At 63.0% G+C, this 56,180-nt stretch carries 53 protein-coding genes, 1 pseudogene and 1 riboswitch (1 of these 55 cut by a window edge); of the genes and pseudogenes, 21 read left to right on the forward strand and 33 right to left on the reverse strand.

Annotated features, from left to right (window positions below):
- Positions 1–77: the final stretch of a DUF1254 domain-containing protein gene (locus tag AC3WWH_RS27140; RefSeq protein WP_244495713.1), read on the forward strand. It extends 1,291 nt beyond the left edge of the window; only the last 77 of its 1,368 coding nucleotides appear in the window; the start codon falls outside the window, past its left edge; the stop codon is at positions 75–77.
- A gap of 95 nt (positions 78–172) precedes the next feature.
- Here AC3WWH_RS27140 and AC3WWH_RS27145 read toward each other — a convergent pair whose 3' ends face one another.
- The 8 genes from AC3WWH_RS27145 to hemN all read right to left on the reverse strand — a co-directional run bounded on the left by AC3WWH_RS27145 (position 173) and on the right by hemN (position 8,227).
- On the reverse strand, positions 173–883 hold the full coding sequence (locus tag AC3WWH_RS27145) for a PAS domain-containing protein (protein ID WP_057254468.1): 711 nt from the start codon (positions 881–883) through the stop codon (positions 173–175).
- A gap of 363 nt (positions 884–1,246) precedes the next feature.
- Positions 1,247–2,176 (reverse strand): lipid A biosynthesis lauroyl acyltransferase, encoded by a 930-nt coding sequence (locus AC3WWH_RS27150; RefSeq protein WP_058323212.1) that lies wholly within the window; start codon positions 2,174–2,176, stop codon positions 1,247–1,249.
- 11 nt (positions 2,177–2,187) lie between these two features.
- Entirely contained in the window at positions 2,188–3,216 is a 1,029-nt protein-coding gene (locus AC3WWH_RS27155) for a zinc-binding dehydrogenase (protein WP_057254218.1), read from the reverse strand.
- A 101-nt stretch (positions 3,217–3,317) separates the two neighbouring features.
- Positions 3,318–4,601: a beta-ketoacyl-ACP synthase gene (locus AC3WWH_RS27160; protein WP_057254216.1), complete on the reverse strand. Its 1,284-nt coding sequence runs from the start codon at positions 4,599–4,601 to the stop codon at positions 3,318–3,320.
- Positions 4,602–4,613: 12 nt separating this feature from the next.
- Complete coding sequence (locus AC3WWH_RS27165; protein ID WP_057254214.1) at positions 4,614–5,816, reverse strand: beta-ketoacyl-ACP synthase; 1,203 nt, start codon at positions 5,814–5,816, stop codon at positions 4,614–4,616.
- Between the two features lies 1 nt (position 5,817).
- Positions 5,818–6,303 (reverse strand): 3-hydroxyacyl-ACP dehydratase FabZ family protein, encoded by a 486-nt coding sequence (locus AC3WWH_RS27170; protein WP_058323183.1) that lies wholly within the window; start codon positions 6,301–6,303, stop codon positions 5,818–5,820.
- Positions 6,304–6,433: 130 nt separating this feature from the next.
- Positions 6,434–6,718 (reverse strand): acyl carrier protein, encoded by a 285-nt coding sequence (locus AC3WWH_RS27175; protein ID WP_089044188.1) that lies wholly within the window; start codon positions 6,716–6,718, stop codon positions 6,434–6,436.
- A gap of 159 nt (positions 6,719–6,877) precedes the next feature.
- On the reverse strand, positions 6,878–8,227 hold the full coding sequence (gene hemN / locus AC3WWH_RS27180; protein ID WP_058323184.1) for an oxygen-independent coproporphyrinogen III oxidase: 1,350 nt from the start codon (positions 8,225–8,227) through the stop codon (positions 6,878–6,880).
- A 303-nt stretch (positions 8,228–8,530) separates the two neighbouring features.
- On the opposite strand from hemN, the gene AC3WWH_RS27185 reads away from it, so the two are divergent.
- Positions 8,531–9,268 (forward strand): Crp/Fnr family transcriptional regulator, encoded by a 738-nt coding sequence (locus AC3WWH_RS27185; RefSeq protein WP_058323185.1) that lies wholly within the window; start codon positions 8,531–8,533, stop codon positions 9,266–9,268.
- A 236-nt stretch (positions 9,269–9,504) separates the two neighbouring features.
- Here the strand turns inward: AC3WWH_RS27185 and AC3WWH_RS27190 are convergent, their stop codons facing one another.
- The 6 genes from AC3WWH_RS27190 to AC3WWH_RS27215 all read right to left on the reverse strand — a co-directional run bounded on the left by AC3WWH_RS27190 (position 9,505) and on the right by AC3WWH_RS27215 (position 14,772).
- The gene (locus tag AC3WWH_RS27190) at positions 9,505–9,933 is read right to left on the reverse strand and encodes a L,D-transpeptidase (RefSeq protein ID WP_058323186.1); all 429 of its coding nucleotides are present in this window, start codon (positions 9,931–9,933) and stop codon (positions 9,505–9,507) included.
- 148 nt (positions 9,934–10,081) lie between these two features.
- Positions 10,082–11,053, reverse strand: a complete 972-nt coding sequence (cbiB, locus tag AC3WWH_RS27195) for an adenosylcobinamide-phosphate synthase CbiB (RefSeq protein ID WP_058323187.1) — start codon at positions 11,051–11,053, stop codon at positions 10,082–10,084.
- On the reverse strand, positions 11,054–12,073 hold the full coding sequence (gene cobD, locus AC3WWH_RS27200) for a threonine-phosphate decarboxylase CobD (RefSeq protein ID WP_058323188.1): 1,020 nt from the start codon (positions 12,071–12,073) through the stop codon (positions 11,054–11,056).
- Positions 12,070–13,371, reverse strand: coding sequence for a cobyrinic acid a,c-diamide synthase CobB (locus AC3WWH_RS27205; protein WP_058323189.1), 1,302 nt, complete (start codon positions 13,369–13,371; stop codon positions 12,070–12,072). The genes cobD and AC3WWH_RS27205 overlap by 4 nt, the downstream gene beginning before the upstream one ends.
- Positions 13,368–14,207, reverse strand: a complete 840-nt coding sequence (gene cobA / locus AC3WWH_RS27210; protein WP_373419902.1) for a uroporphyrinogen-III C-methyltransferase — start codon at positions 14,205–14,207, stop codon at positions 13,368–13,370. The genes AC3WWH_RS27205 and cobA overlap by 4 nt, the downstream gene beginning before the upstream one ends.
- Before the next feature lie 130 nt (positions 14,208–14,337).
- Positions 14,338–14,772: a cobalamin biosynthesis protein gene (locus AC3WWH_RS27215; protein WP_058323190.1), complete on the reverse strand. Its 435-nt coding sequence runs from the start codon at positions 14,770–14,772 to the stop codon at positions 14,338–14,340.
- A gap of 549 nt (positions 14,773–15,321) precedes the next feature.
- On the opposite strand from AC3WWH_RS27215, the gene AC3WWH_RS27220 reads away from it, so the two are divergent.
- The 3 genes from AC3WWH_RS27220 to AC3WWH_RS27230 all read left to right on the forward strand — a co-directional run bounded on the left by AC3WWH_RS27220 (position 15,322) and on the right by AC3WWH_RS27230 (position 17,899).
- Entirely contained in the window at positions 15,322–16,107 is a 786-nt protein-coding gene (locus tag AC3WWH_RS27220; RefSeq protein ID WP_058323191.1) for a TSUP family transporter, read from the forward strand.
- Between the two features lie 730 nt (positions 16,108–16,837).
- Positions 16,838–16,960, forward strand: a complete 123-nt coding sequence (locus AC3WWH_RS27225) for a hypothetical protein (protein ID WP_280137728.1) — start codon at positions 16,838–16,840, stop codon at positions 16,958–16,960.
- A gap of 345 nt (positions 16,961–17,305) precedes the next feature.
- Complete coding sequence (locus tag AC3WWH_RS27230) at positions 17,306–17,899, forward strand: methyltransferase family protein (RefSeq protein WP_058323192.1); 594 nt, start codon at positions 17,306–17,308, stop codon at positions 17,897–17,899.
- A gap of 45 nt (positions 17,900–17,944) precedes the next feature.
- Here the strand turns inward: AC3WWH_RS27230 and AC3WWH_RS27235 are convergent, their stop codons facing one another.
- From AC3WWH_RS27235 to cobU, 5 genes are all read right to left on the reverse strand, one after another.
- A complete protein-coding gene (locus tag AC3WWH_RS27235; protein ID WP_057254189.1) occupies positions 17,945–18,370 on the reverse strand; it encodes an EamA family transporter in 426 nt (141 codons plus the stop codon).
- Entirely contained in the window at positions 18,370–19,014 is a 645-nt protein-coding gene (gene cobO, locus AC3WWH_RS27240; RefSeq protein ID WP_093234602.1) for a cob(I)yrinic acid a,c-diamide adenosyltransferase, read from the reverse strand. The genes AC3WWH_RS27235 and cobO overlap by 1 nt, the downstream gene beginning before the upstream one ends.
- A gap of 152 nt (positions 19,015–19,166) precedes the next feature.
- The gene (gene cobN / locus AC3WWH_RS27245) at positions 19,167–22,934 is read right to left on the reverse strand and encodes a cobaltochelatase subunit CobN (RefSeq protein ID WP_058323193.1); all 3,768 of its coding nucleotides are present in this window, start codon (positions 22,932–22,934) and stop codon (positions 19,167–19,169) included.
- A 101-nt stretch (positions 22,935–23,035) separates the two neighbouring features.
- Complete coding sequence (cobW, locus tag AC3WWH_RS27250; protein ID WP_057254185.1) at positions 23,036–24,100, reverse strand: cobalamin biosynthesis protein CobW; 1,065 nt, start codon at positions 24,098–24,100, stop codon at positions 23,036–23,038.
- A complete protein-coding gene (cobU, locus tag AC3WWH_RS27255; RefSeq protein ID WP_058323194.1) occupies positions 24,100–24,627 on the reverse strand; it encodes a bifunctional adenosylcobinamide kinase/adenosylcobinamide-phosphate guanylyltransferase in 528 nt (175 codons plus the stop codon). The genes cobW and cobU overlap by 1 nt, the downstream gene beginning before the upstream one ends.
- A 436-nt stretch (positions 24,628–25,063) precedes the next feature.
- Positions 25,064–25,212, reverse strand: a riboswitch (cobalamin riboswitch).
- A 243-nt stretch (positions 25,213–25,455) separates the two neighbouring features.
- Between cobU and AC3WWH_RS27260 the strand changes: the two genes are divergently transcribed.
- Positions 25,456–27,687 (forward strand): adenylate/guanylate cyclase domain-containing protein, encoded by a 2,232-nt coding sequence (locus AC3WWH_RS27260; protein ID WP_058323195.1) that lies wholly within the window; start codon positions 25,456–25,458, stop codon positions 27,685–27,687.
- A gap of 40 nt (positions 27,688–27,727) precedes the next feature.
- Here the strand turns inward: AC3WWH_RS27260 and AC3WWH_RS27265 are convergent, their stop codons facing one another.
- Both AC3WWH_RS27265 and AC3WWH_RS27270 read right to left on the reverse strand, forming a co-directional pair.
- Positions 27,728–28,354 carry a class I SAM-dependent methyltransferase gene (locus AC3WWH_RS27265; protein ID WP_058323196.1) on the reverse strand — a complete coding sequence of 209 codons (627 nt, stop codon included), beginning with the start codon at positions 28,352–28,354 and terminating at the stop codon, positions 27,728–27,730.
- A gap of 152 nt (positions 28,355–28,506) precedes the next feature.
- Positions 28,507–29,964, reverse strand: coding sequence for a cobyric acid synthase (locus AC3WWH_RS27270; protein WP_058323213.1), 1,458 nt, complete (start codon positions 29,962–29,964; stop codon positions 28,507–28,509).
- Positions 29,965–30,214: 250 nt separating this feature from the next.
- Here AC3WWH_RS27270 and AC3WWH_RS27275 point away from each other — a divergent pair, with 250 nt between their 5' ends.
- The 4 genes from AC3WWH_RS27275 (at position 30,215) to AC3WWH_RS27290 (ending at position 34,390) form a co-directional block, all read left to right on the forward strand.
- Positions 30,215–30,358, forward strand: a complete 144-nt coding sequence (locus AC3WWH_RS27275; RefSeq protein ID WP_093234608.1) for a hypothetical protein — start codon at positions 30,215–30,217, stop codon at positions 30,356–30,358.
- Positions 30,359–31,146: 788 nt separating this feature from the next.
- Positions 31,147–32,145, forward strand: coding sequence for an ABC transporter substrate-binding protein (locus tag AC3WWH_RS27280; protein WP_057254177.1), 999 nt, complete (start codon positions 31,147–31,149; stop codon positions 32,143–32,145).
- A 294-nt stretch (positions 32,146–32,439) separates the two neighbouring features.
- The gene (locus AC3WWH_RS27285; RefSeq protein ID WP_057254175.1) at positions 32,440–33,351 is read left to right on the forward strand and encodes an ABC transporter permease; all 912 of its coding nucleotides are present in this window, start codon (positions 32,440–32,442) and stop codon (positions 33,349–33,351) included.
- Positions 33,344–34,390, forward strand: coding sequence for a quaternary amine ABC transporter ATP-binding protein (locus AC3WWH_RS27290; protein ID WP_058323197.1), 1,047 nt, complete (start codon positions 33,344–33,346; stop codon positions 34,388–34,390). The genes AC3WWH_RS27285 and AC3WWH_RS27290 overlap by 8 nt, the downstream gene beginning before the upstream one ends.
- Before the next feature lie 310 nt (positions 34,391–34,700).
- Here the strand turns inward: AC3WWH_RS27290 and AC3WWH_RS27295 are convergent, their stop codons facing one another.
- On the reverse strand, positions 34,701–35,570 hold the full coding sequence (locus AC3WWH_RS27295) for a D-alanyl-D-alanine carboxypeptidase family protein (protein ID WP_058323198.1): 870 nt from the start codon (positions 35,568–35,570) through the stop codon (positions 34,701–34,703).
- Positions 35,571–35,941: 371 nt separating this feature from the next.
- Here AC3WWH_RS27295 and AC3WWH_RS27300 point away from each other — a divergent pair, with 371 nt between their 5' ends.
- Positions 35,942–37,300, forward strand: coding sequence for an O-antigen ligase family protein (locus tag AC3WWH_RS27300; protein ID WP_082616082.1), 1,359 nt, complete (start codon positions 35,942–35,944; stop codon positions 37,298–37,300).
- Positions 37,301–37,365: 65 nt separating this feature from the next.
- A complete protein-coding gene (bmt, locus tag AC3WWH_RS27305; RefSeq protein ID WP_058323199.1) occupies positions 37,366–38,382 on the forward strand; it encodes a betaine--homocysteine S-methyltransferase in 1,017 nt (338 codons plus the stop codon).
- 103 nt (positions 38,383–38,485) lie between these two features.
- Here the strand turns inward: bmt and AC3WWH_RS27310 are convergent, their stop codons facing one another.
- The 3 genes from AC3WWH_RS27310 to AC3WWH_RS27320 all read right to left on the reverse strand — a co-directional run bounded on the left by AC3WWH_RS27310 (position 38,486) and on the right by AC3WWH_RS27320 (position 42,520).
- A complete protein-coding gene (locus AC3WWH_RS27310) occupies positions 38,486–40,456 on the reverse strand; it encodes an acyltransferase family protein (protein WP_058323200.1) in 1,971 nt (656 codons plus the stop codon).
- A gap of 176 nt (positions 40,457–40,632) precedes the next feature.
- Positions 40,633–41,778: an aminotransferase class I/II-fold pyridoxal phosphate-dependent enzyme gene (locus AC3WWH_RS27315; protein ID WP_058323201.1), complete on the reverse strand. Its 1,146-nt coding sequence runs from the start codon at positions 41,776–41,778 to the stop codon at positions 40,633–40,635.
- A 106-nt stretch (positions 41,779–41,884) separates the two neighbouring features.
- Entirely contained in the window at positions 41,885–42,520 is a 636-nt protein-coding gene (locus AC3WWH_RS27320) for a helix-turn-helix transcriptional regulator (protein WP_058323202.1), read from the reverse strand.
- Between the two features lie 241 nt (positions 42,521–42,761).
- On the opposite strand from AC3WWH_RS27320, the gene AC3WWH_RS27325 reads away from it, so the two are divergent.
- Positions 42,762–43,109: a hypothetical protein gene (locus AC3WWH_RS27325; protein WP_058323203.1), complete on the forward strand. Its 348-nt coding sequence runs from the start codon at positions 42,762–42,764 to the stop codon at positions 43,107–43,109.
- A gap of 339 nt (positions 43,110–43,448) precedes the next feature.
- Here AC3WWH_RS27325 and AC3WWH_RS27330 read toward each other — a convergent pair whose 3' ends face one another.
- The 6 genes from AC3WWH_RS27330 to AC3WWH_RS27355 all read right to left on the reverse strand — a co-directional run bounded on the left by AC3WWH_RS27330 (position 43,449) and on the right by AC3WWH_RS27355 (position 50,164).
- Complete coding sequence (locus tag AC3WWH_RS27330; protein WP_058327013.1) at positions 43,449–45,491, reverse strand: vWA domain-containing protein; 2,043 nt, start codon at positions 45,489–45,491, stop codon at positions 43,449–43,451.
- A complete protein-coding gene (locus AC3WWH_RS27335; protein WP_058323214.1) occupies positions 45,488–46,015 on the reverse strand; it encodes an RNA polymerase sigma factor in 528 nt (175 codons plus the stop codon). Before AC3WWH_RS27335 ends, AC3WWH_RS27330 begins: the two co-directional genes overlap by 4 nt.
- 137 nt (positions 46,016–46,152) lie before the next feature.
- The gene (locus AC3WWH_RS27340) at positions 46,153–46,902 is read right to left on the reverse strand and encodes a phosphodiester glycosidase family protein (RefSeq protein WP_058323215.1); all 750 of its coding nucleotides are present in this window, start codon (positions 46,900–46,902) and stop codon (positions 46,153–46,155) included.
- A gap of 84 nt (positions 46,903–46,986) precedes the next feature.
- Positions 46,987–47,514, reverse strand: coding sequence for a hypothetical protein (locus tag AC3WWH_RS27345; RefSeq protein ID WP_156433142.1), 528 nt, complete (start codon positions 47,512–47,514; stop codon positions 46,987–46,989).
- 263 nt (positions 47,515–47,777) lie between these two features.
- Positions 47,778–48,482, reverse strand: coding sequence for a 4Fe-4S dicluster domain-containing protein (locus AC3WWH_RS27350; protein ID WP_058323206.1), 705 nt, complete (start codon positions 48,480–48,482; stop codon positions 47,778–47,780).
- A gap of 107 nt (positions 48,483–48,589) precedes the next feature.
- Positions 48,590–50,164 carry a trimethylamine methyltransferase family protein gene (locus AC3WWH_RS27355; RefSeq protein WP_058323207.1) on the reverse strand — a complete coding sequence of 525 codons (1,575 nt, stop codon included), beginning with the start codon at positions 50,162–50,164 and terminating at the stop codon, positions 48,590–48,592.
- A gap of 335 nt (positions 50,165–50,499) precedes the next feature.
- On the opposite strand from AC3WWH_RS27355, the gene AC3WWH_RS27360 reads away from it, so the two are divergent.
- The gene (locus AC3WWH_RS27360; protein ID WP_057254147.1) at positions 50,500–51,198 is read left to right on the forward strand and encodes a corrinoid protein; all 699 of its coding nucleotides are present in this window, start codon (positions 50,500–50,502) and stop codon (positions 51,196–51,198) included.
- 120 nt (positions 51,199–51,318) lie between these two features.
- Here the strand turns inward: AC3WWH_RS27360 and AC3WWH_RS27365 are convergent, their stop codons facing one another.
- Entirely contained in the window at positions 51,319–51,477 is a 159-nt protein-coding gene (locus AC3WWH_RS27365) for an entericidin domain-containing protein (protein WP_057254143.1), read from the reverse strand.
- 39 nt (positions 51,478–51,516) lie between these two features.
- Between AC3WWH_RS27365 and AC3WWH_RS27370 the strand changes: the two genes are divergently transcribed.
- On the forward strand, positions 51,517–52,137 hold the full coding sequence (locus AC3WWH_RS27370) for a DUF1638 domain-containing protein (RefSeq protein WP_058323208.1): 621 nt from the start codon (positions 51,517–51,519) through the stop codon (positions 52,135–52,137).
- 31 nt (positions 52,138–52,168) lie between these two features.
- Here the strand turns inward: AC3WWH_RS27370 and AC3WWH_RS27375 are convergent, their stop codons facing one another.
- Positions 52,169–52,783, reverse strand: coding sequence for a LysE family translocator (locus AC3WWH_RS27375; protein ID WP_058323209.1), 615 nt, complete (start codon positions 52,781–52,783; stop codon positions 52,169–52,171).
- Positions 52,784–53,143: 360 nt separating this feature from the next.
- On the opposite strand from AC3WWH_RS27375, the gene AC3WWH_RS27380 reads away from it, so the two are divergent.
- From AC3WWH_RS27380 to AC3WWH_RS27405, 6 genes and pseudogenes are all read left to right on the forward strand, one after another.
- Positions 53,144–53,362 carry a hypothetical protein gene (locus tag AC3WWH_RS27380; RefSeq protein WP_058323210.1) on the forward strand — a complete coding sequence of 73 codons (219 nt, stop codon included), beginning with the start codon at positions 53,144–53,146 and terminating at the stop codon, positions 53,360–53,362.
- 118 nt (positions 53,363–53,480) lie between these two features.
- Positions 53,481–53,798: a hypothetical protein gene (locus AC3WWH_RS27385; protein ID WP_057254138.1), complete on the forward strand. Its 318-nt coding sequence runs from the start codon at positions 53,481–53,483 to the stop codon at positions 53,796–53,798.
- 62 nt (positions 53,799–53,860) lie between these two features.
- A complete protein-coding gene (locus AC3WWH_RS27390; RefSeq protein ID WP_058323211.1) occupies positions 53,861–54,154 on the forward strand; it encodes a hypothetical protein in 294 nt (97 codons plus the stop codon).
- A 173-nt stretch (positions 54,155–54,327) separates the two neighbouring features.
- The gene (locus AC3WWH_RS27395; protein ID WP_492377330.1) at positions 54,328–54,831 is read left to right on the forward strand and encodes a YciE/YciF ferroxidase family protein; all 504 of its coding nucleotides are present in this window, start codon (positions 54,328–54,330) and stop codon (positions 54,829–54,831) included.
- 46 nt (positions 54,832–54,877) lie between these two features.
- Positions 54,878–55,262: pseudogene (locus AC3WWH_RS27400) on the forward strand (DUF1638 domain-containing protein); the annotation flags it as partial.
- Positions 55,263–55,459: 197 nt separating this feature from the next.
- Positions 55,460–56,053, forward strand: a complete 594-nt coding sequence (locus AC3WWH_RS27405) for a hypothetical protein (RefSeq protein WP_057254131.1) — start codon at positions 55,460–55,462, stop codon at positions 56,051–56,053.
- Positions 56,054–56,180: the final 127 nt, after the last annotated feature.

The following is a 56,180-nucleotide window of genomic DNA, read 5'->3' on the forward strand; positions in this document are numbered from 1 at the left end:
CGATGCGGCTCTATTGGCCGAAAGACGAGGCGCTCAATGGCATGTGGAAGCATCCGCCCATGACCAAGACACCATAGTTTGTTCAGTTCGCCCGCGGGTTCGACGTCGCGATCCCCGGCCGGGTCTTTGGGGTCCTCACTCTCTCTTGATTGGTAGCGCCGGCAATGACGTGTCAGGCCGCGATCGCGCGGCGGCGGTCGGCATGTTCCTGGATCACGAGGATCGCGCCGATGAGCTTGCCGGAGCTGGACATGCATGGCGTCAGCCGGCAACGCACGACGACCGTGCGCGCATCGACGGTCTTGGCGAAGGTATAGTCGACCACCTCGCCCGCAAAACAACGATCGAGATAGGATTTCACCCGCTGCTCGAAGCGCTGGATGCCGATGAACTCGACGATGTGCCGGCCGATCAGATCCATCGGGCGGCTCTCCAGATGGTCGGCATTGCGGGGGTTCGTGTAGAGGTAGCGGTAGTCGGGCGTGATCACCGCGATCCGATCCGGAAAGCTGTCGAGGATCGCCTCGTTGAGCAGGCCTTCATCCGCCCTGCCCTTGCTCGGCTGGGCCGGCAGCCGCTCGAGCTGGAGGTCGGCGAATTTCTCCGCGCCCGTCGCCGCAAAATAGCGGTTGATCAGCGACTGTAGCAATTGCGAGTGCCGGAGCACGCAGGAGATGTCGTCGGCTTCGACGCGCAGGATGTCGATCAGGAACTGGAACTGAAGTCGGGCATCTTCGACGCTCACCGCCTTCTCGTCGTAGACGGATCTGAGGATCGGATCCAATTCGCGATCCAGAATGCCGATCAAATGCTCGTCTGCCGTACGTACGGCATACTGCAGCTGCGAATACTTGAACCAGAACAGCTCAATCAGTGCGTTCAATTCGAAACCCCAATTCCCCCACGGCAGAGCCGCTTCGATGCACTTCAAGACAGGCGTTGATGCTGCAGACACTGATTTCGTTTTTGAGGCTTCCCCACCCTTTCCGTGTAAAACCACACCGCTCCGGCCACCCAAAGCGCTTGCAGTCTTCCCCTCGCGAGACAACGTTGAGTTTACACTCATTGCGTTAGCGTTCAACAGCAGAAAGAAAAACTTAACCTTTTGAAGCAATTTCGGGACAAAGGGCATGCGCTGCCGCGGACGGACCACGAAGGTGATGCTCGCCGAACCGAAATCGGGACGCGCTGATTTCCCAAGCTGCCCTGAGGCAAGCGCAAGCGCGATCGGTCGTGCGGAGGGGAATCAGTCCTTGAGGTAGCGCTTGATGTGCCAGCGGTCGTGATACCAGAGCCACTGGCCCGGATACTCGCGCACCCAGCTTTCCACCTTGTCGTTCAGCACCTGCGCCGTGGCGGTGACGTCGACATTGCCGTCGGCCTTGCGGGGAATGGCGATCGCCGGTTCCAGCTCCAGCCGGAAACGGCCGCCCGGCAGCCTTATGCAGCGGGCCGGATAGACTTCGCAGTTGAACTGGCGGACGAGCTTGGCCAGCAGCGGATTGGTCTGCACGTCCTGGCCGAAAAACTTGGTCTTCAGCCCCTTGCGGAACTTCTGGTCGACGAGAACGCCGACGCCCAGGCCCCGTTCGAGCTGGCGGGCGAGTGCGAAGGACGAGCCGGCGTGTGACGGCACCAGATTGCCCATGCGCTCCTCGCGGAACTTGAACACTTTTTCCGCCACGTAAGGGTTGTTCGGCGGACGGAACAGCACGGTCACGTCGAGGCCGAAGGCGGAGCCGGCGACCGGCAGCATCTCGAAATTGCCGCTGTGCGCGGTGAAGACGATGAAGGGGCGCGGATTGTCGCGAAGCTCGAGGAACAACGGGATGCCCGACACCTCGACGCGACCGGGCGTCGTGCGCTCGGGGTCGAAATCGAACAGACGGTCGAGGAACACATATTCGGCCGCCATGCGGCCCATGTTGCCCCAGCTTTCGAGCGCGATCTCATTGATCTCCGCCTCGCTCTTCTCAGGAAAAGCGTTGCGCAGGTTGGTGAGCGTCAGCTTCTGCCGGCTGGTCTTCGGCCCGATGAACCGCAGGGCACGATCCATGAAGCGGATCGCGGCATCGGCCGGAAACATCTTCAGGATCGTCAGCAGCAGGAAAACGAACTGCGCGATCAGCCACTGGCGGGTACGATCCGCCGCCAGCACCAGCCGTGTGATCAGCATTCGCACGTCGATCAATCCATCTTCAGGATGATCTTGCCGAAGATCTGGCGCGATTCCATGCGCTCCAGCGCCCGGTCGATCTGATCGAGGCTGATTTCAGTGTCGATGACCGGATGCACCAGGCCGCGAGCCATTTTCTGCATGGCGTTCGCCATGTTCTCCATGCGGCAGCCGAAGGAGCCGAGCAGCTTCAGTTGCTGTTGGAACAGCATCATCAGGTTCATGTCGGTGGAAACGCCCGAGGTGGAACCGCAGGTGACCAGACGGCCGCCGCGCTTCATGCAGAGCATCGAGCCCGCCCAGGTGTCCTTGCCGACGTGTTCGAACACGACGTCGACGCCCTTCTTCTTGGTGAGCTTGCGCACCACGCCTTCGAAGCGGTCGGTGCGGTAGTTGATGACGTGATCGGCGCCAAGCGCCTTGGCCTTCTCGATCTTGTCGTCGGAGCCGACAGTGGTGATCACCGTGCAGCCGATCTTCTTGGCGAGCTGGATCGCCGCCGAGCCGATGCCGGAGCCGCCGGCATGAACCAGGATGGTTTCACCCGGCTCAAGCTTGGCATTATCGAACAGCATGTGCTCGACCGTGCCGAAGGTGACCGGCGCAAGCGCTGCAGCAACGGCATCGACGCCCGGAGGTGCCGGCACCAGCAGGCGCGCCGGCAGGTTGATCTTTTCCTGCGCAAAGCCGTCGAGATGGAAGCCGTGCACGCCGCCGACATGTTCGCAGAGATTGTCGCGGCCTTCCTTGCACGGACGGCAGAGGCCACAGGTGCGCGCGCCATAGATCGAGACGAGCTGACCCGGCAGCACGCTCGAAACGCCCGGACCGATCGCGTCGACCACGCCCGAAGCTTCCGCACCGATCACGAGCGGCATCTTGCGCTTGGCAAAGGCCATGCCGCGCCAGCCCCAGACGTCGATATGGTTGAGCGCGACCGCCTTGACGCGCAGGGTCACCTCGCCCGGGCCGGGCGCTTCCGGTTCCGGAATGTCGGTGATTTCGAGCTTGCGGTCATCGAGCAGTTGCAGGGCGCGCATGGTTCTTCCTCTGCCTTGGCGGCATGTTTGCGTCTTGGATTTTGCAGCGCCGCGCGCCCGACGGGGCGCGAGAAAGGCGCTGCAGCTCTTGAGTTTCCGGCTTAGGCCGGCTCGGCGGTCATGACAAGGCTGGCGTTCTGGCCGCCGAAGCCGAAGGAGTTCGACAGCACCGCAGTCACCTGCTGGCTGCGCTTCACGTTCGGCACCACGTCGAGCACGATCGCCGGATCGGGGTTCTGGTAGTTGATCGTCGGCGGCAGCGTGCCGGTCAGCATCGTCTGGATCGAGAACACCGCCTCGACCGCACCGGCGGCCGTCAGCGTGTGGCCGATCATCGACTTGTTGGACGAGACCGGGATCGACGGCAGGCGATCGCCAAAGACGGCCGACATCGACAGATATTCCATCTTGTCGTTCTCGGGCGTCGAGGTGCCATGGGCGTTGATGTAGCCGATACCGTCCTCATTGATGCCGGCGTCGGCAAGGGCTGCGCGGATCGTCGCGATCGCCGGGCCACCGTCCGGCGAGGAGCGCGTGCGGTGGAAGAGATCGGCCTTCTCACCGCAGCCCTTGAGGATGCCGTAGACGCGGGCGCCGCGGGCAACGGCCGCTTCGAGCGATTCCAGCACCAGGGTCGCTGCACCTTCAGCGATGACGAAGCCGTCGCGGTCCTTGGTGAAGGGCTTGGAGGCCTTTTCCGGGGGATCGTTCTGGGTGGAGAGTGCCGAAAGCAGCGCAAAGCGGATCAGTGCCTCGGCGCTGACCGAGCCGTCGGTCGCAACCGTCAGCGCACGATCGGTGCGGCCCTGGCGGATCGCCTCGACGCCGAGCTGGATCGCGGTGGCGCCGGAAGCGCAAGCGGTCGACAGCGTCACCGGCAGGCCGCGCGTGCCGAAGCGATCGGCCAGGCGTTCAGAGATCGAGCCGAAAAGCACGGCTTCGTGGAACACCGGATCGGCCTTCTGGCGCATGGCGGCGAGGAAGCGGTTATAGGCGTCGCCCGGGCGCTCCGATGGCGGCGAACGGTCGGCAAGCTCGAAGCGCGCGCTCCATTCCGGCTCGACCGGCGGGGCGGCCAGGAACAAGGGGCCGTTGAAATCGCCGGAAATGCCGGCCTGCGCCAAAGCTTCCAGCGTCGTTTCGCGCGCCATCGCATAGGAGCGCTCGACGGAATTGGCAGCCGGGATATCGATGAAATCGACGGTGCCGGAAATGCGCGTGTTCAAGCCTTCCGTCGGGAAGCGGGTGATCTTGTGGATGCCCGATACGCCGCCCGAAAGCGCTGCCCAGTTATCTTCGACGCCCTGGCCGAGCGAGGTGATGACGCCCATGCCGGTAATGGCGATGATCGGGCGGCCGAGATGGTCCTTGTAAGCGTTGCTCATGGTCCGCTCCTGTTATTCCGCCGAAAGGACGGCGACGCCTTCGCCGCGCGAATGGCCGATGGTGGTGACCACGGCGCTTTTCGCCGCCGCCGTCATCGGCTTTTCCGCACCGGCGTCAAAGGCCGGCACCTTGGCGCCCTCGCCCAGCGTCAGTGCTGCCAGCGCTAGACCCAGCGGGAACTGCGCTTCGATGCTGTGGCCGACAAGACCGCCATAGGCACGCACCGGCGCACCGGCAAACGTCTTGTCGAGGAACGCCTTCTCGCGGGCCACGAGCTCATGGAAACCGGACGTACCGGAGAACACGACGGTCGAGGCCGCATCAAGCTTTTCCGCAGGCTTGGCGAGGTCGCCAAGACGCGCTTCGAGCTTGCCGCCGTCACGCGCGCCGCGGTCGCCGCCGATCGCGTCGATCGAGGCATAGATGCGGGCGCCGCGGGCTTCGGCATATTCGCGCGATTCCAGCACCAGGAAGGCGCCGACCGAACCAAGGATCATGCCGCCGCCATTGTCAGCCTTGCGCGACCAGATCGGGTGCCAGTCGCCAAGCGCGTGGCCCTGGATCGCTTCGATCAGGAGAATGATGTCGAGACGTTCGGCGGAAAAGGCGCCGCCGACGAGCGTATGGCTCGACTGGCCGGCCTTGATGCGGGCAAAGGCGGTTTCGATCGCCGAGATGCCGGCCGCTTCCTCACCCATGAAGGTGCGCGAAGAACCGGTCACCTTGTGCACGATCGAGATGTTGCCGGCGAGCAGGTTGGAAAGCTGGGCGAGGAACAGCGTCGGGCGCAGTTCCGTCGTCAGCTTTTCGTTGAGGAGCTGTTCGCGATCGTTGCGCTTCAGCGCTTCGTCGACGATCAGCGAGTCGACATTGATGTCGCGCTCGCCGCCGCCGGCAGCGACGATCATGTCCATGCTGCCGCAGGCTTCGAGATTGTCCTTCAGGCCGGCGTCATCGAGCGCCAGGCCGGCGGCGAAGACACCGAGGCGCTGCCAGTTTTCCATCTGGCGCTGGTCGCCACGCTTGGCGATCTGCTGCGACCAGTCGATTTCCGGCAGCGGATGCACCGGATAGGGGCTGAACTTTTCGGTCTCGACCCGCACGGCCGGCGATGTGCCGGCGGTGAGCAGCGCCAGATGTGGCTCGACGCCGACGCCCTGGCTGGTGACGATACCGACGCCGGTAATGACAACGTCGTTTGCGGATTTGCTCATCTTACTTCTCCGAACCGGCTGTTGCCGAAAGAGCCGCCATCAGACCCACTTCCTCGGCCCGCTTGCGTACGATATCGCCGAGCGGAACCTGATCGAACGGCATCGTTCTCAGTTTCAGCTGGGCGTCGCACACCTTCTTGCCGGCCGAGGTGATCTTTGCCTTCGTCACTGCAAAGCCCGAACCCTCATGTTCGAGGAAGGCCTCGATCTCGAGTTCGGCCGAAGGCTCGACGAAGCTGCGCATCTTGGCGCCGTCGACCGACATCAGGAAGGGCATGGCTGCAAAATTGGTGGCGGCCAGCACCAGGAAACCGGAGGCCTGCGCCATGGTCTCGATCAGAAGCACGCCCGGAACCAGCGGATAGCCTGGGAAATGGCCTTCGAACACGGGGCTCTTCTCTGGCACCACGGACCGCGCCGTCAGCCGGCCAGCCGCAAGATCGACCGCTTCGACACGATCGATCATCTGGAAGTATTCAAGGAGCATTGAGGCTCACCCTGTTCGTTTTCGGGCCGTTCGTTTCGGGCTCAAGTAAAAACGCCAATGCCGCCTGTCAAGCGCGGGGCGCGACGGGCGGCATTGGAATTGGTGCGGCAAGGCTCGGGCGAAAGCCCGATCAGCCCTTGGCAGCCCGCAGTTCGTCGATCTTGGCGCAGAGGTTCTTCAGAACGAAGTACTCTTCGGTCGAAACCTTGCCTTCGTTGACTTCCTGCGTCCACTGCTCGAGCGGGATCTTGATGCCGAATTCCTTGTCGATCGCAAACACGATGTCGAGGAAGTCCAGGCTGTCGATGCCAAGATCGTCGATCGTGTGGCTTTCCGGCGTGATCGTCTCGCGATCGATCTCGCTCGTTTCGGCGATGATGTCGGCAACCTTGTCGAATGTAGCTGTCACGCGCATACCTCTTTATTCTATGTCGAGTCTCGGCGATCCTATAGGTAAATGCGCCGCAAAAGCCAATGGCCTAGATGGCAACGGTTTGCAAATAGGAAACCGGTGTTGCCAGAGCGCCGCGCGCACAAGGCGCTCTGATGCCCACAGTACGGATAAGCGCATCGGTCAGACCGCCACCGAATGCCGGCCACGGCCGTTACCGAGATAGGCATCAAAGGCCGCCGCCACCGAGCGGGCAAAGGGTCGGCCGCGCTCGGTCAGGCGGAAGATGCCGTTCTCGATCGTCGTCAACCCGTCGGCATCGCGCGCCCGAAACAGCCGCGATTCCTCGATCACCGCGCCGGCCAGACCCGGAAATGCCTGCTCGACCTCGTCAAAGGAGAAGGCGAAACGGCACATGATGTCGGCGATCACTTTTGCCCTCAGCCGGTCGTCCGGCGTGAAGCGGTAGCCGCGAACCGCGGCCAGCCCCGTCCCTTCCACATGACGCAGATATTCACCGGTTGCCGGCATGTTCTGGACATAACCTTGACGAAACTGGCCGATCGCCGAGGCGCCGAGGCCAACAAGCGTTTCCGCGGCATCGTCCGTATAGCCCTGGAAATTGCGACGGAGACGCCCTTCCCGGCTGGCACGCGCCAAGCTGTCTCCGGGCTTTGCGAAATGATCGATGCCGATGGCTTCGTAGCCCGCCGCAACCAGCATCTCGCCGGCGCGGGTCATCTGGCCAAAGCGCTCGACAATGCCGGGAAGGCTCTCGTCCGGGATCATCTTCTGATGCGTCTTCATCCACGGCACATGCGCATAGCCGAAGAGCGCAACGCGATCCGGAACAAGCGTCAGCACCGCCTCTATCGTGCGCTCCAGCGACTGGAGGCTCTGATAGGGCAAACCGTAGAGAACGTCGCAATTGACCGAGTGGACGCCCCTCGCCCGGGATGCCTCGATCGCACCGCGCGTCTGCTCAAAGGTCTGGATGCGATTGATCGCCTTCTGCACCTCAGGATCGAAATCCTGGATGCCAAAGCTCGCCCGTGTCATGCCGATCACGGCCAGCGCATCATGGCGCGCCTCATCGAGGTCGTTCGGATCCATCTCGACACTGATCTCGCAATCGGGCGTGAAGGTGAAGTGATCGGTGAAGGTGCGCTTGAGCGCGATCATGTCATCCGGCCGGACGAGCGTCGGCGAGCCGCCGCCGAAATGCAGCGCCGTCACCTTGGCCTCGCGGCTCACCCGTCCGCCGACTTCTGCAACCTCGCGGTGCAGGCCTCTGAGATAGGTCGCCACGGGCTCATAGCGCAGTGTCTGCTTGGTGTGGCAAGCGCAGAACCAACAGAGCCGGTCGCAATAGGGCACATGGGCATAGAGCGAAATCGCCTCCCCCGCGCCGATCGCATCGAGCCAGCTTTCATAATCCGCTGTGCCCACCGTCTCGGAAAAATGCGGGGCCGTCGGGTAGCTGGTGTAGCGCGGCACAGGGCCTGAATATTTGAGGATGAGCGCGTCTTCCATCGGTCTCTCCGCTGTCATGACGGTGGCATAGGACGAATGGGCAAACGTGCCTTTGATTTTGATCAAGTTGTCGAATTAACACGTTAAAATTGACAATGCGCAATTCAACATGAGACATTGTTTCGCGCTTTCGAAATTAGCACCTGTCAACTCTTGATTTAACGACCTGCATCCTCTTTGGTCATCCTGCTGCATGTTTCCTTTGAAGGATAAACATGCAGCACTTCAAAGTGCTACAGCGACCTTTGTGCGTCAGACGAGACGCGCGGCGCTGTAAGAGCAACGACATGCAGGTAGAAAGAATTGCAGATCGTGAACGAACATCGCCGCAAGGATATCCATAACTCGGACATTCCGACCGTCTGCGCAGCCTGCGAGGCCCGTCATGGCGGCGTTTGCGGAACGCTCACCCCGGATCAGCTTCTCGACCTCTCCCGCCACTCGACACGCCGCAGCATCGAGCCGGGCCGCGAGGTCGTCGGCCAGGGCGAGACGACGGACAGCTACGCCAACATCATCAGCGGTGTCGTCAAGCTCAGCAAAGTTCTGGCCGATGGCCGCCAGCAGATCGTCGGCCTGCAGTTCGCGCCCGACTTCATGGGACGTCCCTTCACCCGCGAAAGCGCGCTGACGGCGGAAGCCGCCGTCAACACCGACATCTGCGCCTTCCCGCGCAACGTCATCGAGCGGCTCGTTTCCGAGGCGCCGGGGCTGGAACACCGACTGCACGAGCAGGCCCTGAAGGAGCTCGACGAGGCGCGCGACTGGATGCTGACGCTCGGGCGCAAGACCGCCCAGGAGAAAGTGGCGAGCTTCCTCTACATCATTGCCACCCATATCGACCCCGAACAGGGGACCGCGAACGAATTCGACCTGCCGCTTTCGCGCGCCGACATCGCCGACTATCTGGGCCTGACGATCGAAACCGTCAGCCGGCAGATCACCAAGCTGCGCAAGGAAAACGTCATCCGCATCGAAAACAGCCGCCACGTCACCGTGCCGAGCCTCGAGCGGCTGATGCATGTCGGCGGGATCGACTGAGCCGCGCTCAGCGGTGGCTGCGAAGACGCTCGCAGATGTGCGGTGTTACACCGAATTTTCCAGCAGCGAAATTGCCCCTCACCCTACCCCTCTCCCCGCAGGCGGGGAGAGGGAACGTCGCCTGCGGTTAGTCCCCCAAAGGAGGCCGCCGATGATGAAACGGAAACGGCGCCACAGGTCCCTTCTCCCCGCCTGCGGGGAGAAGGTGGCGGCAGCCGGATGAGGGGCAGCTCCGATCAGCGCGCAATCACGATGCGCGTGTTCTTCAGCCCATGCTCGCGCGTCAGCGCGAAGAACTCGGCGGCGTTGTTCGGATGCAGCCGCACGCAGCCGTGTGATGCCGGGCGGCCGAGGCGCTTGATGTCATAGGTGGCGTGAATGGCGTAACCGCCATTGAAGAACACCGCATAGGGCATCGGCGCGTCGTCGTATTTGCTCGAGCGATGGTAGCGTGAGAGCCATTTGGCCCTCCAGCTACCGCGCGGCGTGACATAGCCCCTGCGGGCGGTAGACACCTTCCAGCGGTACATGACGATGCCGTTCTGTTTGACGGTCATCGTCTGCGACGACAGGCTGATATTGGCAATGAGATTGGCGGCGTTCGCCGGCTGAACGGAAAACTGCATCAAAGCGGCAACGAGCACAGTCAAAAACGCATTCCGCATGCTTCTCTCTCCGGGAGGACAAACACTTACCGGTGGAACCAAACGTCCGAAGAGAATAACCGGCCGAGTATGAAGCAATCTTAATACATATGGAAAGCAAAGTCTTAATGCGAAGCACGATTTCGCAAGACGGGAGCCGCCGAAACGATCAAATCATCGCGACGGCAAGAACAAAAACGGTCATCACCGTGCAGGCGCCATAGAATACAGCGATGCCGGCATCGATATCTTCGCTTCGCGCAACGGCGCGACCCGGACCATTGATCATCGGCTCGCTGACCTTGACGCCGCCATAGATGCGCGGACCGGCAAGCTGCAGATCGAGCGCCCCCGCCATCGCCGCTTCCGGCCAACCGGAATTCGGCGAGCGGTGCAGGCCGTGATCACGAAGGGCCGCCGTCAACGCATCCTTGGCGGCGCGCGTGCCACGGTGGATCAGCGCGCCAGCGGCGATCAGCAGGATCGAGAGCCGTGCTGCCGGCAGGTTGGCAAGATCGTCGAGCCGCGCCGAAGCCCAGCCGAAGTGCAGATATTTCGGCGATTTGTGGCCGATCATCGAGTCGGCCGTGTTCAGCATCTTGTAGGCGAGCAGACCGGGCAGACCGGCGATCGCATACCAGAAGGCCGGCGCCACGACGCCGTCGGAGAAGTTTTCGGCGAGGCTTTCGATCGCCGCGCGGCAGACCGCCGGTTCGTTGAGCGTCTTCGGATCGCGGCCGACGATCATCGAAACGGCCGCCCGCCCGCCTTCGAGCCCCCCTTGCCGCAAGCCCTCGGCAACGCGGCGCACATGATCGGCAAGGCTCTTCTGCGCCAGGAAAACCGCGACCAGCGCCGCCTCCAGCAGGAAGCCGACCGGACCGAGAGTGGCGAACAGGCGGTGCAGCAGGTGGCCGAACCAGGCGCTGACGGCAAGCAGCAGCACGATGGTGACAACGCCACGAAACCTGGCCGCGCCGTCCTCCAGATTCTCGCGGTTCAACCTGTCATCGAGGAAGCCGATCGCCTTGCCGAAGAAGACGACCGGATGCGGCAGACGCGCCCAGAGCCAGTCCGGGTCACCGACGACGCGGTCGATCACCAGCGCCAGCGCGAGGATGAGAAGGATGGTCTCCGACATTCAGAGCTCCATCCGCGCAAGCGCATCCGCCAGTCGCCGGTCACCCACCGCATCCGGTGCCAGACCGATCCTCAGCCACTCCGGCGCATAGTCGAACTTGCGCGCGAGGATATGCGCCTCGCAGAGCCGCTGCTGCAACAGAGCGGCCCTCGGATGCTCGACCAGCACGAAGAGCCCTGTTCCACCGATCCGCTTGAGCCCTGCTCCATCAAGCGCCGTATCGAGGCCGGCTCGCCGCTCGAGGATACCGGCCGCAATCGCCCTGGTGTCGCCCTGCATCAACGCTTTCGAGATGGTCAGCGCCGGGCCGGAGACGGCCCAGGGACCGAGCCAATCGGCAAAGGACGCAAGCACAGGCTCCGTCGCGACGACGAAGCCGAGGCGCAGACCGGCGAGCCCGAAGAACTTGCCGAAGGAGCGGAAGACGATGAGGTTGCCTTCATCGCGCACATGGCCGGCGACGCTCAACTCCGGCTCAAGATCGCCGAAGGCTTCGTCGACCAGCAGCAGCCCGCCGTTTGCCTTCTGCCTCGCCGCCATCGCCAGAAGTTCGGCGGACGCGAAGGCACGGCCAGTCGGGTTGTTGGGGTTTACCACGATGACCAGGGCATGCTCGGCGCTGAGCGCAGCGGCATCTTCGACGCGATCGACGGCAAAGCCGGCTGCCGACAGCACACGGGCATATTCGCCATAGGTCGGCCCGAAGATCGCGACGCGCCTGTTCGCCGGCGCCTTCCCGTTTTCATTTATGAGACGCGGCAAAAGCTGGATCGCCGACTGGGTGCCCGGCACCGGCAACGGCAGCACGCCATTGGTGCGGTAATAATCTGCCGCTGCCAGGCGTGCGTCATCCACCGTCTGCCGATCCGGCAGCCGGTGCCACGCGCGTTCCGGCACCGCCGGCACGGCGACGGGGCAAGGATTGATACCGGTCGAAAGATCGAGCCAGTCTTCGAAGCGGCCGCCAAAGCGGGCTGCGGCTTCGGTGATGCCGCCACCGTGAACGATCGGTGCGCTCATGGCGCGCCTGCGATGTCGATGAGATGCATGAAGGAGCCGGCGACATTGCCGCGCCTGAGGCCCGCATGGCCGAGATTCTCGCCGGCCGCATCGCTGACCGCAAACAGCCGGCCCGCCGCACCTTCGGCGACGATGGTCGCATAGTGGAATTCGTGCGCCGTCATGGGTCCATCGAAGAAGGCGTTGTCGACAGGCACGACGCGGCGATAGCCGAGGTGCCGCCTGCGCTCGGCAAAACTGGTCGTCAGCGGCAGCAGGCCGAGCATGTCGTAGCGTGCGCCATCAGCGGCGACAAGCCCTTCGCCGAGCACCATGTAGCCGCCGCATTCGCCGAAGATCCGGGCGCCGCGTTCCGCCGCGGATTGCATGCCGGTACGGAAGGTTGAAGCAGCACTTAAGTGCCCCGCATGCAGCTCCGGATAACCGCCCGGCAGATAGACGGCGTCGGCCGAAGGATCCGGCGCTTCGTCGGCGAGCGGCGAGAAGAACGAGATTTCGGCGCCGCCCCGCTGCCAGTCGAACAACAGATGCTCGTAAGAGAAGGCAAAGGCGATATCGCGCGCCACGGCGATGCGTTGCCCGAGCGGCCGGAACCGCTCGATCCTCGTGACCGACCCGTGCGGAAAGATCGTCGCAGCGCGGCCGACGGCATCGAGGTCGCAGTTCGCCTCCACGCGTTCGGCAGCAGCCCCGATGAAACCTTCGAGCGCCCCATGCTCGCCCGCCTGCACGAGGCCGAGATGGCGCTCCGGCAGTTGCAGCGCACTGTCCTGCCGCAAGACACCGAAAACCGGCATGCTCACCCGCTCCAGCGCATCGCGCAGCATCATCTCGTGCCGGTCACTGCCGACCTTGTTGAGGATGACGCCAACCACCCGAATATCGTCGCGATGGTCCGCATAACCGCGAACGAGTGCGGCGACCGAATGGGACAGGCGGGCGCAATCGACAACGAGGATGACGGCGAGATCGAGCGTCGCTGCGAGATCGGCGGGCGAACCGGAGCCGTCGGCGGCGCCGTCATGCAGGCCCATCATCGCCTCGACGATCAGCGTGCGGCCACCGGTCGTGGCATGCGAAGCGTTCGCAAGCAGCAGTTCCGGCCGCATTGCCCAGGGGTCGAAGTTGAAACAGGGCTCGCCGGTCGCGGCCGCATGGAAGGCGGGATCGATATAGTCAGGTCCCGCCTTGCCGGGCGCAATCGCAACACCGCGCTTCTTCAGCGCCCGCATCAGCCCGAGCGTCACCGTCGTCTTGCCCGAGCCCGACGACGGTGCGGCGATCAGCAGTCCGCTCATGCCGGGTTCCTGAGAATGCGGTTGGCGAAGGGGTCGGCCGAGAGCTTGCGGCCATCAAGCGCACCGATCCAGTCGAGCGCTGCCCGGAGCCGCACCACCTCGCCGACGACGACGATCGCGGGCGGCTCAAGCCCGGCCGCCTCGACATCGGCCTCGGCGCGCGAAAGCGTCGTTTCGAGCACCGTCTGGTTCGCCGTCGCCGCATTGCAGACGAAGGCAACCGGCTCGTCCGGCGAACGGCCGCCGGCAATGAGGTTGGCGGTGATCGCGCCGATATGTTTCATCGCCATGTACATGACGATCACGGGCGAGCCGCTGGCGATGCCCTGCCAGTTGATGCGATCGGGCACGAGGCCGGAGGAATCGTGGCCGGTGAGGAAGGTGACGGCGTGATTGACCTCGCGGTGCGTCACGGGAATGCCGGCATAGGCAAGACCGCCGATGCCGGCGGTGATGCCGGGCACGATGCGAAACGGGATCTGGTGCTCGACCAGCGTCAGCGCCTCCTCGCCGCCGCGGCCGAAGACGAAGGGATCGCCCCCCTTCAGCCGCAGCACCCGGTTGCCGGCACGCGCAAGCTCGACCAGCCGAAGCGAGATGTCGCGCTGCTTCGGCGAAGGCTTGCCGCCGCGTTTTCCCGCAAACTCAAGCACGGCGCCCGGTCTGGCGAGCTTCAGGCAATCCTCGTTGACGAGCGCATCATGCACGATCACATCCGCCTGGCGCAGCGCATTGGCCGCATGCAGCGTCAAAAGGCCCGGGTCTCCCGGACCTGCGCCGACGAGCCAGACCGAGCCTTTCTCGAGCGCCGGCAATCCGGCAAAGAGGTCGTCGATCATGCGTGCTGCCTCACCTGTATACGGGCACCACCTGACGGTGCGCCTAACTCGACCTGCGAAGAACCGGATTCCATTTCAGAGAGAACCCGGACAAAAGATTGATTCAATTCAACAACATAGAAACGCATCAGACGACCTTCGCCGCCTGCCGGCCCTCTTCGACACGCAATGCCGCCGGCCCGGCAAGCGCCGCCGTCGCATGCGCGGAGACGATCTTCGGCACGATCAGCATCGCCTCGCTGCCAGCACCGACAAGCGCTGCCCCTTCGGCCACGCCATGACAGCCGGTGTGGGCAAAGACGATCTCGGAGGGATTGGCGAGACGGGAGGCTTCGGCCTCCAGCGTGGCCGCGTCGTAGAAGACTGCAGGAACGGAGAAATGCTTCGCGGCCGCAAGGATCGCCGGCTCCTCGGCGCGGGCATCGAGCGAGGCGACCAGCCGCAGATCGCCGGCACTGGCACCGGCGTCAGCCAAAGCGCGCTCGGCAAGCGCGATCACCTCTTCGGTCGGCGTCCGACGCTCGCAACCGAGCCCGAGCACCAGCTCGGCCCCTTCTTTCATTTGTGCCAGAACGTTATTTTCACGCGATTCCGGACGCAAAACCGATGCGCACTTTTGCTGGAATTGCTTTGATCCGCTAACCGATGGCATCGGCGGCCGGCTCCCTTCGTTGGTTCTCCTTAACGAAGCGCCGGCAGGAACGAACCGTTCCGGCCGATCTGGACAGCACCGGCTGATGGCCCCCTGGCTGGGTCGGCCGCACCGGACGCTCTTTCAGTCCACCGAAGCGGACGCCGTCGCATATCCGTCATTTTTACCGGAGCGCGTAAGACCGGTCAAACCGGATTGCGCCATCGCCATGTCGCGATTGACGAAGGCGCACAGTTGCCCGGCGGATCGCGATGGCGGCCGCTTCCGACCATCCCACGATTGCCGGCGCCTCCATCCAGAAACACAGCGACTCAGGACAAGGTTTTGATTCCGCGAAAGATTCGAGGTCGTCCGCCCGGGCGGCCAACAATGCCGCAACGGAAGGCTTTGCAAATCGTGCCCGGCTCTGACACAAGGCGGCAAAACCTCCATACGTCTCCCGCTCCCCGAGTCCCTCCCGTGCAAGATCTCGCCTTCCACCTGCTCGCCTTCTTGTTCGTTGCCGCATTCATCGCCGGCTTCATCGATTCGATCGCCGGCGGCGGCGGCATGATCACCATTCCCGCCATGCTGATCGCCGGTATTCCGCCGCTGCAGACGCTCGGCACCAACAAGCTGCAGGGGCTGTTCGGCTCGGGCTCGGCAAGCCTTTCCTATGCGCGGCGCGGTCACGTGAACCTGAAAGAGCAATTGCCGATGGCGCTGATGTCGGCTGCAGGTTCCGTGCTGGGGGCGCTGCTTGCAACCATCGTTCCAGGCGACGTCTTGAAGGCCGTGCTGCCCTTCCTGCTGATCGCGATCGCGCTCTACTTTGGCCTGAAGCCGAACATGGGCGATGTCGACCAACACCGCCGGATCACGCCTTTCGTGTTTACGCTGACGCTCGTGCCGCTGATCGGCTTTTACGACGGCGTCTTTGGCCCCGGCACCGGCTCCTTCTTCATGCTCGGCTTCGTCACGCTGGCCGGCTTCGGCGTGCTGAAGGCCACGGCGCATACGAAGTTCCTCAACTTCGGCTCCAACGTCGGCGCCTTTGGCATCTTCCTCTTCTTCGGCGCCATTCTCTGGAAGGTCGGCCTGATGATGGGCGTCGGCCAGTTTCTCGGCGCCCAGGTCGGCTCGCGCTATGCCATGGCCAAGGGCGCCAAGATCATCAAGCCGCTGCTCGTCATCGTCTCGATCGCACTCGCCATCCGGCTGCTGGCAGATCCGATGCATCCGCTCAGAATCTGGCTGGGGCTTTGAGTCCCGGCGCGCGTTCCTGGCTCTCCTAGACTGGAACCAGATGCCGCGACTTAAGTGAACGTCACTTGACTGTCACACCAACGTCGGGCGCGCCTGTGGTCGACCAGCATGAGCATTCTTCGCCTGCTGGCCCGGCGCCGTAACCACATATCTGTTTGGGGGTCTTGCATTGCCGAGGACTGCGCGCTTCTGCACGCGCCTTTGCCTCAGCTTCCGCTGCGGCTCTCTGCTTTCGGCTCATCTTCGGCGTGGGAGCCGCCTTTGCTTTGGCTGCCTGCTGGACCGCGGATGCGCTCGCCTTGGTCGTTTGGGCTGGGCCGGTTTCACTGCATGATGCGATTATCAAAAGCGATGCGATAGCAAACGCAACTCTAGCAACGGTCTTCAAGGTACACCCGCGATCTAAACAATGTGGGCATCTATATGCGTGCTTCCAGAAGCCTCATCAAGGCCCCCCGCACAGAGGGCAACCCTAAACGCGGCTGTGCCGCCGCCTCGATTTGCCCACATTAAACGTCTGATGTCGGGGCATGGACAAAGCTGGTATCGCCTTCCTCATGCTCATCTGCGTTCTCGTCGCTCTCGTAATAAGCATTCTGGCGGTTCGGCCGGATTTGGAGACCGCCCCATCGCCGACGCCTGCAATTGTTCCTGCCAACTAGACTAGATGGGGGAACCAAGGCCTTCGCCGGGTGTTGCTGTAGATCGCAACGACCACCGGGAAAGCCGAATGCGTATAGTCGTGATTGCAATAGTCGCCTCGATCATGAGCATACTTGTTTTCAAGTATGTCGACGGCACGTTCGGCAACTCCGAGATTGCCGCAACGGCCGAGGAACTCTCGGACCACTAAGAACGATCAGGACGGCCAACGCAGGATCGCTTCCTGGAAACTGAAGGCGACCACCCTGCGCATAGATGTCGGTCATTGGGTGGTCATGGGGCGATGTCTGAATCTAGGCAATGTGCGGATATGGCGGTGAAATCCTCCCTAGGGCCTGACGAGCATTCCCTGTCATCGACACTCGCTGATACAAAATGCGCTAACCAAAACGAAAGTCGAGTGCGCACCCCCTTGAACCTCTAGCCGCTAGAGATTGCAACTTGCAGGAAATGCGTCGCGGAAGTCGGGCGAGCCAGAGACTGTGAGACAGGCGCCCGGCCGCAAGCGTCCCCCTGTCGTTGCCCAGAGGTTCCAATGTTCACCACCCTGCCCGCCATCCTGATGCTTATCGTCGGCCTGTTCACGCTGGCGCTGGCAGCGCTGCGCCGCGTTCAATCCGGCCGCTCACCCGTCGTGCTGACCTATGGCGACGATGCCGAGGGGTTTGCAGGCAAACTCTTTCGCGTGATCGTGGCGGCGCTGGTGGTTCACCTGCTGGCGGTCGCCGCCTTTCCGCAGGTTGTCGACGCGGGATTCGGCCGCATCCCGGCCCTGGACACGCCGTCCATCGCCGCGATCGGCCTCGTGCTGATGGCCCTCGGCGGCGGGCTGACCATGCTGTCGCAATCGGCGATGCGCCGTTCCTGGAAGATCGGCATCCCTGAGAAACAGGACGCGCCGCTCGTGACCTCAGGCCTCTACGCCTTCTCGCGCAACCCGATCTATGTCGGCATGGTCACGGCGCTGATCGGCACGGTGCTGGCGGTGCCCAACGTCGTCTCGGTGGCGCTGGCGCGTTCCGCCTGGATCTCGATCTCCTACCAGATCCGCATGGAGGAAACCCACCTCTCCCGCGTTTTTGGCGAGGCATACAGTGCCTATTGCGGGCGTGTCCGCCGGTGGATCTGACTTCGACCATTCGCGCGGCTCACATTGTGCGAACGCGGCCGGACTTTAAAACACCGCCAAAAGCAGCGCCCCAGCGGCAATCAACACGACGCCGAGCCAGTTCATCAGGTTGAGTTTTTCGCCGAGGAAGAGAACACCGAAGATCGCGACCATGACGATCGACAGCTTGTCGATCGGCGCCACGCGGGCGGCGTCTCCGAGTTTCAGCGCCCGGAAATAGGCAAGCCACGAAGCGCCCGTGGCAAGGCCGGACAGTGCCAGGAACAGCCAGGTGCGGCCCGGGATTTCCGAAGGTTTCTGCCACTGCCCGGTCGCAGCCACAATGCCGGCGAGCACGCAGAGGATGACGACGGTGCGGATCAGCGTCGCGAAGTCGGAGTTGATCTGCGCGACCCCGACCTTGGCGAACACAGCCGTCAGGGCAGCGAAGGCTGCCGAAAGCAGCGCCCAGAACTGCCAGCTCTGGCTCATCAGAACTCGACGCCCTGCTGCGCCTTGATGCCAGAGCGGAACGGATGCTTGATCAGCTCCATCTCGGTGACGAGATCGGCAATCTCGATCAGGTCTTCCTTGGCGTTGCGGCCGGTGAGCACCACGTGGGTCATATGCGGCTTCTCTTCCTTCAGGAAGCGAACGACTTCGGCAACGTCGATATAGTCGTAGCGCAGCGCGATATTGATCTCGTCGAGCAGCACCATCGAGTTGCGCTCGTCGCGGATCAGTTCCTTCGCCTTTTCCCAGGCCTTTTCCGCCATCGCCACATCACGCGCGCGGTCCTGCGTTTCCCAGGTAAAGCCTTCGCCGAGCGTGTAGAACTGGCAGACGTCACCGAAATGCTTTTCGATCAGTTCGCGCTCGCCCGTTGCCATGGCGCCCTTGATGAACTGCACGACGGCGCAGGGCATGCCGTGGGCGATATGGCGGAAGATCATGCCGAAACCGGCGGTCGACTTGCCCTTGCCCTTGCCGGTGTTGACGATGATCAGGCCCTTCTCGTCGGTCTTCGTCGCCATGATCTTTTCGCGGGCGGCCTTCTTCTTCGCCATCTTCATGGCGTGGCGGGCATCGTCCTTCTCGGCAGGGGCTTCGCCGCTGTTTGTCGTCTCATCGCTCATGATAACTCCCTCAATTCCGGTTGGCGGGATCGATGCAAAACCGCAGCTCTGATCCCGCATCTGTTCCTTTTCCGTGTTTCACTGAACGCGAAACGGAACCCAAGTCTTTGCTTCCAGGCAATTCCGGACGGAAAACCGTGCCCGGAGCTGCTCTATTCGTTGCCGGCGCGAAGCCGGGTGGCGGCGCCGCTGATGCCTCCAAGTTCAAACCGCGCCGAGTTCGAGCGCGGGGTCCAGAGATTGCGGTCGATCGCTTCCAGCAGCCGCTCGGCAAGCTCGGCAAAGGCGGCCGGGTTCTTGTCGCGCAGAAACTCCGCCACGCGCTCGTCGACGACGAAGGCCTGATAGGCGGCCTCGAAGTGATGGTCACGCACCGCACCGGTGGTCGCGGCAAAGGCGAACATGTAGTCGACGGTGGCGGCGATCTCGAAGGCGCCCTTGTAGCCGTGGCGCATGACGCCATCGATCCACTTGGGATTGACGACGCGCGCCCGAACGACGCGGCCGATCTCTTCCTCCAGCGAGCGGATGACAGGCTTTTCCGGCCGGGAATGATCGTTGTGATAGATCGCCGGCCTGCTGCCGCCAAGATGCTCGGCGGCAAGGCTCATGCCGCCTTCGAACTGGTAGTAGTCGTCGCTGTCGAGCAGGTCGTGCTCGCGGTTGTCCTGGTTCTGCACCACCGCTTCGATGGTGCGCAGCCGCTCCTCGAAGAGATCGCGTTCGGCCTTGCCCTCTTCGCCGGCGCCATAGGCGTAGGCGCCCCAGGTGAGGTACGCCTCGGCGAGATCGGCTCTGCTGTCCCAGCCTTTCTCATCGATCAGCGCCTGCAGGCCTGCGCCATAGGCTCCGGGCTTGGCGCCGAAGATGCGATAGGAGGCGCGACGCGCGGCCTCTTGAGCCTCGACGCCTTCTGCCTCCAGCCGCTGGCTTTCCGCCCGCATGCGCGCGGCGATCATGTTGTCGGCATCGTCCTCCTCCAGCGCGCCGACGGCGCGGATCGCCTTGTCGAAGAGGGCGATCTGGTCCGGGAAGGCATCGCGGAAGAAACCGGAAATGCGCAGCGTTACGTCGACGCGCGGCCGGCCGAGCATGGCAAGCGGCACGATCTCGTAGCCCGTGACCCGGCGTGAAACCATGTCCCAGACGGGCTTGGCGCCGATCAGCGCCAGCGCCTGGGCGATGTCGTCGCCGCCGGTGCGCATGTTCGCCGTGCCCCAGGCGGTGAGGCCAAAGGAGGAAGGCCACTCGCCGTGATCCTGCAGGTAGCGGCGGATCAGCAGTTCGGCGGATTTTTTGCCGAGCTCATAGGCGGCAGGTGTCGGCACGGCGCGGCTGTCGACGGAGTAGAAGTTGCGCCCCGTCGGCAGCACGTCCGGGCGGCCGCGGGTCGGCGCGCCGGAAGGACCGGGGGCGACGAAGCGGCCGTCAAGACCGGTGAGAAAACCGGCCATTTCGGCAGCACCGGAGCCGGTAATGGAGGGCTTGAGGCGGGTCTCGATTTCGTCGAGCACGGCTTGCGTGTTGGTCCAATCCGCTGGGCAAGGCTGCTCACCCGAGACGAGGCTTGCGGCGAGGAGCTCGACGCGTTCGACGGTGTCACCATTGGTGCGCCAGGAGGCGTCGGAGATATCGGTGAGGATCGATGGCTTTGCGCCGGTCCAGACGTCCGACATCACGCAATCGAGCGGGTCGAAGAGGAGCCCCGCATCCGCCGCGATCGCCCGCTGCAGGCTCTGGTCGCCGCCCTCGCCGAGCCCGCGTGGGACGCGCGCCAGTGCCACGGTCAGGTCCGTCAAGAGCCGCCCCTCCGGCGCCACTCCGAAGATGTGCAGGCCGTCGCGGATCTGCATTTCCTTGAGGTCGCAGAGATAGGCGTCGAGCTTTTCCAGCGCCTTGTCGTCGCTGTCGCCCTTGTCGATGCCGGCATCGCTGTCGAGGCCGATGTCGCGAACGAGATCGAGGATCTGGCGGCTGAGCAGCCGCAGCCGTCGCGGGTCGCCGCCGGCAGCGTCGTAATATTCGTCGACCAGCGCCTCCAGATCCTTGAGCGGCCCGTAGGATTCGGCGCGCGTCAAGGGCGGCGTCAGATGGTCGATGATGACGGCGCTGGTGCGGCGCTTGGCCTGTGTGCCTTCGCCCGGATCGTTCACGATGAACGGATAGACATGCGGCAGCGGCCCGAAGATCGCCTCGGGATAACAGGTCTCGGACAGCGCCAAGGCCTTGCCCGGCAGCCATTCGAGATTGCCGTGCTTGCCCATATGCACGATGGCCTGCGCGCCGAACTGATGGCGCAGGAAGGCATAGAAGGCGAGATAGCCATGCGGCGGCACCAGGTCCGGCGAGTGGTAGCTTTCCTTCGGATCGATGTTGTAGCCGCGCGCCGGCTGGATGCCGACGATGACATCGCCGAAGCGGGCGAGCGGCAGCGCGAAGCCGCCGTCTTGGAAGAACGGATCGGCCTCGGGCGCGCCCCAACGGCCGCCAACTTCATCCTGAATCTGTTTCGGAAGCGAATCAAAGAAGGCGTTGTAATCGCTGAGCGAAATTGTTTCTCTAATTTCACGATCACGGCCTGCCGCATTGGTCGGCCCGGCCATCAGGTAACGCATCAGCGCGTCGCCATCCTCCGGGACGTCGCCCACCGCATAGCCTTCTGCCGTCATGGCACGCAGCACTTCGACGGTGCCGGCCGGTGTGTCGAGACCGACGCCATTGCCGAGGCGCCCGTCGCGGTTCGGATAATTGGCCATGACGATGGCGATCCGCCGGTCGGCGGGTTCGGTGCGACGCAACTTCGCCCAGTTGACGGCAAGGCTGGCGGCAAAACGCACCCGATCTTCGAGCGGCTCATGCCCGACAATGTTAGCCTCGACTTTCGCATCGTAGATCGACGCCGCCTTGAACGAGACGGCGCGCGCAAGGATGCGGCCATCGACCTCCGGTAGCGCCACGTTCATCGCCAGATCGCGCGCCATCAGCCCCTGCGGCGATGTCTCCCATTGCTGCCGTGATGAGCCGGAGAAGATCACCTGCAGCACCGGCGCGCCGGTTGATTCCAGCACCGTCGGCTGCCGGTCGGCACCGGGCGAGGAAACGGCAAAACCGGTGGCGTTCATCACCACATCGGGTGCGGCCTCGGAAAAAATCGCCTGCAGCGTGCCGACGGACACGGCATCCTTGAGGCTCGACACGAACACCGGCAGTACCCGAACCCCTTGCGCCGCCAGCGCATCGATCAGCGCCTCCACCGGCCGTGTCTCGCCACTCTGGACCAGCGCGCGGTAGAAGCAGATGGCGATGGTGGGATTTGCGCATGCGGGGGCTCCAGCCCCCACAACACTCAACCAATCCGAAACCCCGATCACGCCCCGCCCCGGCCACCAGATGCCGGCTTTCAGCAAAGGCTTGGCCGGCTGCGGTTTCTCGGCGCCTGAAACCAGCGCCTCGGCATAGTCGAGGAACAGGCCGGCATTGTCGGCGCCGCCTTCGGTGAAATAGGCCCAGAGCCGCTGGCGGTCATCGGCCTCAACCGTAGAAAACGGTTCAAGGCCCGGGTCCGGCTTGTCGTCGCCCGGCAGCACCGCGATCTGGAAACGGTGAGTGACGGCCGCCGCATGCAAGGCTTCGAGCAGATAGCGGAAATAGCTGGCGCCACCGAGCGGCCGGACGACGATCAGCTTCGCATGACGTGCCGTGCGCTCGACATAGGTGTCGACCGACATCGGGTGCATCAGGCTCATCAGGCTGGCAATGCGCAGACTCAGGCCTCCGTCGCGCCGGCCGTGGGCCGCAGCGATCGAGGAAAGCTCGGTGTCGGCGGCCGACAGGAAGAGGATATCGGCCGGCGTTTGCCCAAGGTCGATCGCCTCGTTGCCGTCGGCGATCGTTCCTTTCTGGGCGAGAAGCAGATGCATGATCTTGTCCGTTCGGGCAATTCCGAACGGAAACGCGTGAAGCGGCTTCCGTCCGGAATTGCGTTATTTCAATGCGTTAGATCATTTCATTCAATGAACGATCAGACGAGCGCAGCAATCGCAGCGCGCACCGCCGCCTCGTCCATGTCGTGCAGGCCGATGACGACGAGGCGCGTGCCGCGCTTTTCGCCGGCCGCCCAGGCCCGGTCGTAATACTGGTCGATGCGGGCACCGACGGCCTGGATCAGCAGGCGCATCGGCTTGCCGGGCACATCGGCAAAACCCTTGAGGCGCAGCACGTCGTGCTCGGCGATGACGCCCTTGAGGCGATCGATGAAGGCGGCCGGATCGGCGATGGCGCCGAGCTCGACGACGAAGCTGTCGAACTCGTCATGGTCGTGCTCCTCGCCCGTTTCATGCTCCATCTCGTGGTGCGACTTGCGGTTGGCGATATCGCTTTCGGTGCCGACGCCGAGGCCGAGCAGGATGGCGGCGGCCACTTCGCCGTTCTTTGCCTCGATCATGGTCGGCTTGCGGCTGGTGCGCGAGGAAACCTCGTCGCGCACGGCCTTGAGGCCGGACGCGTCGATCAGATCGGTCTTGTTGAGCACGATGAGGTCGGCAGCGGTCAGCTGATCCTCGAACAGTTCCTCGATCGGGCTTTCATGGTCGAGATTGTCGTCCTCGACGCGCAGCGCATCGACCTTGTCATGGTCGTCGGCAAAGCGGCCGGCGGCAACAGCAGCGCTGTCGACCACGGTGACGACGCCATCGACGGTGACTTCGCTGCGGATGTCCGGCCAGTTGAAGGCGGCGATCAGCGGCTGCGGCAGCGCCAGGCCCGAGGTCTCGATGATGATATGGTCCGGGCGGTTTTCGCGCTCGAGCAGCTTGGTCATGGTCGGGATGAAATCATCGGCAACGGTGCAGCAGATGCAGCCATTGGTAAGTTCGATGATGTCGTCCTCGGTGCAGGCCTCCGCGCCGCAGCCCTTCAAGACGTCGCCGTCGACGCCGAGATCGCCGAACTCGTTGATGATCAGCGCGATGCGCTTGCCGTCGGCGTTCTGCAGCAGATTGCGGATCATCGTCGTCTTGCCGGCGCCGAGGAAGCCGGTGATGACGGTCGCCGGGATCTTGCCGTGGCTGGTTCTCGCAGTGGTCATTATTCACCCTTCATTTTCAGCGGCAAACCGGCCGCGACAAAGTAAACTTCAGCGGATTTCTCCGCAACGATCTGGTGAAGCCGGCCGGCATGGTCGCGAAACTCGCGGGCCATGCGGTTCTCGGGCACGATGCCGAGGCCGACCTCGTTGGAAACGAAAACGAGGCGCGTCCGCGCCTGCGGCAGGAAGGCGGCGAGCGCTGCGAACTCCGCCTCGATGTCGCGCTCCTCAAGCATGAGATTGGTGACCCACAGCGTCAGGCAGTCGATCAAAACGACATGGGTGGGGTCGTCGATGCGCCGCAGAATGCCGACGAGATCGACCGGCTCCTCGTGCGTCGTCCAGCCTTCGCCGCGGCGCGTCCTGTGATGATCGATGCGCGCGCGCATTTCGTCGTCCCAGGCGCGGCCAGTGGCGACATAATGTTTGGCGAGACCGGACGCTTCGACGAGCTTCTCGGAAAAGCTGGACTTGCCGGAGCGGGCGCCGCCGAGGACCAGGACCGGTCCGGCGCTGGGATTGCTCATCGCGACCGCGCCAAGGTCAGCGGCAGATGGCAACAGCCGTTCGACGCGCCGGCGGCGCGTTCGGGAAAGTATCTGAGAGCCAAAACAACCTCCGTGATGGCGTTGGAGACGACACGTCTCCTCGGGCGGAATGCCCATGTCGGGTGGCAGGTCTCCTGGCTCACGGCGTCACGGGCCCCACATCGCCTCGCCCCGAATGGACGAGGTTCCGATGTCAGGACCCGAGCGGCCCGCCTCACCTTCCCGGCGCTTTCCAGTGCCACAGCGAACCTTTGCGCGTCGTCTCCGACGCATGGGTGCTGTGGGCGACATCATGAAAGGCGGACGATTCGTAGAAGAAGAGGCGTCCAACCCGGCTGATCACGATGCCACGCCAGTGGCTTTTCCGGCTCGATTCCGCACTGCCTCGATTGCCCCATGCAACCGGCTGGCAGCTCTGAATTTGAGCCCGATGGCGAACCCTGACCGTTCTACAGTCGCGGGGTCGGCTGCGATAAGGATGCCCGGTTTGGGTCCATCCGTCACATTCCCAATTATTCCCCCCGATCGCCACGACAAGGGGGAACCATCCAACATCCGATGATTAGGAAGCGGGCGCCGCAAAGTCAATCGACGCTTGCGACACCTCCCCGGCCGACTTGCGTCGCGCGACGATTTGTCGAGCGCGAAGCCGCACCGGACATGAGGCGAATGGCAGATCGCGAACGAACATATTTTAGCAATTACAGATGTTGCGTTAAACTGCAGCGCCGCGCGTCCTATGGACGTGCAAAGGTCGCTGAACCATCCCGCAACCGACCCGAGGGGCTTCGTTTATCCGGTAGGCACATGGAACGCAGGCTCGCCGCCGTGATGATTGCCGACGTTTGCGGCTATGGGCTGCTTACCCAGGCCGACGAGGAGGGTACCTGCGCCCGCTTTCAGGCCGACCTGCACGAACTATTCGAACAAAGCATCGAGACGCATCGCGGCCGGCTGATCAAGACCATGGGCGACGGCCTGCTGGTCGAGTTCCACAGCGTCGTCGAGGCGGTCCGATGTGCGGTCGAGGTGCAGCGCGCCAAATCTGAAAGTCGCGGCGTGGACGCGGGGCGGCTGCAATTCCGCATCGGCATCAATCTTGGCGACGTGATCGTCGAGGGCGACGACATCCACGGCGATGGTGTCATCATCGCCGAGCGCCTGCAGAGCCTGGCCGAACCGGGCGGCATCGTCATCTCCGGCACCGCCTACGACCAGGTCGAGAAGCACCTCGATGTCGGTTTCGTCTTTCTCGGCGAGCAGCGCCTGAAACACGTCGAAAAACCGGTTCGGACCTACCGTCTCTGGCTGGACGAAGCCCACGCCGGCAAGCCGAAGGCCAGGGCGCACCGTGGAAGACGCTGGGTCGCCCTGGCAGCGGCATCTGCCCTGGCATTCACAGCCGCCGCCGGCGCCGCCTGGTGGCGCCCGTGGCAGCCGCCTGCCGACATCCGTCCGGCTCAGGCTGTGGACTTCAGCCAAGCAGACAAGCCCTCGATCGCCGTGCTTCCGTTTGCCAATGTCAGCGATGACCCCAAGCAGGAGTTTTTCGCCAATGGCATGACCGACGGCCTCGTCACCGAACTGGCCCAGATCTCCGGCCTGTTCGTCATCGCGCGCAACTCGACGTTCACCTACAAGGGGAGATCGGTGACAGCCAGGCAGGTGTCGGAAGAACTCGGTGTGAGATATGTGCTTGAAGGCAGCGTCCAGCGTGCCGGAGAGCAACTTCGCATCAATGCGCAGCTCATAGATTCCCTGGATGGCGGTCACGTCTGGGCCGGAAAGTTCGACGGATCGCTCACCGACGCCTTTGCGCTGCAGGACGAAGTGATGCGCGGCATTGCCGAAGCGCTTGCGTTGCGGCTGGATCCTGACCAGCAGATGGCCTTCGGGCGCAAGGAAACGACCGTGCCGGCGGCCTTCGATGCGTTCCTGCGCGGCTGGGAGCACCACCGGCGCACCACGCCCGAAGACTTCGCGAAGGCACTGCCCTATTTCGACCAGGCGATTGCGCTCGATCCCGCCTATGGACGTGCCTATGCCGCCGCAGCCATGGTCTATGCGCGCATTTATCTGTGGCGCTGGCACTATCAGCTGGGCATCACGCGCTTCGAGGCGCGAGCCAAGGCGCGGCAGTTTCTGCGGATGGCGCAGAAACATAAGACGGCACTCGCCTATCAGGCAGCGGCCCTCCTTGCCGAAGTGGACTGGCGGCATGCCGACGCGCTCGCAGACCTCAAGGAAGCGATCGCGCTGGAACCCGGCGACTCCTGGAGCTACGCATTGACGGCCTTCGTGCTGACATCCGCCGGTCGGCCGGCGGAGGCCCTGCCCCATATCCGCACGGCGATCCGCCTCGATCCGCACTCCCCGTCCTTCTTCCTGTACGTCCTCGGCCTGACGCAGTTCAGCCTGGAGGATTTCGAAGCAGCAGCAGCGGCGGCGAGAAGCAGCATCGCGCTCAACCCCCAGGATGACGGTCCTTTCCTTCTCCTTGCCTCTGCCGCCGGACATCTCGGTCACCGCGCGGAGGCTGAGGCGGCAGTCGCCCGCTACGACGCGCTTCGCATCAGCCGTGGCGGAACGCCCGTCTGCATTTCAGAGCGCCCGCCGCTGGACCTGGCGCAGCCGCATGCCAGCGAGAAGCTCTATCAGGGACTGCGCCTGGCGGGCGTGCCTGAGACCCTGATGAACACCGACGTCAGCATTCGCGACAGGCTGCCAGCCGATGAGCTCCGTTCGTTGTTCTTCGGGCACCGGTTGCGTGGACGCATGCTGGATTCGGGCGAGGAACATGAAGCTGTCGTTTCGCCCGAGGGCATCGCCACCTTGACGGGAGACTGGGCTTCGCTCGGCGCCGGCAGGATGAGCAACGTCGAGGTCCGGTTCGAGAAGGACGAGGTTTGTTTCCTGTGGCTGAAAACGACGAACCTTTGTGGGGTGGTCTCGCGGAACCCCGGAGGACTGAGCGCCCGGGAAAACGAGTTCATCTGGTACCATGGCGACAGAGCCTTCACCTTCTCGCAGGTGCGCTAGCCATGGCAGAAGCGACGCAGGCGCCAAACCGGTTGCGGCCCTAGTGCGTCACCCGCTGCAGCACGCTGAACTGGAAGGCCTGGGTCGAATTCCACGGGGTCGTGTGCTGGTGCTTGACATGCTCGACAAGCCGGAAGGACGGTCCGATCACTTCGGCGAGTGCCGCCGGATCGTAGCGCACCACCGGTAGGCCACTGCAGCGCTCCGGACCATCGGGCGCGAAGGTGGCGATAACCGCGTACCCGCCAGGCGCGACGGCCGCCGTCAGGCGCTCGATATAGGCAGCCCGGTCGTCCGGATCGGTCAGGAAATGAAAGGCGGCGCGGTCGTGCCAGATGTCGTAGGTCCGATCCGGCCGCCACGCGGTCACATCGGCCGCAACCCAGTGGACCGCGTCGGCCCGCAGCCCGAGCCTTGCCCTGGCGGCATCGAGCGCCGCCGGCGACAGATCGAGCACCGTCACTGATTTCATGCCCTCGTCGAGCAGCGCGTCCACCAGCCGCGAGGCGCCGCCGCCGACATCGATCAGCGACGCGGTGGCGATCGTCACGTGCCTGCGGATGAGATCGAGCGAAACGGCGGGCGCATCTTCGAACCAGCTGACCCCCGCTTCGCCTTTCGATTGATAGGCTTTGTCCCAATGGGCTCGTCTGGTTTCGTCCTGCATTGCAACACCTGTCTCCGAGCGCGCGGCCGTAGTTGAGCGCTCCTTTCTTCCCAGTGAATTCTACAGCGGAACGGTGGAAGATGCTGGGGTTTGAGGCTGGTCCCTTCTGTCGCCCGGATCCCGACGATCTCCGCTGACGCCCCCTTCTTCGGCTATCTGCCAAGCAGCCCGTCCAGCCAGCGCCGGTCGAGTACCGCCTCCAGCTCGCCGGCGACATCGTCAAGCGCCGCGTCCACCGACTGGCGGTAGTTGCTCGCCCCGCCTTCGATGCCGAAACTCTGCAAAAGTGCTGTGCGATAGGCGTCGCTCGTGAACAGCCCGTGCAGATAGGTGCCCATCACCCGGCCGTCGGCAGAAAGCGCGCCATCCGCACGGTTGTCGATGCGCACCGAAGGCCGGTCGCAATCGGCCCCTTGCGTCTTGCCCAGGTGGATCTCGTAGCCCTCAAGCGCCACGTCATGCTCCAGCGACCAGGCGCGGCTGTTGCGCACCGTCTTTTCCGGCGCCATCTCGGTCTCGACGTCGAGAAGCCCGAGGCCCTCGACGGCGCGCTCGCCGCCTTCGATACCGAGAGGATCGGTCACGCGCCGGCCGAGCATCTGGTAGCCGCCGCAAATGCCGATGACACGGCCGCCGCGGCGCACATGGCGCTCGAGATCGCGATCCCAGCCTTGCGCCTGAAAATCGATGAGGTCGCCGATGGTCGATTTCGACCCGGGGATGACGACGAGGCCGGCATCGGCGGGGATCGGGTTGCCCGGCCGGACGAAGACGAGATCGACCTCCGGCTCGGCGGCCAGCGGATCGAGGTCATCGAAATTGGCGATTCGCGACAGCACCGGCACGGCAACCTTCAGCGCCCGTCCCTCGCCGCGCGCTAGTTTCTCCAGCACGACCGAATCTTCTGCCGGCAGCCTGGCTGCTGCCTTCAGCCATGGCACGACGCCAAAACAAGGCCAGCCGGTGAAGCGGTTCACCGCAGCGATGCCGTCGTCAAACAGCGTGACGTCGCCGCGAAACTTGTTGATGAGGTAGCCGGTCACCATGCGCCGGTCCTCATCCGAAAGGATCGCATGGGTGCCGACGAGCGAGGCGATCACCCCGCCGCGGTCGATATCGCCCACGAGCACGACCGGCACGTCGGCGCGTGTCGCAAAGCCCATATTGGCGATGTCGCCGGCGCGCAGGTTGATCTCGGCCGGCGAGCCTGCGCCCTCCACGACCACGAGATCGGCGCCGACCGAGATCTGTTCGAAGCTTTCCAGCACGGCGCCAAGCAGCTTCGGCTTCAGCGCCTGGTATTCGCGCCCCTTGGCCTGCCCCGCCACCTTACCCTGCACGACGATCTGGCTGCCGACATCGGACTGCGGCTTCAGAAGCACCGGGTTCATATGCACGGACGACGGCACGCGCGCGGCCAGCGCCTGCAGCCATTGCGCCCGGCCGATCTCGCCGCCGTCGTCGGAAACGGCGGCGTTGTTCGACATGTTCTGCGGCTTGAACGGCCGGACCTTTAAGCCCTGATTGGCGGCGAGCCGGCAGAGCCCCGCCACCAGTACCGATTTTCCGACATCCGAGCCGGTTCCCTGCAACATGATCCTGCGTGTCATGCGGCCATCGGTAACACTGAAACGGTCAGCGGCAAAGGTCTGTTTCGACACGATTTCGCCGCAATTGAGCGAGGCTTCTCACGCATTGTTTCGGCCTTTCGCAAGGCTTGTCGAAAATGCCGCGGCTGGTAGCCAAAATGCGACATCACGTGGCGAGTTTGGCATTCATTTTGTTGCGGCGCACACCTATATCAACGGCATAGCAACAAGCTCCGGGGGATAGGCCTCCGGCCTCTCAAGGTTCACGTCCATGCTGTACATCTTCAGCAAGCCCAACTTCGTTCAGATCGCCTGGAACTCCAAGGTTCCGACCAGCCAGTCGCGCGTGCGCAACCTCGTCGTCGACGCCCCCTTCGGCCCGCTCGGCTTCATCCGTACGTCGAACGTCGGCTAGGTCCGCGATCGGGGCGTAGATGCCCCTTCGAGCTCTCCTCCCAGAGCCTCCTCCACCGCCCCATCCGGGGCGGTTTTTTTATGTCCGACGCTGGTGCTGAAATGCGAAGGCCGCATCAACCTCGACAGAGGGATGCGGCCGCCAAAAAAACGCCTGGTCACTTCGGGGTAACGCACCGAAGGTTCGCTAGAAATCCGGGACGCACTACCTGATCCGGACCCGCGGCAGTCCCCCGCCGCGAGAAGCACCATTAGCTGGACATCGTTACCGGATGGTTATTGAGGATTTAACCAAAGATGAATTCCGGCTTTTTTTGAATTTTTTTCGCGACATGCGCGACAATCGCCGTGACGCAATCACGACAGGAAACGTCAGGATCTCGACAGGGATTCGAACGATGTGGCGCATAGCGCCATTTTTTGCGGCAGGAATTGTCGGTATTGCTTAAATTCGGCCTTCCTCATGCTCAAAAAGCGCCCGCCGGCGATGTCGCAGACAGAACGCGTAAAGAGCGGCGGCGACCCGACGTTCCGATTGAAGAGGTTGATTTCTCAATGAGAATACTTAGGCTTGGCTGGCGGTATAAGAGGAGATTGGCTGGCGACAGGGTTCCGCGGCCAGGGCTGAAAACGAACTCCCGCACCGTCCGCAGCAAGGGTGAACCTTGGCTTAATTTGATGCCGAACCCCAGGCTGCATAGTTGCTCCGGGTGACGGAGGATGCTCGGCATCCGCCGTGGGTTCCCGTTTGGAAATTGGCTGCAAATAAAGACTGGGAGGTCTTGCAACATGAAGAAACTCCTCGCTTCCACCATTCTCGCCGCGGGCCTCTATGCTCTGGCGGGTTCCGCGCAGGCTGCGGAATGCGGTGAAGTCAGCATTGCCGAAATGAACTGGGCTTCCGCCGGCGTCGCCGCCCAGGTGGACAAGTTCATTCTCGAAAACGGTTACGGCTGCACCGTGACGCTGGTCACCGGCGACACCATGCCGACCTTCGCTTCCATGAACGAAAAGTCGCAACCCGACATGGCGCCGGAACTCTGGGTCAACGCCGTGCGCACGCCGCTCGACGCCGCGATCAAGGAAGGCCGGCTGATCGAAGCCGCCAAGATCTTGAGCGAAGGCGGCATCGAGGGCTGGTGGATCCCGAAATTCCTCGCAGACGCGCATCCTGACATCAAGACGGTGCAGGACGCCCTGAAGCATCCGGAACTCTTCCCGTCGCCGGAAGATTCGTCGAAGGCCGCGGTTCACAATTGCCCGTCGGGCTGGAACTGCCAGGTCTCGACCGCCAATCTCTATCGGGCACTGGACGCGGAAAAAGCCGGCTTCCTGCTGGTCGATACCGGTTCGGCCGCCGGCCTCGATGGCTCGATCGCCAACGCCTTCGAAAAGAAGACCGGCTGGCTCGGCTACTACTGGGCGCCGACCGCCATTCTCGGCAAGTACGAAATGACCCGCCTCTCCTTCGGCGTCGACCACGACAAGGCCGACTGGGACGCCTGCACCGCCGTTCCTGACTGCCCGACACCGAAGGTCAACTCCTACCCGGTTTCCGACGTCTACACGGTCGTGACCAAGTCCTTCTCCGAGAAGGCCGGCGTCGCCATGGATTACGTCAAGGCGCGCAAGTGGGACAACGGCACCGTCAACAAGGTTCTCGCCTGGATGGACCAGAACCAGGGTACCAACGAGGATGGCGCCAAGCACTTCCTCGCCGAGTTCCCGGACATGTGGACCCAGTGGGTGAGCCCGGAAGTGGCCGAAAAGGTCAAGGCGGCACTCTGACACGACACAAGGGCAGGCGCACCGTCCCTGACGGCCGCCTGTCCGTTCCGGTTGTGATGCCGGAACGGGGACAATGCAGCGCTCTTGCGGGTTCCGTTCGAGCGCGCGTCGTTCCAGAGGCGGCGAAGCGAGGCCGTCCGCGTCGCAAACAGTAAAGCGGACGCCACATTTCGCTGACACAGTTCAAGAGCCGGGCCCAAAGAGGCCACCAGCAGTGTGCGCAGGCATCGACGCAAATCGATGCCGAGACGCAACCGGCGAGATAAAAGACTTCCGGCCAAGAAGGGGATACATATGGCATCCATCTGCAGTGTCTTGCCAGCTTTGCTCTGCAAGTTCCCTGCCATTGACGAAGGCACGATCCGGCTCGCTCGCAAGACCGTCGACGACGGCTTCAAGGGATTCGTGCGGTCCTATGGCGACATCATCGACAGGATGGTCCAGCCGCTTCAATGGTTCCTGAACTACCTCGAAAGCCTGTTCGTCGGCTCGCCCTGGATCCTGGTCCTGGTGCTCATGGTGGCGGTCGTCTATTTCGGCAGCCGCAACATCAACGTCACCATCGGGACGGCGCTGTCGATGATCGCCATCGGCCTTGTCGGGCTTTGGAACGACACGATGGTCACGCTTGCGATGGTCACCGTCTGCACGCTCATCTCGATCGTCATCGGCATTCCGATCGGCATTCTGATGGCGCGCTCGGACCGGGTGCAGGCCTTTATCAACCCGATCCTCGACGTCATGCAGACGATGCCGAGTTTCGTCTACCTGATCCCTGTCGTCATGGTCTTCGGCCTCGGCAAGGTGCCGGGCCTCATCGCGGTCGTCATCTACGCCGTGCCGCCGATGATCCGGCTGACCAATCTCGGCATTCGTCTCGTCGACAAGGAAGTGATGGAAGCGGCCGACGCCTTCGGCTCGTCGTCCTGGCAGAAACTGAAGAATGTGCAGATGCCGCTCGCCTTGCCGACCATCATGGCCGGCATCAACCAGACGATCATGATGTCGCTGGCGATGGTTGTCGTCGCTTCGATGATCGGCGTCGGCGGCCTCGGCAAGAACGTGCTGCAGGCGATCGCCAACCAGTTCTTCACCGTCGGCTTCCTCAACGGCTTTGCCCTTGTCGGCATAGCCATCATTTTCGACCGTACCAGCCAGGCCTTCGGCAAGCGGCTGCAAAAGCACTCGGAGGTTATCCATGGCTAGTCACGCGATCGAGGTGAAGAACCTCTACAAGATCTTCGGACCCCGCGGCGGCGACTTTGTCGACGCCGTCAAGAAAGGCTTGGGCAAGGCCGAGCTCAACGAGAAGCACGGCCACGTGCTCGGCCTGCAGGACATCAACATCTCCATGCCCGCCGGCGGCGTCATGGTGGTCATGGGTCTCTCCGGCTCCGGCAAGTCGACGCTGATCCGCCACATCAACCGGCTGATCGACCCGACCTCGGGCGAAGTGCTTTATGACGGTGTCGATGTCTGCAAGATGAACGACGACGCTCTCCGGGAATTCCGCCGCCACAAGACGGCGATGGTGTTCCAGAAATTCGCGTTGCTGCCACACCGTACCGTGCTCGACAACACCGTCTACGGCCTCGAAATCCAGGGCATCGAGCGCAAGGAGAGCGAGAAGCGTGCGCGCGGCTGGATCGAGCGCGTCGGCCTCAAGGGCTTCGAGAACCACTATCCGAACCAGCTTTCGGGCGGCATGCAGCAGCGCGTCGGCCTTGCCCGCGCGCTCACCAACGATGCCGATATCCTCTTGATGGACGAAGCCTATTCGGCGCTCGATCCGCTGATCCGCGTCGACATGCAGACCGTGCTTCTCGACCTGCAGAAGGAACTGAAGAAGACCGTCGTCTTCATCACCCACGACCTCGACGAGGCGCTTCGCCTCGGCGACAAGATCGCCATCCTGCGCGACGGACGCGTGGTGCAGCAGGGCACCGGCCAGGAGATCGTGCTTTCGCCGGCCGACGACTACATCACCGCTTTCGTCAAGGAAGTGAACCGTGGGCGGGTGATCAATGTCGAAACGATCATGCGCCCGCTCTCGGGCAATGCCGAAGGCGTACCGCTCGTGACCGGCACCGTGCTGGAAGCGGCCGCCCGCATGATGACCGCTGCCCGTGTCACAAGCGCCCATGTGGTCGACGTCAACGGCCGCCCGATCGGTGCGCTCGACCTTTCCACCGTCATCTCCGCCATGGTCACGCCAACGAGCCACGAGGATCGCGCGGCGGCGTGAGTCAGCGAGCGAGCGGTGCCGTCTAAAGACGCGCCCCTCATCCGCCTGCCGGCACCTTCTCCCCGTTCTGACGGGGAGAAGGGACGCGTGGCGAAGTCGCAGTCCCTAGCTCGACAAAGATCATCCGGAACACCTGGCGCCATAGCTGGCGGTCAACCCAAGGGCTGACAGTTGGCGACAGTCCGCGTCCCCTCGCCCCGCCTGCGGGGAGAGGGTTAGTCCTCGGGTTAAACCCGAGGAGAGGGGCAATCCTTCACTTCGAATGGGCTGTTGCTAAGGGTTACCCCGACAGCAGGAGCCGAAACACGCTTCAGTTCGTCGTGGTCGCTGCCGTTGCCGCTGCAACCGGCTCGGCAACACTTGCCGCGCTCGCGTCTTCCTTCGGCGGCAGGAACTTGTCGAGCAGAGCGATCATGTCGTCGTCGCGCGCCTGTGCAGTCTTGCCGCCCATGACCACGGCGACGAGCCGGGTGCCGCCGCGCTTGGCGGAGGTGACGAGGTTGTAGCCAGACGCGTCCGTATAGCCGGTCTTGATGCCGTCGACGCCTTCGTAGCGCTTCATCACGCCGTTGTGGCCGCGCAGCTTCATGCCGCGGAACTCGATCGTCTTGTTGGCGAAGAGCTGGAACTCGGTCGGGAAGTCGCGCATCAGTGCCAGGCCGAGCGTCGCCATGTCGCGCGCCGTCGTCACCTGGGCCGGGTCCGGCAGGCCGTTGGCGTTCTTGAATACCGTGCGGCTCATGCCGAGTGCCTTGGCCTTGCGGGTCATCATCTCGCCGAAGGCGGGCTCGTTGCCGGCAAGCGTCTCGCCGATCACGACGGCTGCGTCGTTGGCCGAAAGCACGACCATGCCCATGACCGCTTCGCGCACGGTGATCTGGCGGCCAGCGCCGACGGCAAGCTTGAACGGCTCGAGGCCGTTGGCATGTTCGGAAACCGTCAGCTTCTGGTCCCATTGCAGGGTGCCGTTCTTCAGCGCTTCGAAGGCGAGATAGATCGTCATCATCTTCGTCAGCGAGGCCGGAAAGTTCAGCTCGTCCGCATTGTCGGCTTCGAGAATCGAGCCGGTCTCGGCGTTGACGACAAAATGCGCCTGCCCGGCAGCGGCAAAGGAGGCGCTGCCAATGAGCAGGCTCACGGAGACCGCGGCGGACGCGACCATACGGATAAGGGACTGCATATCGTGTTTTCTCGTTTCGACGCTATCGAACGACCTCGGGACGAAAATCGTGATCGAATTATGGAAGACATGCCGCTGAAAACGGCAGCGGCCGCGTTTTCCACGGCCGAGACATCCCCGCCTTTTTACGGGTAGGAGGCCGGCGCGGCAAGCACCTGCGGCAATCCGTCTGCAAATATCACATTCCCGGCGACCGAGGCACCAAGCCGTCGCCGCGGGCAGGACCATCTCGCGCTTCACCGAGGTTTAACCTGATTGCGCCAAGGTGACCGTCTCCCCTGCCCGGCCAGCCTCAACGGCGACACCGGCGTGGGTTCACAAACGAAGGCGTCGCCCGCGACGCGGCAAACTTCCACCCGTTTCGGCAGGCCATGCACCCGAACTCAGCCACGGCAAACCTATCCACCGAGCGTCAGCGGGTGCCGGCTGCCTTCGATGCCGGCCTGGCGGAGCTCGTCCACGGTCTTGCCGCGCTGCTCTCGGGCCTTGGCCTGTTCCTCATCGTCTTCACGCTGATCCCGTTTGAGGGTGCGGTAACCACGGACCCCAACGCCGCCAACGAAGGCAATATCATCAACCAGGTCGGCTACCTGGTGCTCGGCGCGGTCTATTTGTTCGCCATGCTGCTTACGGTCGACAGGCGGATATTGGCCCGCCTGGTCTCGCCGAGCTGGATCGCGATCTTCGCGATCGCCTATCTCTCCTGCCTGCAGTCCTATGACCCTGCGGCTTCCGCCCGCGGCCTGACGCTGAGCCTCATTGCGATGATCATGGTGGCGGGCGTGCTGGTGCTGCCGAGGAGCGAGCGAGATTTCGTCAATGCCGGCGCCAACGCCATCCTGCTTCTGATCCTGATCGACTATGCCGCGCTCTTCGTGGCGCCCGACCGCGCCATCCATTCGGCCTTCGGCGACGAACCTTGGCACGCCGGCTTCTGGCGCGGCCACCTGCTGCACAAGAACGTCTCGGCGCCGGTCTTTTCCATCCTCTGCATGTTCGGCATCTATTGCCTGCGTGCCGGTGCGCCGCTGCGCGGCTGGGCAATCACGCTTCTTGCGGCCAATTTCGTGCTTCATACCGGGTCGAAGACGACGATCGGCTTCCTGCCGATCGCGATCGGCCTCGTCTTTGCCGGGCGCGCCGTGCGCAGCCCCAGCCTGATGATCCTCGCCCACCTCGCCATGTCGGCTCTGATCTTCGGCCTGACGCTTGGCAGCATCTATTCCGACACGCTGCTTTCGATCACCAAGGCCCTGATCGACGATCCGACATTTACCGGCCGCGACGACATCTGGAAATTCGCCAGTGCCAGCATCGCCGAGCGCCCGTGGCTCGGCCAGGGCTATGCGAGTTTCTGGCTATCGCCCGTGATCATGGGAATGGAAGCGAATTTCGAGGCGAGCTGGGACGTGCGCGGCATCGTTACCGGTCACAACAGCTATCTCGACGCGGTGCTGATGTTCGGCGTGCCGGGCGGCATCCTCATGACGGCCCTCCTCTTCGTCAAACCGCTCTTCGATTACATCCGCGCCTATCGTCGCCCGCAGGCGCGGATCCTTGCCGACTTCTGCGTGATGGTGGTCATCTTCATGACCTATAATGCCATGCTCGAAAGCTTCTTCCTCAATCGTGCCGACCCGATGTGGCTGCTGACCGCGCTTGCCGTCTTCGGGCTCGGGCTTGCCGGCCGCATGAGCATGCGCGCGGAAGCGCCAGCCTCCCGACGCTGAACGCTTGCCAAGACATAAAGATATCTTTATATCTTAGTGTAATCTCTTCTAGCCGGGAAAAACCGATGACCGCAGCATCCAATGTCCTCTCCTCTCTCCTCGCCGAAAAAGGCATTCTTCTCGCCGACGGCGCCACCGGCACGTCGCTCTTCGCCATGGGCCTGGAGGCCGGCGAAGCGCCGGAACTCTGGAACGAGAGCAAGCCGGAGAACATCACCAAGCTGCACCAGGATTTCGTCGACGCCGGCGCCGACATCATCCTCACCAACACCTTCGGCGGCACCCGCCATCGCCTGAAACTGCACCAGGCGGACGACCGCGTGCATGCGCTGAACAAGCGCGCCGCCGAGATCGCCCGCGCCGTTGCCGACAAGGCACCGCGCAAGGTCATCACCGCCGGCTCCGTCGGCCCGACCGGCGAACTGCTGATTCCGCTCGGCGCGCTTTCCTATGAGGACGCGGTTGTCGCCTTCATCGAGCAGATCGAAGGCCTGAAGGCCGGAGGCGCCGAAGTCGCCTGGATCGAAACCATGTCCTCGCCGGACGAAATCCGCGCCGCCGCCGAAGCCGCTGCCAAGGTGGGCCTGCCCTACGTCTATACCGGCTCCTTCGACACCGCCGGCAAGACGATGATGGGCCTGCATCCGAAGGATATCCACGGTGTCGTCAGCGATCTCGGCAACGGGCCCGTGGCCGTTGGCGCCAATTGCGGCGTCGGCGCTTCGGACATCCTTTCCTCGCTGCTCGACATGACCGAAGCCGCCCCTGAGGCGACCGTGATCGTCAAGGGCAATTGCGGCATTCCGGAATTCCGCGGCTCCGAGATCCACTATTCCGGCACGCCGCCGCTGATGGCCGAATATGTACGGCTTGCGGCCGATGCCGGCGCCAAGATCATCGGCGGCTGCTGCGGCACCACCTGCGACCACCTCGCCGCCATGCGCGTGGCGCTGGACGAGCATGTGCGCCGCGAGCGCCCGACGCTGGAGCTGATCATCGAAAAGATCGGCCCCATGCGCAACAAGACCGCCAACGAAACGGCAGCCGCGCCGGCCCGCGAGCGTCGCAGCCGCCGCGCCTGATCTGAGCGACAAGCCAAATCAAAAGCAAACGCCCCGGCATCGCATGATCCGGGGCGTTTGTTTTTGGAGATTGATGGACAGCGCCCGGTAGTGGCACACGCCGTTAAAGATCGGCGCTCCCGAAGAGCGGCAGAGTGCCCGGCTCACGCCAGGAAAGAGCATCGCGCTCCGCCGCCTGGATGAAGGAGCGGTAGAAGTCGAAGGCTCGGCCCATCTGGCGAGATCCTTGCTCGGAGAAATGCCCGAAGTCCTCGAAGAGCGAGACACCCTTGTCCTCGACCTTGCAGCTATCCGCATCGCAGAGATAGTTCATGAAGCTGACGACCGGATATTCGTCGGCGATATCGGCGACCACCTTGAGCACGTCCTGATCATATTTGCGCACGTCCTTCAGCGCCGGCTCGCAGCGCTGATCCGGTTCGCCGAGCAACCGTGCCCTGGCCACGCAGAGCCCCGTGTCGCGGCCGTCATGCGGCGTCGGCGCCACGAAGACGGCTTCGAAGCCGTTGGCCTTCAGCCAGGCGAGCGTCGTGCGCAGGCCGTCGCTGAGAAGGCTGACTTCCGACGGCATTTCCTTGCGGCCGTCGACGAGCACCGTCTCCTGCTGCAGATACTGGCTGAGCTGCGAGGACAGAACGACGTAGCGGATCGACCGGTTGGCGAGCAGAAAGCGGCGGACGTCGTCGTTGTAACGCGCGCAGTCCTGCGGCCAGTTGCGACCGAGCCGGGGAACGACGGGCGCCAGGTTCAGGAACGGCCCGCAATTGTTCTTGGCAAGCTGCACCAGCCGCACGTCCGGCTTCGAGGCGATGACGCCATCGACGAGATGGCGGGCAAAGGAATCGCCCCAGACCGCAACTTCCGGCTTCGGGCTGGTGGCGCATGCGAGATCGGCGACGGCGTCGCATTTCTTGCCGAGACCGACGCTCGGCTGTGTCAACTGCGCGAGCTCGCGGTTCCGGGCAACCAGTCCGTCCGAACCATCAAAGCCGAAGCCGAGTGCGATCGCCGCCGATCCGGCGGCAAGCGTTGCGCCGAAGACCGCGCCGCGCCCGAAGCGCTTGGGATTGCGGAAGGGCTGCTCGACAAAACGCCAGCTGAGATAGGCGAGCGCGAAACACAGCGCGATCAAGAGCGCATAGCCCTCGGCCGGGATCCCATCGATCGCCCTCAGCCGCGCGAAAGCGAACACCGGCTGGTGCCAGAGGTAAAGGCTGTAGCTGATGAGGCCGATCGCGACCAGCGGCTTCAGCGACAGCAGCCGGCCGACGGCGGTGTCGCCGTGCGCAAAGGCAAGAACCAGCGCCGTTCCGAGCACCACGGGCACCGTCGTAAAGCCGGGATAGAAGGCCGATTCCGGCACGAAGAGGTAGCTCGCGATGATCGCGGCCAGGCCGAGGCCCGAGAGCAGTTCGCGGCGGCCTTTTGCCAGATCGAGCCTCGCGGTGCCCATAAGCGCCAGGGCCGCACCGATGCCAAGCTCCCAGAAACGGCTGGGCAGAAGATAGAAATTCGCGGCCGGATCGACCCGCGCCAGGAGCTGCGTCATCGCAAAACTCAAGGCGACGAGTGCCAGCACGACCTTCAGCGTCGTTGCCGCAGACACACGGCGCAGCACAAGCAGGAGCAGCGGAAAGACGAGATAGAACTGCTCCTCGACCGCCAGCGACCAGGTGTGCAGCAGCGGCATCAGATCGGTGCTCGGCTCGAAATATCCCGTCTGATCCCAGAACAGGAAATTCGAGGCGAAGAAATTCACGGCATAAAGGCTCTTGCCAAACGTGTTGAGCTCCTGCGGCAGCATCCACAGAAGCGCGAAAGGGATCGAAACGGCACAAACCAGCAGGAGCGCGGGCGCGAGCCGGCGGGCCCGCCGCTCGTAAAAGCGGACGATGCTGAAGCTCCCGTCGTGGATTTCGCTATGAATGATCGAGGTGATCAGAAAGCCGCTAATGACGAAGAAGACGTCGACGCCGGCAAAACCGCCGGCAACAAGGCCGAAACCGGCATGGAACAGGAGGACTGGCACCACGGCAAGCGCGCGCAGTCCATCGATTTCGGGTCTGTAATGCATCAGCAGGGGGAACACTCGGTGGCAGGGGCCGCTGGTTAACACGGCCCTAACGACAGGACCATTGCTGCCCGGTGTATATCCACATTCGCGCGATTTCTGGGCACGGCCGCCAACCGGCACCGCGGCGACCGAATGCCGCCGCGGGAAAGCACGAGATATCCTTCGGCTTGCGGGTGTCAGGCGGATGCACGAAGCCCGGTGAGATGCCGGCGCCAGGCATCGAGCCCGATCTCGATGTCCTTGCGGCCGAAACCGACACGGAAGCGATCGGTTGCGACCGGAAGAAGATCGGAAACGAAGAGGCTCGAAGGAAGGAGCAAGACGCCCGACTCCTCCACGAGACGCCGGCAATGGGTCTCGACACCGTCGGCGCCGAGATAGCGGGCAAATCCGACGCAACCTCCGTCAGGTGCCCGCCATTCGTAGAGATCGGGAAACTCGGCGAAGAAGGTACCGAGCTTTTCGAGATTGGCAGCGACCAGCGCCCGGTTGCGATCGAGGATAACAGCGCGGGCCTTGAGCGCGATCGTCGCCAGCACTTCCGACGGTCGCGAATTGCAGATCGACAGGTAGTGCTTCATCTTCTCCATGCGCTCGAGCAGTGCGTGGTCGCGGCAGGCGATCCAGCCGATCCTGAGGCCCGGAAGCCCGTAGGCCTTGGACATGACGTTCAGCGAGATGCCGCGCTCGAAGCACTCGGCCGCCTGCGGCAGCCGAAGCGAGGGATCGCGTTCCAGGCCGCGATAGACCTCGTCGCTGAAGAGATGGATGCCGCGCTCGGCGCAGAGCGCCACCAGAGCCCGGAACGTTTCCTGGTCGGCGATGGCGCCGGTCGGGTTATTGGGGAAGTTGATGCAGATCAGCCGGGTATTGGGTCTCAAGGCAGCGCGCACGTCGGCGATATCGAGCCGCCAGTTGTTTTCCGGGCGGAGCGGCACACCGGTGACGGCACCGGCGATCGTTACCGGCAAAGTTTCCATCGACTGGTAGTTCGGGACCGTCACGATCGCATGGTCACCCGGCCCGAGCAGCGCCAGCATGGCGCAATAGAGCCCCTCCTCCGCGCCGGCGAAGCAGAGGATGTCTGCGGCCGAAAGGCCTTCATAGGTGGCAGCGATCGCCGCTCTCAACGCCGGCGCGCCATGGGTCTCGGTATAGCCGAGCGTCACGCTTTCCCAGGCGGCGCGGTCCTCGTCGTCGGCAAGTGCGAGCAGATCGCTCATGCTTATCGTCTGGCTGTCGCTCGCCGTCATGTGGTGGCGGGCATTGAACTCCCAGCGGGAGAAATGGGTTTCGAGGCGGAAATCGGGCAAGGTCGTCATGGAAGTCTCCTCCTCTCGGCGCCCGGCGGCGCGCGAAACGGTTGCAGATCAGGCAACTACGGGGAGACGCGAAGCGGTCTCCGTCCGGAATTGCGCGTGTTTCAAATCAGGGTGCCTCGCCGCGTGCCGCAGCAAGATAATTGTAGATCGAGGCGCGGGAGACGCCGATGAGGCTTGCCAGGTGATCGACGGCATTGCGCGTCTGGAACAGTCCGCGTCCATCGAGTGCTGCCACCAGCGCCACGCGATCGCCGCGCTTCAGGGCCGAAAGTGCCAGCCCCCGCTCCTTCAGCCAGCCATGCAGCGTCGCATTGATCTCCTCGCGCCAATCGCGCGCAAAAAGCGCCTGTGGCCTCGGCTGTTCGGCGCCGGCGAAAGCCGAAAGCAGCTTCACCGCGGTATCGATCATCGACATGTCAAGATTGATGCAAAGCAGGCCGACCGCTTCGCCCGCCCCGTCACGCAGCACGGCGGAGATCGACTTGAAGCGCCGGCCATCCGTGCCGGTTTTTTCATAAGGACCGAGCACGGCGTCGGCGCTGCCGACCGCGGCGAACTCTTCCTCGATCAGCGAATCTTCGCCGACCGCGCGCCCGGAAAAGCAGTTCCAGATCCCTGCAACCGTACCGGTCCTGAGATCGTGCAGCACGACTTCTCCATGCGGATAGAGCAAGGCGCTGATCGCAGCGGCCGTCGGCGCATGCGTGGCGAGGATGGAGGCGAAGGCGGGTGCAATGGTCATGCCCGCTTATTTCTGAATTTGGATTTATTGTCAATATTAGACGATTTGCTCAGGAATGACATATGCGCTACAGCTTGCGTACCGATAGCCGCTGGCCTATCCCCGATGACAGGAAGATTCGCTGCTCGCCTGTTCGTACCGGAAACGGACGAAAACATGCAGCAATTCAACGTGCTACAGCGACCCCATGCGCGCCTCACAAGACGCGCCGCGCGGTCGGAAACGCAGACGGGAGACTTACATGAACGCCGGCCCAGCCTCCTTTCCCGACCGGGATACGGTCGCCGAGAAGCTTGGGGCTTTCGCCGAAGCAGACCAGTCCTTCCTGCGCCTGCTGATGGAAAACCCCGAGCAGGACGAGCGTCTGATGGATGGCCTTTATCGCCACCTCGACCTCGCCTCGGAGGCCAAGTTCCTGAACTCCCTGAAACTGGAAAAGCTCGGGCAATGGTTCGGCAACACGGCCCCAGCGCGCCTGCAGATGCGCCTGATGGAAGCCGGCCGCTCCAGCCAGCACGCCGCCTACCAGGCGTTCAAGGCCGGGCTTTCGAAGGCCGGCGGTCTGGACCGCGCTTTTCCGAAGGCGTGAAACGACAGCCCCTCCTCGATATGAGCCCGACCGTCGTGGGGGGCGATAGTGCAAGCTCCAAACCTCTACGCCCTCATTCCTGTGCTTGTCACAGCAATGAGGGCGGATGAGGCCGCCGATCGCCCCTCACCCTAACCTCTCCCCGCAGGCGGGGAGAGCGACGGCTACGTCTCCACTTGTCCTCGATCTCCAGGGCAAGGCGCGAATGGGCCGCTGTGGGTATGAGCGGGTGCCATGCGTTTCCTTCTCCCCGCAGGCGGGGAGAAGGTGGCGGCAGCCGGATGAGGGGCTTCCCTCACCGTGTGGATGAGGGGCGAGCCCACTCAAACCGAGCCACCTTCAATTGCGCGAACCACTGAGTCCCTTCGCCAGCCGCACGAGATTGACGAACTCGCTGCGATAGCCGAACGGGTCGGCGCCCTTGGCAGCGGTGGCAAGGTCGATGACTGAGTCATAGGAATAGTCAGCGAGGGCCGATGCGCCCGAGAGCTTCTGCCCGAAGGCCGCAACCGCGACGGAGAAGCGGACATCGTTGGGCGCCTCAGCGAGCGCCGGCACTGCATTGGCCTCGGTCACCGGCGTGGTGATCAGTTCGCTTTTGTCGCCGTCAGGCTTCTTGTAGCGGATCTTCAGGAAGGCGAGCTCGCCGCCATGCGGGCTTGCGTCTGCCGCCGGCTTCTGTGCCTCCGCATAGCGCAGGTCGTCGTTCAGCACCGCCGGGCTGCCCGTCGGCGTCACCTCGTAGATCGCCGTGACGCTATGGCCGGAGCCGATATCGCCGGCGTCCACCTTGTCGTTGTTGAAGTCTTCGCGCTTCAAGGCGCGCGTCTCGTAGCCGATCAGGCGGTATTCGGCGATCGCCGCCGGATTGAACTCGACCTGCAGCTTGACGTCCTTGGCAATCGGGAAGAGCGACGAACCCGCCTCCTCGACCAGCGTCTTCTGCGCTTCGGCGAGCGTGTCGATATAGGCGGCCGTGCCATTGCCGTTCTGGGCAATCGTCTGCATCAGCGCGTCGTTGTAGTTGCCGCGGCCGAAGCCGAGGACCGACAGGAAGATGCCGCTTTTGCGCTTGTCCTCGATCAGCCGCTTCAGGTCCTCGTCGCTCGACGGGCCGACGTTGAAATCGCCGTCCGTCGCCAGCATGACGCGGTTGACCCCGCCCTTGACGAAGGCTTTCTCGGCGAGCGCATAGGCCGCATCGATGCCTTCGGCGCCGGCCGTCGAACCGCCCGGCTGCAGGGTATCGATCGCGGCAAGAATCTTCGCCTTGTCCTTGACGGCGGTCGGCTCCAGCACCGTTCCGGCATTGCCGGCATAGGTGACGATCGAAACCGTATCTTCAGGCTTCAATCTCTCGACGAGCAGCCGGAAGGCGCTCTTCAACAATGGCAGCTTGTCCGGCTCGTCCATGGAGCCGGAGACGTCGATCAGGAAAACGAGGTTTGCCTTCGGCGCTTGCGCTGGCACGACGTCGTAGCCCTTGATCGCCACATGCATCAGCCGTGTGCCGCCGTTCCACGGCGTCGGGGTCACCGTCACCGTCGCCTTGAACGGCTCGGCGGCGGTTTCCGGGCGCGGCCAATCATAGGGGAAGTAATTGACCATCTCCTCGACCCGCACGGCGTCACGCTCCGGCATCTGCCCTTCCATCAGCGAGCGGCGCACGAAGGCGTAGGACGCGGTGTCGACATCAACCGAGAAGGTGGAGACCGGCTCGGTCAGAACGCTTTTGACCGGATTGCTGTCGGCCTTGCCGAAGCGCTCGCGGTTTTCCGGCGGTGCGATCAGGCTCTCCTCTTGGGCGATCGGCGCAGGCTGATAGGTCATCTGCGGCTGCATGCCACCGACGGCCGACAGCGGGGCGGCGCTGTCGCGCGCAACGCCGTTGGCCATTGCATCCGCAGCGGGCGCTGCGGCCTCGCTCTCCACCGCTGCGCTGGCGGGCGCCTCCAGGGTTTTTGCCTCCCGCTGGCGCGCGAGTTCATCTGTGGCCGCCTTTTTGGCCACCATCTGCGGCTCGGGCCTTTGCCTTTGCATTTCCTTCTTCGCCTCGTCCTTCAGCGCGATCTCCTGCGCGCTCTCGCCGAAGGGCGCACCGTTGCGCGTCAGTTCGAGCGTCAGAAAGGCTGCGGCGGGCACGACGAGCAGGGTGGCGAGTGCCGATCCGGCAAGCAGTTTCCGGTTCATGATGGGGCTCCATATCCGGTTGAAGATGGAGCTTTGACGAACCGGCTGGACCGATCCTTGGGTGGCAGTCGAATTTTCTTGCCGCTCGTCGAAGGCCTGCATGGCGGCAGTGAGCGCGCGGGCGCGCGCTTCCGCAGAAGCCTTCGGCGGCGTAAGCCGGCCAAGCTTTTCGAAATCGTCGCTCATGGTCACACCGCCTCCTTGCCAAGCAATGTCTTCAGCCGCTTGCGCGCCTCATGCACATGCCAGGATATGGTTGCTTCCGAGCAGCCGAGCACGTCGGCCGCTGCCGCGTGGCTGAGCCCCTCGGCATAAACGAGCAGCACCGCGTCGCACTGCTTTTCCGGCAGGTCGCGTACCGCCGCCCACAGCGCCTCGCGCTGCGCCTCATCGGGATCCTCGGGCGGAGCGATCGTCGCCTGCTCGCTGGCATAGGCCTGCATGCGCCGGTCATCGCGCGCCTGCCGTCTCTTGTGATCGCGGGCGGCATTCAAAGTCAGCGTGTAAAGCCAGGTGCGAAACCGGCTGGTGCCGCGAAAACCGCGGATCGCAGCGCCTAAGCGCAGGCAGACATCCTGGGCAATATCCTCGGCATCCGACGCGTTGCCGGACCAGCGCCAGGCGACCGCATGGACAAAATCATAGTGTCGTTCGACCAGCTCACCAAAAGCCTGCCGGTCTCCACCTACCGCCTTTTCGACGAGTTCAGCGTCCAAATCCGTGCCCGCCGTCACCTCATTTGAACCTTAGACGTTGCAGGCTGCCCGTTCCTTGGGTGGAAGACATATTTTTTTCGAACGGGATGAGAAAAAGTGTGTGCGGTTTTCCGCCCGCATCCCGCGTCCAGAGAAAATCAGCGGGGAAATTTCCCGACGACGGCGATCATCGGCCCCATCGGAAACAGCCGGTCGTGACGATCGATCTCGGGCGCGTAGACGCTGGAAATCGTACCGTCGAGGAAAAGCGCATTGGGGCAATCAAGCGTGTCACGAAAGAGCGTCGCGAAATCGTGGAAACGCACTGGACGCTTCGAGATGACGAAGACAACCTCGCCATTCTCCGTCACGCCGACGCCGTTGCGGGTCTTTAGACTGGTGCTATCGGGCAGGAAACGCGGATGCAGCTTGCCGTCGATCACCAGCATCGGGCCCGACTGCGTGGCAAAGCGCGGGGCGATCTTGGCGTCGCGATAGGCGTCCGCCGCCATCACGCCCGCCTTGTCGTCATCGACGTAGAACACTCCGTTCGGCAGCAGATGGAAATTGCCCCAGCCGGTATTGGTGTTGAGCGGCGCCTGCTCGCGCCCCTCTTCGATATGCAGGCCGACAGGCGACAGGTCGTCGTGATACATGCCGCCGTTCATGGCGAAGGCCATGTACTCGTCACGGTGGCGCAGTTCGAGCGACAGCGCCCGGAAGGAGCGAAAAGGCACGCCCGCCTGGTCCTTGTTGTAGAGCCGGATGTCGCTTGTCGCCGGATTGAACGAACAGGCGAGATAGTCCTGTCCGAGATGGCTGACGTCGCGGCAGGCGCCAGCAGCAGGCCCGGCAAGGCCAGCCGACAGAACGGCACCGACGAGAAAAGGCTTTGGGAAAAGCGGCATGGCAAAAGGTCCAATCGAATCAGACGTCAAGCATGACGGAGATTGCGGCGGTTCTGGCGCAACGCCAACGACAAGCATCCGCCCTCAGCCGGCGGCGATCAGCCCCATGGCAATCACAAGTCCATAACTCCCGGCCGCGGCCGCCAGCCCGAAGATCACGCAGAGGCAGGCAAAGCCGCCGACGCCTGCGAGCAAATAGGATTTGGGATCGCGGTTCAGCACATCCTGCGACAGCGAAAGCAGCAGGCGCTTTTCCCTGAGCGTTGTTGCGAGCTTCACCGCATGGCGCTTCGCTTCCTTCTGCACCTCGCCGAAATTGTTGCCGATCGCCAGGAAGGTCAGGAACAGGCCAAGGGCGCTGACAGTCAGCGCAAATTTCCTCAAGATGTCGATGGCATCGGGAAGGAAACTGCCCGAAAACACCGAACGATCCACCAGCGCATCGAAGCCGGTGACGCAGGCGGCAATGACGGCGGCGTGGCCGGCGCCGATCGCCAGCAGGCGCTTGAAGGCTTCGTCGAGGACCTGGCTGTTTGCGGCGTGGATACTGTCGAGACGAGAGATCTGCGCTTCCACCTCCTCGCGCGAAAGGTGCGGAGGATAGTTACTCACGGATACGACTGGGCTGCCTCTCATACGATGGACTCCAACGCCACGCCGTCCAGATCGGTGTAAATTCGATAATATTATCTTTCCAGGACATCTCCAATTTTAGTCATTTTGGAGATTTGCACCATCTTTGCAGACAAGGAGGTCAGCCGGGCGGCCGAGACCACAGCGATTTTGGGGCGCCGACCCCCAGTCATAAAGGTGATCGATTCTCGTAAGTTAGAGCGTGATGCAGAGGAAAACTGCGGACCCACCGGGATCAAGCTTTAGAGGCTAAGCGCTGCCATATGGAAGCGAAGCTGTTCCTGACGATAGCGATAGTCACTCCCGACAGGACAGGCAGCGCGCGAAAGACAGCCGACCGACAGGCAACCCGCCCTGCCCGCTTCGCTGCGCAGATGGCCGCGACAGAGGCCGACATCGAAGCGCTCCTCGGCAAGCGCATTTGCCGGACAGGCTGATTTGCAGGGCTTTGCGGCACAGCGATCGCAAGGGTGCTCCGCGGCGCGCTGACCGGTTTCGGGAAGCCGCCTGTCGAAGGCAAGCGCGCCACGATAACCGTGCCAGAGCCCGTAACGTGGATGGATGAGGATGCCGAGCGGTGATGCCTTCAGGCCCTCGGCTCGCATCGCCCATTGCTGGAAAGGCTGCCACGGCGGATCGGATGGGAAATAGGCGGTCGCCCCGCAGGCTGCGGCAACCGGCCCTATCACCGCCTTCGACCAGGTGTCGAGCGGATCGGCACCGCCACGCTCCGGCAGACCGTCCCGCCAGGCACTGAAGGCCTGCCAGAGCGAGCCGCCGATATTGCCGATCAGCAGCACGCTTGCCGCCGGTCGCCCATCGGTCAGCAGCGGTGCCGCCTCTGCGGAAGAGACGTTCACCGTTCCGCGCAAAAAAAGTCCGTGCGGCGCCAGCGCCGCACGGACTATCTCGACAATCTTGTCCGCTGTCGCGGAAGGCGCCGTCATTTCGGTTTCGGCCCCTGGTGTTCGTAATGCGGGCGCCAGACCTCCTTCTGGATCATGTCGGCCACCTGCGCCGCGCCGCCTTGCTCCCTGGCTCGCTCGGGACCCTTTCAGGTGAAAGCGTCCGGCATCGAATTCTTGCGCTGGTCGATAAAGGCCTTGAGCTTTTCGTCGATCGCGGGATCGAGGTAAGGCGCTTCGTAGTGTTCCAGCCAGCTGCGGGCGAGCGCATTGGCGCGCTGCTCGATGCGCTTTTCGCCTTCCACTTCCCACTGCTCGAAGGAATTGTTGTCGGCGAGCGGCGAGCGATAGAAGGCCGTCTGGAAGTTGGCCTGGGTATGGGCGCAGCCGAGATAATGGCTGCCCGGGCCGACTTCGCGGATTGCGTCCAGCGCCTGGGCTTCTTCCGAGAGATCGATGCCCTCGGCCATCTTCTGCATCATGCCGAGCTGGTCCTGGTCGATCATGAACTTCTCGTAGGACGAGACGAGACCGCCTTCGAGCCAGCCGGCCGCATGCAGCACGAAGTTGGTGCCGGCAAGCAGCGTCATGTTAAGCGTGCTGGCCGATTCGTGCGCTGCCTGTGCATCCGGAACCTTGGAGCCGCAGAGCGAGCCGCCGGTACGGAACGGCAGCTTCAGGCGACGCGCGAGCTGGGCAGCACCGTAGGAAACCAGCGACGGCTCCGGCGTGCCGAACGTCGGAGCGCCCGACTGCATCGAGATCGAGGCGGCGAAGGTGCCGAACAGAACCGGCGCGCCCTTGCGGATGAGCTGGGTGAAGGAGGCGCCGGCGAGAACTTCGGCGAGAATCTGCGTCAGCGTGCCGGCAACCGTTACCGGGCTCATGGCGCCCGAGAGGATGAACGGCGAAAGCACGCAGGCCTGGTTGTGGCGGGCATAAACCTTCAGCGCCCCCACCATGGTCTCGTCGAAGACCATCGGCGAGTTGGCGTTGATGAGGTTCAGCGTGACGCAATTGTTTTCGACGAACTCATCGCCGAATACGATCTTCGCCATGGCGATCGTGTCTTCCGCGCGCTCCGGCGCCGTCACCGAGCCCATGAAGGGTTTGTCGGAATATTTGATATGGCTGTAGACCATATCGAGGTGACGCTTGTTGACGGGAATATCGACCGGCTCGCAGACCGTGCCGCCCGACGAATGTATCGACGGCGCCATATAGGCAAGCTTCACGAAATTGCGGAAATCCTCGATCGTCGCATAGCGGCGGTTGCCCTCGAGGTCGCGCACGAAGGGAGGGCCGTAGACCGGCGCGAAGATCGTCGCCTTGCCGCCGACCTGGGCGCTGCGCTCCGGATTGCGGGCGTGCCAGGTGAATTCTGATGGCGCCGTCTTCAGGAGTTCGCGGCAGAGCCCCTTGGGGAAATGCACGCGCTGGCCGCGCACGTCGGCACCGGCCTCTTTCCAGAGTTCGAGCGCCTCGGCGTCGTCGCGGAATTCGATGCCGATTTCCTCAAGGATCGTGTCGGCATTGCGCTCGATGAGCTGCAGGCCTTCCTCGTCGAGGACCTCATATTCGCGAATCTTGCGCTGGATATAGGGCAGAGACGGTCCCGGACCGCCCCCGGTGCGCGACGCACGCCGTGCTGCCGCTCCCCGTCCCTCGCCACGCGAGCGGCGACCGCCGCCTTCACCCGCGCCCTGATCTGTCACGTCGCTCATTCGCTTTTCCTCTCCCGCGCATCACTTTTTGCGCCTTCAAGCATCAATTGGTCCTAATGCTACCAAGCATAGGGGGCCTTGCGGGTCTCAATGCGCCAAGGAGTGGCGCAACTCGAACACTACCGAGAAGCGACCACAGGACGCCAAAAACCGCGTGGCGCGAATATATTGTTTTTGTTAAGAATATGCAGGCGTCAAAAGAAGCTGCCCTCCCGTCGCTTTTTGTCATATGCGACGTCGCTTTCGAAAACAGATTTTTAGAAATCGAACGCTATGGATTGATGGACGCGCCCGGAATATTTGCGCGGCCGTGCCAGGAACCGAGGAACCCCAATATGGCAGACGATGAAATCATTCTCGAGGACCTTTCCGACGAAGAACTTGTGCAGCAGATGCACGACGACCTCTATGACGGTCTGAAGGAAGAAATCGAGGACGGGACCCACATCCTGCTCAAGCGCGGCTGGACGCCCTACGATGTCCTGACCCAGGCGCTGGTCGAAGGCATGCGCATCGTCGGCATCGACTTCCGCGACGGCATCCTGTTCGTGCCGGAAGTACTTTTGTCGGCTAACGCCATGAAGGCCGGCATGACCATCCTGCGTCCGCTGCTTGCCGAAACCGGCGCGCCGAAGCTCGGCAAGATGGTGATCGGCACCGTCAAGGGTGACATTCACGACATCGGCAAGAACCTCGTCGGCATGATGATGGAAGGTGCCGGCTTCGACGTCGTCGACCTCGGCATCAACAACCCGGTCGAGAACTACCTCGAAGCGATCGAGCGCGAGCAGCCGGACATTCTCGGCATGTCGGCGCTTTTGACCACCACCATGCCCTATATGAAGGTCGTGATCGACACGCTGAAGGAAAAGGGACTACGCGACGACTACGTCGTTCTCGTCGGCGGTGCGCCGCTGAACGAAGAATTCGGCAAGGCCGTCGGCGCCGACGCCTATTGCCGCGACGCGGCGATCGCCGTCGAAACCGCCAAGGACTTCATGAAGCGCAAGCACAACCGGCTGGCAGCTGGCTAAGCTTCGGGCAATCCGAGATGAAAAAGCCGGCCGCAGAAGTGAAATCCGCGGCCGGCTTTCTTATGTCTGGCTGGTTCGGCGTGGGCGACGGAGGCCGTGCCCAGTCGTTTGCCGTCAGGCTTAGTTGACGGAGTGTGCCACCTTCTTGCCGGCCGACTGTGTCGCGTTGACAGTGTTTGCAGTATCCTGCCCGATGCCGCGGATGGTGTTGCCGCAGGCGGTGAGCGTTGAGAGGGCGACGAGAACGGCGCCGACGGTTGCAAGGGTCTTTACTGTCATGGTCAGGTTCCTTCCCGCTGATAGCCACATGGAATCAAGATGGAAAAAATATCGTCGGCAATAGAACGTGCACAACCGAAAAAAGTTCACGTGATCGGTTGTGGCGCCATCGCGCGCGAAATCCTGGCGATCTGCGAGGCAAACGGGCTCGCCCATATCGACCTCAACTGTCTGCCCGCCATCTGGCACAACACACCTGAAAAGATCACGCCGGGCATTCGTGACGCGATCGCCAAGGCGCGCGCCGAAGGCTTCAAGCGCATTTTCGTCGCCTATGCTGATTGCGGCACCGGCGGCCATCTCGACCGGCTATGCGAGGAGGAAAAGGTCGATCGCATCCCCGGCCCGCACTGTTATTCCTTCTTTGCCGGCAACGCGGATTTCGCCCGCCGCTGGGACGACGACATCACCGCCTTTTTCCTCACCGATTTCCTCGCCCGCCAGTTCGAAGCCTTCGTCATCGAACCGCTCGGCCTGGACCGGCATCCGGAGCTGCGCGACATGTATTTCGGCCATTACCGCAAGCTGGTCTATCTCTCGCAGCAGGAGGACAAAGCCCTGCAGGAAAAAGCGAAGAAGGCAGCCGAAACGCTCGGATTGGAATACGAATATCGCTTCACCGGTTACGGCGATCTGGCGACGTCGCTGATCAGGGCGTGATGGAACGGCGGCCGAAGTGGCCGCGGCAGATCTAGCTGCGCGCGGCGATCGCGAGGCCGGTGGCAATCATGGCGCTGCCGGCCACCCGGTTCAGCGCCCGGACCGCCCGGGTGGTGCGGAACCACCGTGACGATGCCGCAGACAAGAGCGCATAGCCACCCATCGTGACAACATTGACCGCGAAAACGACGGCAAGCACCGTCCCGATCCCGAAGCGATCAAGGCTTTCGAGGTCGAGGATCAGCGGCATCAGGCTGGCATGAAAGAGGATCGCCTTCGGATTGCCGAAGCCGATGGCAGCGCCGAGCGCCAGCGAGCGCATCCATCTGCGCTCGCCCGATGCCACCTCCGCCTCAACCGTCGCAGCCGCGCGCCACATCCGATATCCGAGGAAAATCAGATAGCCGGCGCCAGCATATTTGATGGCAAGAAACAGCCAGCCGAACGTCTGTGCAATGACCGTGAGGCCAGCAAGCGCGACGCTTACGAGCACCATATCGCTGAGCGCGATACCGAGGCCACAGGCCAGCGCCGGGCCAACACCACGGCTGATACTGGTGGAAATGACCGCGAACATGGCAGGCCCCGGGGTGACCGCGGCCAGGAACAGTGCCAGAGCATAGGTGGAGATGACAGCAAGGGTCATGGCTAAGGCCTGGGGAAAATTCCTCGATCCAAGCATATAGGCACAATCTCTCGATCTACACAAATAGACAAACACACAAACAATTTGGATAACACACGCATATACAATGACATGCGCAAGACAAACCGAAACAATCTTCAAGAGAAGAACCACTAGAAAACATATCTCGAGAAAAATCAGGTCTCACGATCTGTAACTATTCAATTTAAATCTCGTCGACTTCAGAGTTTATTTTGGAACCATGTGCGCTCCACCTCGTTTAGCTACCAGATCATATCTCCACCCCTGACGCTTCCTCTGCCTCCTGACAATTGGCCGTTTTTGCGCCAAGCACCGATCCAACACGCGGGAGCGTCTCCAGTGACCAGGCATTTCAAGTATGACAAAGAGGCCCTGCTTCGTGGCTGGGACGCAGTCTACGATCTCGAAGAGTTCATTCTGGCCTATCGCCTGCCACCGCTTGCCGCGCGCGAAATCTTCGCAAAGGCCGGGCCCCGCCGGCTCGATCTGGCAAATGCGATGGACGCACGAGACATAATGGCGCCCCGGGACCAGTCGAAACACACTCAAGGTGCTTGAGTGAAGTTCGTTGCGCTGGCGCGACAACGCGTGCAGGGTGCTCCATCGACAGCGATTGAAGCGGGCGCTGTCGCAAACAGGCCTTTCCGTGCCTGCGCCCCAACCAAAGGAGGACGTAATGTCTTCCAGCAATCCAGAACACTATCTTGATTCAGACGACCTCAGCCTGTTGGTCGAGGTGCTTACCGTTGCCGGTTTCTACGGAACGACAGCGACGGCAGATCCGGCCGGACGGCTTGCCGCGGCACGCTTCCTGATGACTGCTCTCGAAAGCGGCATCGACACCAGTGCGACGCTCGCCGCAGCACTTGTAGAGCGTGCGGATGCCTCAAACGGCGAACATCAGACGCCGGCACAGTTGAAAGCTGAGGCGATTGACCGATGGGATGACGAGGGCGGCGCCGTTTCGGATGTCGTCGCCAAGCCTGCGGCCTGACCGCCGCTTGCGGCTAACCGATTGATCGCGTGCGCTATTCCGGCGCCAGAAGGGAGAATTCGATGTACACGCTGCCCAACCTGACGGGCCATAATCTCAGCCCCCACGACATCGTGGTGGTCCGGAGGGTTTTTGAAGCGACCTGCTCGAAAATATGTATTCAGCGTCCCGGCGACCATGCCGACCGCCTGGCCAGATTCATTGTGGACGAGTTTGGCTTCGGCAATACCGACGAGGCTTCGCTCCTTGAATGTGCCCTATGGCATGAAACACGGGGCATCTTGCCCGAGGCGAAGCGCGACTCGCTCGTTGACATGCGAACAGCATTGGCCCGAGAGAACCACGATCTCGGCTAAACACAGGCAACAGATTTGCGGTCGAGACGCTCAGTAGTCGCTCTACCCGTCCAACTGTAACCGCCATTCCAACCGTCCGATCTCCGCTATCTGGCCGCCGCTCACGGGCAGCCAGCACGGCCAGGCGCGTCGCCTGGAACATGACAGTGAGCCCTCGAACAACAGGAGCCATCATGGCCAAGGACATCAAGACACTGGACGTGCTTTTTCACGATACGTTGAAGGACGTCTACTTCGCCGAGAACAAGATCGTCGACACACTGCCGAAGATGCGCGATGCCGCCAAGAGCAAGCCGCTCAAGGACGCGTTTATCAAGCATCTCGCAGAGACAAAGGTCCATGTCGAGCGGTTGGACGAAGTGTTCAAGATCATCGGCAAGAAGCCTGAGAAGAAGACCTGTGACGCGATCATGGGCATCACCAAGGAAGGCGCCTCGATCATGGAAGCGTATCAAGGCTCGCCCGCGCTCGACGCCGGACTGCTTGCAGCCGCACAGGCTGTCGAACACTACGAAATGTCACGCTATGGCACGCTGAGGACCTGGGCGCTGGAACTGGGCATGAAAGACGCCGCCAAGCTGCTTCAGACGACGCTCGACGAAGAGCAGGCGACGGACATTGCCCTGACCGCGATCGCCACAAAGGTCATCAATCAGACCGCCGAAAAAGCGGCCTGACGCAAACACCAGCCCGGCTTGATCCTTTATCGAGCCGGGCAAAGGGTGCGGTTTCGGCGGCCGTCTCCACCGTCTCTGCGAAGAGGAAGAGGTCGAGCGCATCTCCGGCCCGCACCGTTATTCCTTCTTTGCCGGCTTTGCCGGCAACAGGGATTTCGCCCGCCGCTGGGACGACGACATCACCGCCTTTTTCCTCACCGATTTCCTCGCCCGCCAGTTCGAAACCTTCGTCATCGACTGCTCGGCCTCGACCGGCATCCGGAACTGAGGGACATGTATTTCGGCCATTACCGCAAGCTGGTCTATCTCTCGCAGGAGGAGGATCTGGCCCTGCAGGAAGAGGCGAAGAGGCGGCGGACTATCTCGGGCTTGAATACGAGTACCGCTTCACCGGCTATGGCGATCTCGCGACCTCGCTGATCAGGGCGTGAGTATGCGACTTGTCGCGCATGGCGCGCGGTGTCGCAGGTTGGGGCATCACACGCTGGCCCTGCTAGCGCGCATTTACTCTATCGGCTGATTGGGCGCTCCGACCGGCACACGCGCCCCGATGGGCCTTCCCGCACGGGACAGAACGCTGCACAACCTGCTGGCTGCAACTCCACCGCCGACCACAGGATTGCCCGCCATGAGCGCACTGCTTTCCGCCGAACTCGCCTGGTACGCCACCGGCCGCTTCTACGAGGCGAACGACGGCACGTTGGCCGACTACGGCTATTTCCTGCACCTGCCTTTTCTTGATGCCCAGATGTTTGATGGAGAACCGGGCGAAACGACTGCCCATTTCACCTTCGCCGCCAAGCCTTTCAAGGCGCAAGCGGCAGCAAACGGTGTCCTGTCCCTCGGCCTCGACCCGGTCGGCGAATTTTCGCTTTATCTTCAGCGCAAGCCGGCTGGAACCTTCGATGACCCCACCTCCTTCGCCAAGGGAGAATGCATCGCCACGTTCCGGCGGACCAGCCTGGTGGTGGGGACGACGGTCTCCGACACCATCGCTGGGACGACGGCCGTTCTGTTCGGCACCAATGTGTTTTCGGCCCGCCTGATTGCAAGCGCACCGTTTGATTTCGGCGGTCTCCGCCATGATGTGGCACACTATCTCGGCGCGGGCATCACGCAATTCGGCACGTCCGCCGCCACGCAGATCGAGCCGACGCCGGTGGGCTACAAGCGGGTGCTGCCGTTCACGGGCTCGGCCATCGCCCTCGGTCGAGCCGGCTAGAGCCGATCACGGAGGCTGATGCCGCCAGCGCCCATTGCCGCCGGCAACGACATTGTCTGACGGCGGCGGAAGCAGGAACCGAGCACTTTACGGCGAGCCTTATATAGGGTACCCCCCTATATAATAT

The organism is Ensifer sp. EB106-03-01-XG145 (assembly GCF_058792075.1).

Bases quoted from the DNA above. Each gene is read 5' to 3' on its own strand.
- AC3WWH_RS27375 (WP_058323209.1), bottom strand. From the start codon at position 52,783: ATGACCCTTGCTGTCATCTCCACCTATGCTCTGGCACTGTTCCTGGCC.
- AC3WWH_RS27310 (WP_058323200.1), bottom strand. From the start codon at position 40,456: ATGCATTACAGACCCGAAATCGATGGACTGCGCGCGCTTGCCGTGGTG.
- AC3WWH_RS27405 (WP_057254131.1), top strand. From the start codon at position 55,460: ATGAGCGCACTGCTTTCCGCCGAACTCGCCTGGTACGCCACCGGCCGC.
- AC3WWH_RS27370 (WP_058323208.1), top strand. From the start codon at position 51,517: ATGGAAAAAATATCGTCGGCAATAGAACGTGCACAACCGAAAAAAGTT.
- cobD (WP_058323188.1), bottom strand. From the start codon at position 12,073: ATGAGCGCACCGATCGTTCACGGTGGCGGCATCACCGAAGCCGCAGCC.
- AC3WWH_RS27365 (WP_057254143.1), bottom strand. From the start codon at position 51,477: ATGACAGTAAAGACCCTTGCAACCGTCGGCGCCGTTCTCGTCGCCCTC.
- AC3WWH_RS27225 (WP_280137728.1), top strand. From the start codon at position 16,838: ATGCGTATAGTCGTGATTGCAATAGTCGCCTCGATCATGAGCATACTT.
- cbiB (WP_058323187.1), bottom strand. From the start codon at position 11,053: ATGTCGGAGACCATCCTTCTCATCCTCGCGCTGGCGCTGGTGATCGAC.
- hemN (WP_058323184.1), bottom strand. From the start codon at position 8,227: ATGGAAGACGCGCTCATCCTCAAATATTCAGGCCCTGTGCCGCGCTAC.
- AC3WWH_RS27285 (WP_057254175.1), top strand. From the start codon at position 32,440: ATGGCATCCATCTGCAGTGTCTTGCCAGCTTTGCTCTGCAAGTTCCCT.
- AC3WWH_RS27235 (WP_057254189.1), bottom strand. From the start codon at position 18,370: ATGAGCCAGAGCTGGCAGTTCTGGGCGCTGCTTTCGGCAGCCTTCGCT.
- AC3WWH_RS27160 (WP_057254216.1), bottom strand. From the start codon at position 4,601: ATGAGCAACGCTTACAAGGACCATCTCGGCCGCCCGATCATCGCCATT.
- AC3WWH_RS27315 (WP_058323201.1), bottom strand. From the start codon at position 41,778: ATGACGACCTTGCCCGATTTCCGCCTCGAAACCCATTTCTCCCGCTGG.
- AC3WWH_RS27265 (WP_058323196.1), bottom strand. From the start codon at position 28,354: ATGCAGGACGAAACCAGACGAGCCCATTGGGACAAAGCCTATCAATCG.
- AC3WWH_RS27290 (WP_058323197.1), top strand. From the start codon at position 33,344: ATGGCTAGTCACGCGATCGAGGTGAAGAACCTCTACAAGATCTTCGGA.
- AC3WWH_RS27190 (WP_058323186.1), bottom strand. From the start codon at position 9,933: ATGCGGAATGCGTTTTTGACTGTGCTCGTTGCCGCTTTGATGCAGTTT.
- AC3WWH_RS27295 (WP_058323198.1), bottom strand. From the start codon at position 35,570: ATGCAGTCCCTTATCCGTATGGTCGCGTCCGCCGCGGTCTCCGTGAGC.
- AC3WWH_RS27360 (WP_057254147.1), top strand. From the start codon at position 50,500: ATGGCAGACGATGAAATCATTCTCGAGGACCTTTCCGACGAAGAACTT.
- AC3WWH_RS27320 (WP_058323202.1), bottom strand. From the start codon at position 42,520: ATGACCATTGCACCCGCCTTCGCCTCCATCCTCGCCACGCATGCGCCG.
- cobO (WP_093234602.1), bottom strand. From the start codon at position 19,014: ATGAGCGATGAGACGACAAACAGCGGCGAAGCCCCTGCCGAGAAGGAC.
- cobW (WP_057254185.1), bottom strand. From the start codon at position 24,100: ATGACCACTGCGAGAACCAGCCACGGCAAGATCCCGGCGACCGTCATC.
- AC3WWH_RS27325 (WP_058323203.1), top strand. From the start codon at position 42,762: ATGAACGCCGGCCCAGCCTCCTTTCCCGACCGGGATACGGTCGCCGAG.
- AC3WWH_RS27390 (WP_058323211.1), top strand. From the start codon at position 53,861: ATGTACACGCTGCCCAACCTGACGGGCCATAATCTCAGCCCCCACGAC.
- AC3WWH_RS27260 (WP_058323195.1), top strand. From the start codon at position 25,456: ATGGAACGCAGGCTCGCCGCCGTGATGATTGCCGACGTTTGCGGCTAT.
- AC3WWH_RS27355 (WP_058323207.1), bottom strand. From the start codon at position 50,164: ATGAGCGACGTGACAGATCAGGGCGCGGGTGAAGGCGGCGGTCGCCGC.
- cobU (WP_058323194.1), bottom strand. From the start codon at position 24,627: ATGAGCAATCCCAGCGCCGGACCGGTCCTGGTCCTCGGCGGCGCCCGC.
- AC3WWH_RS27175 (WP_089044188.1), bottom strand. From the start codon at position 6,718: ATGCGCGTGACAGCTACATTCGACAAGGTTGCCGACATCATCGCCGAA.
- AC3WWH_RS27350 (WP_058323206.1), bottom strand. From the start codon at position 48,482: ATGACGGCGCCTTCCGCGACAGCGGACAAGATTGTCGAGATAGTCCGT.
- AC3WWH_RS27300 (WP_082616082.1), top strand. From the start codon at position 35,942: ATGCACCCGAACTCAGCCACGGCAAACCTATCCACCGAGCGTCAGCGG.
- AC3WWH_RS27280 (WP_057254177.1), top strand. From the start codon at position 31,147: ATGAAGAAACTCCTCGCTTCCACCATTCTCGCCGCGGGCCTCTATGCT.
- AC3WWH_RS27270 (WP_058323213.1), bottom strand. From the start codon at position 29,964: ATGACACGCAGGATCATGTTGCAGGGAACCGGCTCGGATGTCGGAAAA.
- AC3WWH_RS27385 (WP_057254138.1), top strand. From the start codon at position 53,481: ATGTCTTCCAGCAATCCAGAACACTATCTTGATTCAGACGACCTCAGC.
- AC3WWH_RS27165 (WP_057254214.1), bottom strand. From the start codon at position 5,816: ATGAGCAAATCCGCAAACGACGTTGTCATTACCGGCGTCGGTATCGTC.
- AC3WWH_RS27275 (WP_093234608.1), top strand. From the start codon at position 30,215: ATGCTGTACATCTTCAGCAAGCCCAACTTCGTTCAGATCGCCTGGAAC.
- AC3WWH_RS27205 (WP_058323189.1), bottom strand. From the start codon at position 13,371: ATGAGCGGACTGCTGATCGCCGCACCGTCGTCGGGCTCGGGCAAGACG.
- cobN (WP_058323193.1), bottom strand. From the start codon at position 22,934: ATGCATCTGCTTCTCGCCCAGAAAGGAACGATCGCCGACGGCAACGAG.
- bmt (WP_058323199.1), top strand. From the start codon at position 37,366: ATGACCGCAGCATCCAATGTCCTCTCCTCTCTCCTCGCCGAAAAAGGC.
- AC3WWH_RS27395 (WP_492377330.1), top strand. From the start codon at position 54,328: ATGGCCAAGGACATCAAGACACTGGACGTGCTTTTTCACGATACGTTG.
- AC3WWH_RS27150 (WP_058323212.1), bottom strand. From the start codon at position 2,176: ATGCTGATCACACGGCTGGTGCTGGCGGCGGATCGTACCCGCCAGTGG.
- AC3WWH_RS27155 (WP_057254218.1), bottom strand. From the start codon at position 3,216: ATGCGCGCCCTGCAACTGCTCGATGACCGCAAGCTCGAAATCACCGAC.
- AC3WWH_RS27170 (WP_058323183.1), bottom strand. From the start codon at position 6,303: ATGCTCCTTGAATACTTCCAGATGATCGATCGTGTCGAAGCGGTCGAT.
- AC3WWH_RS27215 (WP_058323190.1), bottom strand. From the start codon at position 14,772: ATGAAAGAAGGGGCCGAGCTGGTGCTCGGGCTCGGTTGCGAGCGTCGG.
- AC3WWH_RS27230 (WP_058323192.1), top strand. From the start codon at position 17,306: ATGTTCACCACCCTGCCCGCCATCCTGATGCTTATCGTCGGCCTGTTC.
- AC3WWH_RS27340 (WP_058323215.1), bottom strand. From the start codon at position 46,902: ATGCCGCTTTTCCCAAAGCCTTTTCTCGTCGGTGCCGTTCTGTCGGCT.